Origin of the sequence: Nocardiopsis sp. RV163 (genome assembly GCF_001029525.1) — a bacterium.
GTDB lineage: Bacteria > Actinomycetota > Actinomycetes > Streptosporangiales > Streptosporangiaceae > Nocardiopsis > Nocardiopsis dassonvillei.
This window is the reverse complement of sequence record NZ_LEKI01000020.1, coordinates 1-54466: the sequence shown is the minus strand read 5'-3', so window position 1 is coordinate 54466 and position 54466 is coordinate 1. Positions and strand designations below refer to the sequence as shown.

The 54466-nt window shown below is 72.2% G+C and carries 47 protein-coding genes and 1 pseudogene; 21 read left to right on the top strand and 27 right to left on the bottom strand.

Features of this window, described 5'->3' with window-relative positions; translation table 11 throughout:
• Positions 1–771 (top strand): annotated as a pseudogene (locus ABD54_RS06270) (hypothetical protein); the annotation flags it as partial.
• 58 nt (positions 772–829) lie between these two features.
• Here the strand turns inward: ABD54_RS06270 and ABD54_RS06265 are convergent.
• Both ABD54_RS06265 and ABD54_RS06260 read right to left on the bottom strand, forming a co-directional pair.
• Entirely contained in the window at positions 830–2374 is a 1545-nt protein-coding gene (locus ABD54_RS06265; RefSeq protein ID WP_047868478.1) for a PQQ-binding-like beta-propeller repeat protein, read from the bottom strand.
• A gap of 109 nt (positions 2375–2483) precedes the next feature.
• Positions 2484–3104: a YigZ family protein gene (locus ABD54_RS06260; RefSeq protein ID WP_047868477.1), complete on the bottom strand. Its 621-nt coding sequence runs from the start codon at positions 3102–3104 to the stop codon at positions 2484–2486.
• A 79-nt stretch (positions 3105–3183) separates the two neighbouring features.
• Between ABD54_RS06260 and ABD54_RS06255 the strand changes: the two genes are divergently transcribed.
• From ABD54_RS06255 to ABD54_RS06245, 3 genes are all read left to right on the top strand, one after another.
• The gene (locus ABD54_RS06255) at positions 3184–3882 is read left to right on the top strand and encodes a metalloregulator ArsR/SmtB family transcription factor (protein ID WP_047868476.1); all 699 of its coding nucleotides are present in this window, start codon (positions 3184–3186) and stop codon (positions 3880–3882) included.
• A 20-nt stretch (positions 3883–3902) separates the two neighbouring features.
• A complete protein-coding gene (locus ABD54_RS06250) occupies positions 3903–4397 on the top strand; it encodes a DUF3291 domain-containing protein (protein WP_047868475.1) in 495 nt (164 codons plus the stop codon).
• A 63-nt stretch (positions 4398–4460) separates the two neighbouring features.
• Positions 4461–5078 (top strand): superoxide dismutase family protein, encoded by a 618-nt coding sequence (locus ABD54_RS06245; protein WP_047868474.1) that lies wholly within the window; start codon positions 4461–4463, stop codon positions 5076–5078.
• Positions 5079–5121: 43 nt separating this feature from the next.
• Here the strand turns inward: ABD54_RS06245 and ABD54_RS06240 are convergent, their stop codons facing one another.
• Both ABD54_RS06240 and ABD54_RS06235 read right to left on the bottom strand, forming a co-directional pair.
• On the bottom strand, positions 5122–5841 hold the full coding sequence (locus ABD54_RS06240; protein WP_047868473.1) for a membrane protein insertase YidC: 720 nt from the start codon (positions 5839–5841) through the stop codon (positions 5122–5124).
• 135 nt (positions 5842–5976) lie between these two features.
• On the bottom strand, positions 5977–6267 hold the full coding sequence (locus ABD54_RS06235; RefSeq protein WP_047868472.1) for a DUF6412 domain-containing protein: 291 nt from the start codon (positions 6265–6267) through the stop codon (positions 5977–5979).
• A gap of 232 nt (positions 6268–6499) precedes the next feature.
• On the opposite strand from ABD54_RS06235, the gene ABD54_RS06230 reads away from it, so the two are divergent.
• Positions 6500–6817 carry a hypothetical protein gene (locus ABD54_RS06230; protein ID WP_013156478.1) on the top strand — a complete coding sequence of 106 codons (318 nt, stop codon included), beginning with the start codon at positions 6500–6502 and terminating at the stop codon, positions 6815–6817.
• 16 nt (positions 6818–6833) lie between these two features.
• On the opposite strand, the gene ABD54_RS06225 is transcribed toward ABD54_RS06230, so the two are convergent.
• Together ABD54_RS06225 and ABD54_RS06220 are read right to left on the bottom strand one after the other, a co-directional pair.
• On the bottom strand, positions 6834–7796 hold the full coding sequence (locus tag ABD54_RS06225; protein ID WP_047868471.1) for a sugar kinase: 963 nt from the start codon (positions 7794–7796) through the stop codon (positions 6834–6836).
• Entirely contained in the window at positions 7793–9391 is a 1599-nt protein-coding gene (locus ABD54_RS06220; protein WP_047868470.1) for an amidohydrolase family protein, read from the bottom strand. Before ABD54_RS06220 ends, ABD54_RS06225 begins: the two co-directional genes overlap by 4 nt.
• Before the next feature lie 183 nt (positions 9392–9574).
• Here ABD54_RS06220 and ABD54_RS06215 point away from each other — a divergent pair, with 183 nt between their 5' ends.
• Positions 9575–9955 carry a RidA family protein gene (locus tag ABD54_RS06215; RefSeq protein WP_047868469.1) on the top strand — a complete coding sequence of 127 codons (381 nt, stop codon included), beginning with the start codon at positions 9575–9577 and terminating at the stop codon, positions 9953–9955.
• Between the two features lie 67 nt (positions 9956–10022).
• On the opposite strand, the gene ABD54_RS06210 is transcribed toward ABD54_RS06215, so the two are convergent.
• Both ABD54_RS06210 and ABD54_RS06205 read right to left on the bottom strand, forming a co-directional pair.
• The gene (locus ABD54_RS06210) at positions 10023–10679 is read right to left on the bottom strand and encodes a cyclopropane-fatty-acyl-phospholipid synthase family protein (protein WP_047868481.1); all 657 of its coding nucleotides are present in this window, start codon (positions 10677–10679) and stop codon (positions 10023–10025) included.
• Positions 10680–10786: 107 nt separating this feature from the next.
• The gene (locus ABD54_RS06205; RefSeq protein ID WP_047868468.1) at positions 10787–11404 is read right to left on the bottom strand and encodes a TetR family transcriptional regulator; all 618 of its coding nucleotides are present in this window, start codon (positions 11402–11404) and stop codon (positions 10787–10789) included.
• A gap of 206 nt (positions 11405–11610) precedes the next feature.
• Between ABD54_RS06205 and ABD54_RS06200 the strand changes: the two genes are divergently transcribed.
• On the top strand, positions 11611–13377 hold the full coding sequence (locus tag ABD54_RS06200; RefSeq protein ID WP_047868467.1) for an MDR family MFS transporter: 1767 nt from the start codon (positions 11611–11613) through the stop codon (positions 13375–13377).
• A 10-nt stretch (positions 13378–13387) separates the two neighbouring features.
• Here ABD54_RS06200 and ABD54_RS06195 read toward each other — a convergent pair whose 3' ends face one another.
• Positions 13388–13837 carry a GNAT family N-acetyltransferase gene (locus ABD54_RS06195; RefSeq protein ID WP_047868466.1) on the bottom strand — a complete coding sequence of 150 codons (450 nt, stop codon included), beginning with the start codon at positions 13835–13837 and terminating at the stop codon, positions 13388–13390.
• Between the two features lie 199 nt (positions 13838–14036).
• The gene (locus ABD54_RS06190; protein ID WP_047868465.1) at positions 14037–15293 is read right to left on the bottom strand and encodes an ATP synthase F0 subunit B; all 1257 of its coding nucleotides are present in this window, start codon (positions 15291–15293) and stop codon (positions 14037–14039) included.
• Between the two features lie 399 nt (positions 15294–15692).
• Between ABD54_RS06190 and ABD54_RS06185 the strand changes: the two genes are divergently transcribed.
• Positions 15693–16247: a gamma carbonic anhydrase family protein gene (locus ABD54_RS06185; RefSeq protein WP_047868464.1), complete on the top strand. Its 555-nt coding sequence runs from the start codon at positions 15693–15695 to the stop codon at positions 16245–16247.
• Between the two features lie 270 nt (positions 16248–16517).
• Positions 16518–16832 carry a hypothetical protein gene (locus tag ABD54_RS28870; protein WP_047868463.1) on the top strand — a complete coding sequence of 105 codons (315 nt, stop codon included), beginning with the start codon at positions 16518–16520 and terminating at the stop codon, positions 16830–16832.
• 9 nt (positions 16833–16841) lie between these two features.
• On the opposite strand, the gene ABD54_RS06175 is transcribed toward ABD54_RS28870, so the two are convergent.
• From ABD54_RS06175 to ABD54_RS06150, 6 genes are all read right to left on the bottom strand, one after another.
• Entirely contained in the window at positions 16842–18056 is a 1215-nt protein-coding gene (locus ABD54_RS06175; protein WP_047868462.1) for a sensor histidine kinase, read from the bottom strand.
• Complete coding sequence (locus ABD54_RS06170; protein WP_047868461.1) at positions 18053–19357, bottom strand: sensor histidine kinase; 1305 nt, start codon at positions 19355–19357, stop codon at positions 18053–18055. Before ABD54_RS06170 ends, ABD54_RS06175 begins: the two co-directional genes overlap by 4 nt.
• A 181-nt stretch (positions 19358–19538) precedes the next feature.
• A complete protein-coding gene (locus ABD54_RS06165; RefSeq protein WP_047868460.1) occupies positions 19539–20378 on the bottom strand; it encodes an ABC transporter permease in 840 nt (279 codons plus the stop codon).
• Between the two features lie 53 nt (positions 20379–20431).
• Positions 20432–21430, bottom strand: coding sequence for an ABC transporter ATP-binding protein (locus ABD54_RS06160; protein ID WP_047868459.1), 999 nt, complete (start codon positions 21428–21430; stop codon positions 20432–20434).
• Positions 21431–21604: 174 nt separating this feature from the next.
• The gene (locus ABD54_RS06155; RefSeq protein WP_047868458.1) at positions 21605–22369 is read right to left on the bottom strand and encodes a DUF2470 domain-containing protein; all 765 of its coding nucleotides are present in this window, start codon (positions 22367–22369) and stop codon (positions 21605–21607) included.
• Positions 22370–22575: 206 nt separating this feature from the next.
• On the bottom strand, positions 22576–23184 hold the full coding sequence (locus tag ABD54_RS06150) for a TetR/AcrR family transcriptional regulator (RefSeq protein ID WP_047868457.1): 609 nt from the start codon (positions 23182–23184) through the stop codon (positions 22576–22578).
• Positions 23185–23258: 74 nt separating this feature from the next.
• Here ABD54_RS06150 and ABD54_RS06145 point away from each other — a divergent pair, with 74 nt between their 5' ends.
• Positions 23259–24548 (top strand): alpha/beta hydrolase, encoded by a 1290-nt coding sequence (locus ABD54_RS06145; protein ID WP_047868456.1) that lies wholly within the window; start codon positions 23259–23261, stop codon positions 24546–24548.
• Positions 24549–24662: 114 nt separating this feature from the next.
• Here ABD54_RS06145 and ABD54_RS06140 read toward each other — a convergent pair whose 3' ends face one another.
• Together ABD54_RS06140 and ABD54_RS06135 are read right to left on the bottom strand one after the other, a co-directional pair.
• The gene (locus tag ABD54_RS06140; RefSeq protein ID WP_047868455.1) at positions 24663–26876 is read right to left on the bottom strand and encodes a (Fe-S)-binding protein; all 2214 of its coding nucleotides are present in this window, start codon (positions 26874–26876) and stop codon (positions 24663–24665) included.
• Positions 26877–27417: 541 nt separating this feature from the next.
• Positions 27418–28527 (bottom strand): polysaccharide lyase, encoded by a 1110-nt coding sequence (locus ABD54_RS06135; protein ID WP_047868454.1) that lies wholly within the window; start codon positions 28525–28527, stop codon positions 27418–27420.
• A gap of 464 nt (positions 28528–28991) precedes the next feature.
• Here ABD54_RS06135 and dnaK point away from each other — a divergent pair, with 464 nt between their 5' ends.
• From dnaK to clpB, 5 genes are all read left to right on the top strand, one after another.
• Positions 28992–30845, top strand: a complete 1854-nt coding sequence (gene dnaK, locus ABD54_RS06130) for a molecular chaperone DnaK (protein ID WP_047868453.1) — start codon at positions 28992–28994, stop codon at positions 30843–30845.
• Between the two features lie 35 nt (positions 30846–30880).
• Positions 30881–31633 carry a nucleotide exchange factor GrpE gene (grpE, locus tag ABD54_RS06125; protein ID WP_047868452.1) on the top strand — a complete coding sequence of 251 codons (753 nt, stop codon included), beginning with the start codon at positions 30881–30883 and terminating at the stop codon, positions 31631–31633.
• Between the two features lie 139 nt (positions 31634–31772).
• Positions 31773–32936, top strand: a complete 1164-nt coding sequence (gene dnaJ / locus ABD54_RS06120; protein WP_047868451.1) for a molecular chaperone DnaJ — start codon at positions 31773–31775, stop codon at positions 32934–32936.
• Entirely contained in the window at positions 32933–33418 is a 486-nt protein-coding gene (locus ABD54_RS06115) for a heat shock protein transcriptional repressor HspR (RefSeq protein WP_047868450.1), read from the top strand. The genes dnaJ and ABD54_RS06115 overlap by 4 nt, the downstream gene beginning before the upstream one ends.
• A gap of 86 nt (positions 33419–33504) precedes the next feature.
• Positions 33505–36120 carry an ATP-dependent chaperone ClpB gene (gene clpB / locus ABD54_RS06110; protein ID WP_047868449.1) on the top strand — a complete coding sequence of 872 codons (2616 nt, stop codon included), beginning with the start codon at positions 33505–33507 and terminating at the stop codon, positions 36118–36120.
• Positions 36121–36214: 94 nt separating this feature from the next.
• Here clpB and ABD54_RS06105 read toward each other — a convergent pair whose 3' ends face one another.
• From ABD54_RS06105 to ABD54_RS06085, 5 genes are all read right to left on the bottom strand, one after another.
• The gene (locus ABD54_RS06105) at positions 36215–36619 is read right to left on the bottom strand and encodes a type II toxin-antitoxin system VapC family toxin (protein WP_047868448.1); all 405 of its coding nucleotides are present in this window, start codon (positions 36617–36619) and stop codon (positions 36215–36217) included.
• A complete protein-coding gene (locus ABD54_RS06100) occupies positions 36612–36875 on the bottom strand; it encodes a type II toxin-antitoxin system Phd/YefM family antitoxin (protein WP_019609246.1) in 264 nt (87 codons plus the stop codon). The genes ABD54_RS06105 and ABD54_RS06100 overlap by 8 nt, the downstream gene beginning before the upstream one ends.
• Positions 36876–36993: 118 nt before the next feature.
• Positions 36994–37980 (bottom strand): NAD-dependent epimerase/dehydratase family protein, encoded by a 987-nt coding sequence (locus ABD54_RS06095; protein ID WP_047868447.1) that lies wholly within the window; start codon positions 37978–37980, stop codon positions 36994–36996.
• Between the two features lie 165 nt (positions 37981–38145).
• Positions 38146–39408 carry an RNA polymerase sigma factor gene (locus ABD54_RS06090; RefSeq protein ID WP_047868446.1) on the bottom strand — a complete coding sequence of 421 codons (1263 nt, stop codon included), beginning with the start codon at positions 39406–39408 and terminating at the stop codon, positions 38146–38148.
• Positions 39409–39544: 136 nt separating this feature from the next.
• Entirely contained in the window at positions 39545–39985 is a 441-nt protein-coding gene (locus ABD54_RS06085) for a YciI family protein (protein WP_047868480.1), read from the bottom strand.
• Between the two features lie 258 nt (positions 39986–40243).
• Between ABD54_RS06085 and ABD54_RS06080 the strand changes: the two genes are divergently transcribed.
• The 3 genes from ABD54_RS06080 (at position 40244) to ABD54_RS06070 (ending at position 48278) form a co-directional block, all read left to right on the top strand.
• Complete coding sequence (locus ABD54_RS06080) at positions 40244–40885, top strand: OB-fold-containig protein (RefSeq protein ID WP_047868445.1); 642 nt, start codon at positions 40244–40246, stop codon at positions 40883–40885.
• Between the two features lie 312 nt (positions 40886–41197).
• On the top strand, positions 41198–43237 hold the full coding sequence (locus ABD54_RS06075) for a flotillin family protein (RefSeq protein WP_047868444.1): 2040 nt from the start codon (positions 41198–41200) through the stop codon (positions 43235–43237).
• 10 nt (positions 43238–43247) lie between these two features.
• Complete coding sequence (locus tag ABD54_RS06070; RefSeq protein ID WP_047868443.1) at positions 43248–48278, top strand: DNA repair ATPase; 5031 nt, start codon at positions 43248–43250, stop codon at positions 48276–48278.
• A gap of 57 nt (positions 48279–48335) precedes the next feature.
• Here the strand turns inward: ABD54_RS06070 and ABD54_RS06065 are convergent, their stop codons facing one another.
• The gene (locus tag ABD54_RS06065; RefSeq protein ID WP_047868442.1) at positions 48336–48941 is read right to left on the bottom strand and encodes a suppressor of fused domain protein; all 606 of its coding nucleotides are present in this window, start codon (positions 48939–48941) and stop codon (positions 48336–48338) included.
• A 687-nt stretch (positions 48942–49628) separates the two neighbouring features.
• On the opposite strand from ABD54_RS06065, the gene ABD54_RS06060 reads away from it, so the two are divergent.
• Positions 49629–50036 carry a hypothetical protein gene (locus ABD54_RS06060; RefSeq protein WP_047868441.1) on the top strand — a complete coding sequence of 136 codons (408 nt, stop codon included), beginning with the start codon at positions 49629–49631 and terminating at the stop codon, positions 50034–50036.
• A gap of 137 nt (positions 50037–50173) precedes the next feature.
• On the opposite strand, the gene ABD54_RS06055 is transcribed toward ABD54_RS06060, so the two are convergent.
• From ABD54_RS06055 to ABD54_RS06045, 3 genes are all read right to left on the bottom strand, one after another.
• On the bottom strand, positions 50174–51319 hold the full coding sequence (locus tag ABD54_RS06055) for a methyltransferase domain-containing protein (RefSeq protein WP_047868440.1): 1146 nt from the start codon (positions 51317–51319) through the stop codon (positions 50174–50176).
• A gap of 428 nt (positions 51320–51747) precedes the next feature.
• The gene (locus ABD54_RS06050; RefSeq protein ID WP_047868439.1) at positions 51748–51963 is read right to left on the bottom strand and encodes a hypothetical protein; all 216 of its coding nucleotides are present in this window, start codon (positions 51961–51963) and stop codon (positions 51748–51750) included.
• A 52-nt stretch (positions 51964–52015) separates the two neighbouring features.
• A complete protein-coding gene (locus ABD54_RS06045) occupies positions 52016–52552 on the bottom strand; it encodes an ATP-binding protein (protein WP_235431994.1) in 537 nt (178 codons plus the stop codon).
• Positions 52553–52746: 194 nt separating this feature from the next.
• Between ABD54_RS06045 and ABD54_RS06040 the strand changes: the two genes are divergently transcribed.
• A complete protein-coding gene (locus ABD54_RS06040) occupies positions 52747–53559 on the top strand; it encodes a helix-turn-helix transcriptional regulator (protein ID WP_047868437.1) in 813 nt (270 codons plus the stop codon).
• Entirely contained in the window at positions 53556–53801 is a 246-nt protein-coding gene (locus tag ABD54_RS06035; RefSeq protein WP_047868436.1) for a DUF397 domain-containing protein, read from the top strand. Before ABD54_RS06040 ends, ABD54_RS06035 begins: the two co-directional genes overlap by 4 nt.
• The last annotated feature ends 665 nt before the right edge of the window (positions 53802–54466 follow it).

The following is a 54466-nucleotide window of genomic DNA, read 5'->3' as shown; positions in this document are numbered from 1 at the left end:
GGAGCGGCCGCGCGGCGGCGCCGGGCCGCGACGGACCTGATCGCCTCCGACCCCGACGCGGCGCGGCGGGCCGGGACCGCGCACGCCGAGCTGGTCGGCGCGCCCGCCGACGTGCCCGTGCGCCCCGTAGCCATGCTGACCACGCCTTCGGAGACGACCGCCGTGGTACCCGCCGGGGCGACCCCTCCGGCCTCCTCCTGGCGCGCCGTGGACACGACCACCTGGCGCTACGGCAGCGGCCGGTCGTCGGCACCGGTGCGCTTCGGAACGTCCGTGCACACCAAGACGGGGGCCGCGCTGCGGGGTGTGCTGGTGTGCCTGGGGCAGAAGGAGGGGACAGACGCCCTGGTGCACGTCGACTTCACCCGGGTGCGCGGGCTGCTGGCGGTGGACGGGGACCCGGAAGTGGCCGCCGACGCGGTGCGCGTGGTCGCCGACGGACTGCACGCGGCGGGCCTGCGGGTACGGGTACTCAGGCAGGGGCGCCCCCTGCGCTCGCTGGTCCCCGACACGGTCCCGGTCGTGGCGGCCCCGGACCCGATCCACGGGCTGGACCCGGGAACGGAGGCGCCGACGGTCGTGGCGGTCCCGCGCCCGCTGGGCCAGGCCGACGAACACGTGCTGACGAGCCTGCCGCCGGACGTGATCGTGGTCGCCGCGGGCTCCTCGCACGCCGCGCGCTGGCAGTGGGAGGCCTTCGACGACGGCACGGTGCACACGGGCGCACTGGGGATCGACGTGGTCCTGCGGATGGCCGAGCCCAGGGGCTGAGCCCGCCGCACCGGCGCCCGGAGGCCGCCGAGGGGGCGCCGCCCCTCGGCGTCGCCGGTCAGCTGGCCTCGTCGTCCGGAGCCCCGGAACCCTGCGCGTCGGAGGGCTCCCCGGACTCCCCGTGGGAGGGTTCGTCCGGAAGGGGCCCGTAGACGAAGCGCTGCCGGTCGTGCACGAGGATGGCGTGCCCGCTCTCGGTGACCGCCTCCACGTACGCCGGGAGTTCGTCCTCGACCACGTCCATCGTGACGGCGTCGAGCACCAACTGCCGGTCCTGTCCGCCGCTGGCGCGGGAGTCCCCGTAGACGAGGCCGTCGAAGGCGAAGGCCGGGGAGATCGACCCCGCATCCTCCTCCAGGCCCCACAGGACCTCCCCCCCGGACAGGTCGACCGCGACCACCGGCGCGGCACCGCTGGCCTGGGGCAGCAGGAGGGTTCCGGTGGCCCCGTCGTAGAGGCTGCCCGCGACGCCGTCGGGGGCGAAGGCCCCGGCGACCGGGTTCGTGCCCGGCTCCTCCAGGGTCCACAGGAGGTCGCCGGTGTCGGGGTCGTGCGCGGAGAGGGTCGAGGGCGCCTCGGACAGGGCCCAGCGCAGCACCAGGACATCCTCGCCTCCGGGCTCGTCCTCCCCCGGTTCCTCCCCGTCCTCTGCGCCCTCCCGGTCCCCGGTGCCCTCGGACGCGGACTCGCTCGCGGTCTCCGACCCGCTCTCGTACCCGGTGGCGGAGTCCGGCCCGGGAAGCGTGTAGAAGCCGATCACCTGCGGCGCGGGAACCGGGGATGACGTGGGCAGGCCCAGGTCCTCGTCCTCACCGTCCACCGTCCACAGCTCCTCGCCCGCGGTGTCGGCGCCGACGGAGCGGGCGTGCAGGACGGGGCCTCCGGTGGCGAGCAGGACCAGGTCCTCGCGTGCGGCCACGGGCACGCCCAGGGCCGGTTCCACGGGCTCCCCCTCGGCCCCGGACCCCTGCTCCTCCTCGTCGGACCCGGATTCGGCGGCCTCCTCCTCCGGCTGGGCCGGAGCCTCGAACTCGTAGTCCCACAGCTCGTCGCCCCCGCCGTCGAGCAGCGAGAACGATCCGTGGGGCTCCTCCGCGGCCCACCCCTCGGGACGGCGCACGGCGAGGCCGTCGAGGTAGGCGTCGCCCTCCCGCGCCGGTTCCCACAGCAGCTCGCCGCGGGCGTCGAGGACGAACGGCAGACCGTCGGCGTCCGCCATGAGCAGCACCCGCTCGCCGTCGCGGTCGGTGCCGAAGCCGTCGAGGCGGGCCGCTCCCTCCCAGAGGGTCTCGCCGGTGGCGGCGTCGTGCAGCAGGTGGCGGTCCTCACTGCCGGAACTGACCAGGAAGGCGTCGCCGACCGGGCTGATGCGCACGCCGAGGGGGTCGGCGAAGATCTCGTGGACGTCGGCGGAACCGCCGTGCAGGTAGCGCAGCACCTCGCCCTCGACACCGGGCGGCGCCTGCCCCGCGAACTCGGTGGGGACGGGGGCGGGCTCCTCGCCCGGAGGGGACGCGGAGGGTTCCGGATCACCGGTGCACGCGGCGGCCAGCAGCACCGCGAGTCCACAGGTGAGGGCCCTGGGCACCCGTGAGCGGCGCATGGACGGTTTCTCCCCACGAACGATGACGTTTACGGCAAATCCTAAGCCGCGCCGCGGCGGGCGGACACAGGGAGAGCGAGTCGTTACAGCCATGGGACGTGGCGCGGGCTCAGGGCTCCACCTCGACGACCGTGGCCCCCCGCACCTCGAACTCCGCCCTCCCGCCGGTCAGCTCGGCCAGGCGGACCTCGAACCCGGGCAGGTCGGCCTCGGGCAGGGCCACCTCGATCCGGACCCTGTCGGCGTAGGCGACGTCGCGCACGGTCAGGGAGGAGTCGCGCAGGTCGCTCTCCAGACGCCCGCCGAGCACGTAGTCGGCGAACACGTCCACGACGAGGAGTTCGCGGCGTTCCAGGACCCCGATCGCGTCCACGGCGGCGGACACCGCGTTGCCGTAGGCGCGGATCAGCCCGCCCGCGCCGAGCTTGACCCCGCCGAAGTAGCGGGTGACCACGGCGACGGTGTCGGTGATCTCCCGGCGCCGCAGCACCTCCAGCATGGGCAGCCCCGCGGTCCCGGAGGGCTCGCCGTCGTCGCTGGAGCGCTGGACCCCGCCCCGGTCGCCGAGCACGTAGGCGGTGCAGTTGTGGTTGGCGCCCCAGTGCTCCTTGCGGCGCTCGGCGATGAAGGCGCGAGCGGCGTCCTCGGTGCCCACCCTGGCCAGGGCGCAGACGAAGCGGGACCTGCGGATCTCCAGCTCGTGCTCGCCGCCGTGTCTGATCGTTCGCATGTCACCTGTTCGGCAGGGGTCGTGGTCGTCCACCAGTGTCCCACTGCGCGCCGCACCGGGCCGCGCCGACAATGGGGGCATGGACGACTCCTCGATCGACGCCGCGCAGGCCCTCGCCGACCCCGTGCGCCGCAGGCTGTACGAGTACGTGGCCGCGGCGCGCGGAGAGGTCGGCCGCGGCCAGGCCGCGGACGCCCTCGGCATCCAGCGCACCCTGGCCGCGCACCACTTGGACCGGCTGGCCGACGCGGGCCTGCTGGAGGTGGCCCGCCGCAAGGTGAGCGGCCGCGAGGGGCCGGGGTCGGGCCGTCCGGCCAAGCTGTACCGGCGGGCGGACCGGGAGCTGTCGCTGCACCTGCCGCCGAGGGACTACGAACTGGCCGCGCACGTGCTGGCGGAGGCGGTGGAGCGGCACGGGGCCGAGGAGGCCCTGCACGCGGCCGCCCGCGAGGAGGGCCGCCGGATCGGCGCGGGGCACCGGGAGGAGCCCCTGGTGGAGCTGCTGCGGGCCCGGGGCTACGAGCCCGAGGAGGGAGCGGCCCGCACCCCGGGGGACGGCTCCGGGCCGGACGGGGCACCGGAGGAGGACGGCGGCGTGCGGCTGCTCAACTGCCCCTTCCACACCCTGGCCCGCGCCTTCCCCCCGCTCGCCTGCGGACTCAACCTGGAACTGCTGCGCGGCCTGCTGGAGGGACGCGGCGAGGACGGCGCGGGGGCACGGATGGACGCCCGTCCGGGCCGGTGCTGCGTGGTGATTTCCAAAAACAACGATCATTGACATAGAAGACCGGCCGTGGTCTGCTGTCTCCCGTGAACGAGACCTCCCCCTCCGGGCACCACCTCGCCCAGATCAACGTCGGCGTACTCAAGGCCCCCCTCGACGACCCCTCCATGGCGGGCTTCACCGCCCGCATCGACCCGATCAACGCGCTGGCCGACAGCGCCCCGGGGTTCGTGTGGCGACTGGTGGAGGAGGGCAAGGAGGACGCGACCGGCCTGCGGCCCTTCGGCGGCGCCCTCCTGATCAACTACTCCGTCTGGCGGGACGTGGAGTCGCTGTGGAACTTCACCTACCGCAGTGAGCACCTGGAGCTGCTGCGCGGGCGCCGCGAGTGGTTCGAGCACCTGAGGGAGGCGTATCTGGTCCTGTGGTGGATTCCCAGCGGTACGATCCCCACTGTCGAGGAGGCCGGAAGGCGCCTGGACCTGTTGCGCGCCGAAGGCCCCACCCCCGGGGCCTTCACCCTCAGGTCGCCCTTCCCGCCCCCGGCAGAACGCGCTCCGCACGCCTAGTCATCCCTCGGGTACCTTGGGTAGTCTTGCGGGCGACCGCTGAGAGCAACCGGGAGTTCCGTCATGCGCATCACACCGCTCGCCGTCGGCCTGGCACTGACCGCGACCCTCGCCACCGGTTGCGCGCGGTCCGACACCGCGGAGGACGACGGCTCGGCCGCCCAGGAGTCCCCGCAGGCCTCGCCCAGCGCCTCGCCCAGCGTGACCGCGTCGATCTTCCTGCCGCCCGGCGAGGGAGCGGGCGCCATCACCTACGACGAGACCGCCGTGCCCGAGGGAGCCACCTCCGACGTGCAGGTGCGCACCCAGGACGGGCAGACCCACGTGCAGTTCACCGGCACCAGCCTGGAGGGGGACCGCGACTTCGGCGCCCACGTGCACACCCGGCCCTGCGGCGACGACCCGGCCGACGCGGGCCCCCACTACCAGAACGAGCCCGACCCGGCCGCCACCGAGGACGAGCCCTCCAGCGACCCCGCCTACGCCAACCCCGGGAACGAGGTCTGGCTGGACTTCACCACCGACGACGACGGCAACGCCCGCGCGAGCAGCACCGTGGACTGGGAATTCCGCGAGGGCGAGGCCCGGTCGCTGGTGCTGCACGAGCACCACACCCACACCGGTGAGGGCGAGGCGGGCACGGCGGGCGACCGCCTGGCCTGCGTCAGCGTGGACTTCTGACGGACCGGCGGTCCCCGGAGCGCTCCGGGGACCGCGCCACGGCTCAGTCCGGGACGACCCGGCGCAGCAGGAGCCGCTCCCCCAGCGCCCACGCGCTGGAGGTCAGCAGGTACAGGCCCGCCGCCAGCGGCACGAACGCGGCGACCGCCACGGTCGTGAACTGCATGTAGGTCAGGAGCCCGGGGAGCCGGGGCCGGCCCGGGTCGGCCTCGGCGCCCGCCCGCATCGCGGGCAGCATGAGGTACCGGCGGTTGGCCCAGGCCGCGAGGGCGATCAGGCCCAGGAGCACGGCGAACACGGGAGCCGCGGACGCCCCGCCCGCGCCGCCCAGCAGGGTCGCGCCCAGTTCGACGCCGCCGAAGGTGTGCGCGAGCATCGCCTCCTCACCGCCGCCCGCGCCGATGAACACGCCGTAGAGGGCGATCATGACGGGGACCTGGGCGAGGGAGGGCAGGCAGCCCGCCAGCGGGGAGGTGCCCGCCTCGGCGTAGACCCGGCGCTGTTCGGCGACGAGCCGTTCGGGGTTCCCGCGGTGCCGGGCGGTGATTTTCGCCAGTTGCGGGGCGAGGCGCGCGCGTGCCTTCTCAGCGCGGACCTGCACCACTCCGAGGGGGACGAGCAGGAGGCGCACGGCCACGGTCAGGGCCACGACGGCCAGCCCGGCGGCCAGGCCCCCGGCGAGGGGGGCGAGCAGTGAGGTGAGGGCGGACAGGACGGTCGAGAGCAGGGTCATGGCGGCCGAGATCGGCCCGAGGCTGTACAAGGCGGGAAGGCCCTTCGTCCGGTGGGAGGGGGACAGACGTCGGGCCGCTCGTGACCGCGCCCGCGCGAGGCGGAGCGCGCGTCCGGGGCGCGGCGCGCACGCGCGCACGCACACCGGAGTGTGTCGGAAAAGGGGTCAGCGAGCGGCCGGAAGGGCCGCGCCGGGGGCTCTGGGACGGGGCCGTCCCGCCGCGTCGGGGTCACACAGGGTGAGTACGGGCAGGCGCGCGGACCTGCGGCGCATCGCGCGCACCGCTCCCGAGGCGGCGTCGCGCGCCGGGCAGGCCCAGGTGCCGCGGAGGACGTACCAGGCGACGGCCGCGCCGACGGCGGCGACCAGCAGCGCCAGGGAGCCGGGGACCGGCAGGAGTTCGGCGGGGACCGCGCCCAGCATGAGGAACTCGAAGAACGCGAGAAGGAGGTTCACGACGCCCTCACCTCCCCGTTCCGGTCGAACCGCATTGTATGCGCGGCGGCGGCGCCCCACAACGCCCGGACGCGCCCCGGGGCTGACGGCGGCGGTCGCCGGACGCAGAAATCCGCCGACACTCCGCCGGGGCTCCTCTCGGTTCTCGTGAAGCTGTAGCTAAATGACACAGAGTAACCAACTCCGTGCTCGCCGGGAGCCCCGTGCGGGCCGGCAGAGAAGGGGAGTTACCGTGCCGATCCGCCCTGCGAACCTCGCCACCATGTCCGCCACCATCGCCGGAGCGATCGCCGGGCTGTCGAGCAGACAGGACCAGGCTCCCCCGGTCCGGGTCACCTTCGAGTCCGGCTACCAGCAGACCGTGGAGAACGGGGGCTGCCGCACCCTCAAGACCGGGCAGGGGGGCGTCACCGGGATCTCAACGGAGAGCAGGGTCAAGTTCGCGCTCTTCGCGGGCACGAGCTGCCAGGGCAGCCGCGCGCTGGCCTCGGGACACGGCTCGGTGAGCTTCGGCGACCCGGTCCTGGCGGGCGCCATCGTCATCGGTTGAGGACCGGTGCGGGCGCTCAGGCCCCCGCGGAGCCGCGGATGAGGGCCGCGTCCGCGGGCGGGGCCTCCAGGACGTCCCCGGGCGAGCGCAGCACCGCGCCCGCGACCGCGTGGCCCAGCCGCAGCCGCTGCTCCACGGACAGCCCGTCGAGCAGGCCGGACAGGAAACCGGCGGCGAACGCGTCGCCCGCGCCCACCGCCTCGACCACGTCCACCGGCGGTGACGGCACGAACACCGCGCCCTCGGAGTCGAAGCAGGTCGCGCCGTGCTCGGCGTCCTTGACCACCAGGACCGGCACCTCGGGCAGCACCGCCCGCACGTCCTCGGCCGCCGGGGTGCCCCACAGCCGCTCGGCCTCGTCCCGGCCCACGAAGACCACGTCGGCGCGGCGGGCCAGGTCGAGCAGTACCGGCGCGGCGGTCCTGGCCCCCCACAGGGCGGGCCGGTGGTTGACGTCGAAGGAGCGCAGCGCGCCGTTCCCTGTCCGCCGGTCCAGCAGGTGCTCCACGAGCGCGGCGGCCCGCGCGGACAGGGCCGGGGTGATGCCGGACAGGTGGACCACGCCGGGGTCGCGCGCCCACACCCGCTCGGCGTCGGCGGCCGACAGGGCGGAGGCCGCCGAACCGGCGCGGTAGTACAGCACGCCCGCGCCGCCGGGACCGGTGTCCTTGACGTACAGGCCGGTGGGGCGCTCGGGGTCCACCTCCACACCGGTCACGTCCGCGCCGCCCCCGGCGACGGCGCCGGTGACGATGCGGCCGAAGGGGTCGTCGCCGACCCGGCTGACCCAGGCGGCGGCGTGCCCCAGGGCCGCCAGGGCGACCGCCACGTTGGACTCCGCGCCGCCGGTGCCCACGACCAGCTTCGTTCCGGCCGCGAGCGCCTCGGGCGAGGCGAGCACCGCCATGGTCTCGCCGACGCAGACGGCGTCGGCACTGCTGGTCGGCCCGCTCCCCGAGGGGGTCGGGTGCTCGCTCATAGGCGGTTCCTCCGGACGGATCGGCCGGGCAGGCGGTCGGTGCGACAGCCGTCCCGGACGGTGAAGTCTCCCGACACGAGGACGTGGTGGATGCCCCGGGGGGCCAGGCGCGGTTCCTCGTAGGTGGCGCGGGCGTCCACGGTGGCGGGGTCCAGGACCACCAGATCGGCGACGGCGCCGACCTGGATGACGCCGCGGTCGGTGAGGCCGAGTCTACGCGCGGGCCGGGAGGTGAGGTGGCGGACGCACTCCTCCAGCGTGAGCACGCCGAGTTCGCGCACGTAGTGGCCAAGGTAGCGGGGGAAGGTGCCCCAGCCGCGCGGGTGCGGCACGGCGCCGACGAGGATGCCGTCGCTCCCCGCGGTGTGGGAGCTGTGTCGCATGATGGTGCGGATGTTCTCCTCGTTGCCCACCTGGAGCAGGCAGCCGCTGCGCAGCTCGTCGGACACGAGCAGCTCCATGTAGAGGTCGCCGGGGAGGCGCCCGCGCGTGCGCGCGAGGTCGGCGACGGAGGATCCGACGGCCCAGGAGAGCCCGGGGTCGGCGACGCCGGTGACGACGATGGCGGACCAGTCCATGGGGACCCCGTGGTTGCCGTCGGTGCCCTCCTCCTCGATCTCGCGCAGGACGCGAGCGCGGGTGGGGGCGTCGCGCAGGCGCTCCAGGGTGGCCGCGGTGCCGCCGACCTGCACCCAGCTGGGCAGCGGTGCGCCCAGGTGGGTGGCGCTGGCCCGGTAGGGGTAACTGTCGAGGGTGACGTCGAGGCCGTAGTGGACGGTGGCCTCGTCGATGGCGTCCAGGACCTCGGGGGCGCGGCCGCGGTTCTGCGGGAAGTTGACGTGGCAGTGCGCCAGGTGCAGGGCGACCTGGGCGCGGCGCGCGATCTCCAGGCACTCGCGGTAGGACTCCACGACCCGGGAGCCGTAGTTGCGGTGGTGGGGGCAGTAGTAGCCGCCCGCGGCGCGGACGGGTCCGAGGAGGGCGACGATCTCGTCGTCGGTGGCGTACATGCCGGGGGTGTAGGTCAGGCCGGCGGACAGTCCGTGCGCGCCGTCGGCCATGCCCCGGGCGACGATCCGGCGCATGCGGTCGAGTTCGTCGTCGGTGGGCGGGCGGTCCTCGCCGCCCAGGACGGCCATGCGCACGTTGCCCTGGGGGACCAGGACGGCGGCGTTGACGGGGGCGCCCGCGTCGATCCGGTCGAGGTACTCGCCGACGGTGCGCCAGGAGTGGTCGAGGTCGGGTCGCCCGTTCCACGCGGCGAGCTGGGCGCGCAGCTCCCCGGCGGTGTCGTCGGTGACGGGGGCGTAGCCGAGCCCGTCCTGGCCCAGGACCTCCAGGGTGACGCCCTGGAGGGTCTTGGCCTCGTGCGCGGGGTCGGCGAGGAGGGCCAGGTCCGAGTGGGAGTGCATGTCGACGAACCCCGGGGTGACCGCGAGCCCCTCCACGTCCACGACGGTGCCCGTGGTGCGCGCGCCGCCGGGTGGGACGATGCGGGCGATGCGGCCGTCGCGGAGGACGAGGTCGGCGCGGCGGGTGGGACCGCCGGTGCCGTCGACCACCAGTCCGCCGGTGAGTACGGTCTCGGAATGCACTGTTCCTCCGTTCGACGTACCGGCCACTCCGGTGCGGCGCGCGGCCGACCGGTGTCCGGTGTGGCCAAGATACGCTGCCCGGAAGAAAATTGGTAACTTTGTTGCCAGTAAAGCGCCCGTGAAACGGCACGGGCACCGGCGCGCGCACGCGCTGCCGGAGCAGACCAGCGAAGGAGTCCACGGATGTCCAAGAAGGCGGTCCGCACCGACAAGGCCCCCGCTCCGGCCGGGGCGTACAGCCAGGGAGTGGTCGCGGGCGGGTTCCTGTACACCGCGGGCTTCGGCCCGCAGGAGCCCGAGACCGGCCGCGTGGCCCCGACCGTGGGCGAGCAGACCGCCCAGGTGCTGGCCAACATCTCCGCCGTGCTGGCCGAGCACGGCCTGACGCTGGACGACGTCGTGAAGGCGACCGTCCACCTGGAGAACCTCAAGGCGGACTTCCCGGAGTTCAACGCCGTGTACGAGGAGCACTTCAGCGCCCCCTACCCCGTGCGCACCACAGTGGGCTCGGACCTGGCGAACATCCTGGTCGAGATCGACGTGGTGGCCAAACTGCGGGACTGAGCCCCGCCCGGGCGGCCGGGGCCCGTCCGGGCCCCGGCCGTGCCGCGCCGCCTCCGACCGGCCCCGGTCAGGCCCCGCGTCGGGCGCGGACCACCAGGTCGTGCACGGTGAAGGTCTCCTCGCCGACGGCCGCCTTCCCGGTGCGGACCTCGTCGGCCAGCACGGTCCACTCCCGCCGGGGCAGGGCCGCCACCACCTCGTCGCCCGTGTAGAACAGGTCCGGGTCCGGCGGGCGGGGCACGCCCTCCTCCAGGTCGCGGGGGTGGTGCGCGACGACCAGGAGTTCTCCCCCGGGCGCCACCGCCGAGGCCAGCTCGGCGAAGAACCGCGCGCGCCAGCGCTCGCGCAGGTGCATGAACTGCGAGGTCACCAGGTCGAACGCGCCCTCCTCCGGGGACCAGCGGGTCACGTCCGCCCGCTTCCAGGTGATGCGCCCGGGCACGTCCCCGCCCCGCTCGCGTGCGTGGGCGGCTCCCTTGTCCAACGCCACGGTCGAGATGTCGAGCGCGGTCACCCGCCAGCCCCGTTCGGCCAGCCAGATCGCGTCGGCGCCCTCGCCACTGCCCACGTCCAGCGCCCGTCCGGGTTCGAGGTCGGCCGCCTCGGCGACCAGATGGCGGTTGGGCCTGCCGCTCCAGATCCGTTCCCGTGAGCGGTAGCGCTCGTTCCAGAAGTCCTCGCCCATCTCCTCGGGCAGGGAGTCCGCCGCGTGTTCACCGGTCATGTCGACCACCTCCGCGCCCCACTCTCCACGCGCGGTCCGCGGGGCGCGACGTTCTTTGCCGTCCCGGCAAAACGTGTCGTCCGCCCGGACGGACGGGGCCGCCGTGGTCACCGGCCCCCCGACGCGTCCCCGTCCCCTTCGGCGAAGTCGTCCAGGCACAGGTCCAGCAGCGCCTGGACCCGGTCCGTGAGCCGGTCGCGGTCGAGCGCGCGCAGCGCCGTGGCCCCCTCGACCACGCGCACCCGGGTCAGCCCCAGCATCACGGCCGAGAGCAGCGAGGCGTGCGCCCGGCCGTCGCTCCCCCCGAGGTAGACCGTCAGCGGGTCGATCATCGCGCTGGTGATCCGTCCCTGGTAGACCGCCTGGAGGTCGGGGTCGCCCGCGGAGTCGTCCAGAGCGCGCTGGAGCGCGGTGGCCTCGCCGTGCAGACGGCTCACCGCCTGCTCCGCCAGGCGCCGGGTGAGGGTGGCGGGCTCGCCCTCGATCAGCCCGGGGAAGACGCCGTCCTCGCGCAGGAGCTCGGTCAGCAGCCCGCTCTTGGCGCCGAAGTAGCGGTTGATGAGCGCGACGTTGACCCCCGCGTGCGCGGCGATCATCCGCGACGACACCGACCCGTAGCCCTCGTTGGTGAACAGCTCCTTGGCGCTGGCCAGAATGCGGGCTCTGGTGGCCTCCCGGCCCCGCGTCGGCCCGGGGCCGCCTCCGGTTTCCTCCGGACGGTCCATCTGCGTACCCCTCGGCGGCTGCGAACTGGCGGTCAGGACTCCAGGTTGACACTTCCGGAGAACCGTCGCATACCGAAACGTGCGGAGAGATATCGATTTGACAGGTCAACAGTGTTTACATATACCTGGGAACAGGACGACGCCCCCGGCAGCACGCCGCGGGGCCTTTCGCGCGTCCACGATCGGGGGCTTGTGTGGAACAGTCGTTGCGTGGAGGAGCCGGAACCGGGGAGACTCCCCCGGGCGTCGAACCCCGAGCGGTCGCGCGAACACGGACCTCCGATGATCCTCCCACCGGGACACCGCTGACGGAGGCCCCGAACGGGAGCGCCCCGGCCGAGGACGCCCCCGAGGCCTCCTACGCGGCGGGCGCCCCGGTCGGCTCCGCCGACGGCCAGACCCCCGAACTGCCCTCGCGCCGCGCGGTGCGCCGCATCATGGTCGGCCTGGTCCTGGCCATGCTGACCTCGATGCTCACCAACTCCATCGTGGGCACCGCCCTGCCGACGATCATGGGGGAGCTGGGCGGACAGGACCGCCTGGCCTGGGTCGCCACGGCCGCACTGCTCACCATGACGGCCTCCACCCCCGTGTGGGGCAAGCTCTCCGACGTCTGGGGGCGCAAGCTCCTCTTCCAGCTCGCCCTGGGCATCTTCATCGCGGCCTCGGTCGCCGCGGGCCTGGCGCAGGACATCAACTGGCTGATCGCGGCCCGCGCCCTCCAGGGCCTGGGCGTCGGCGGTCTGGCCACACTGCCCAACATCATCCTGGGAGACGTGGTCCCGCCCCGCGAGCGCGGCCGCTACAGCGGACTCATCGGCATGGTGTTCGGTGTGTCCACCGTGCTGGGGCCGCTGGTGGGCGGGTTCCTCGTGGACAGTCCGCTCGGCTGGCGGTGGTGCTTCCTCATCACCGTGCCGCTGGCCCTGTTCGCCTTCGTCGTCATCCAGTTCATGTTCACCATGCCCTCCGTCCCCCGCCGCGACGCGCCGGTGGACTGGCTGGGCGCCGGGCTGATCTTCAGCGCCGCGAGCACCGTGATCGTGCTGCTCAGCCTGGGCGGCACCCAGTTCCCGTGGAACTCGCCGCTGTCCTACGCCCTGGGTGCCGGGGCCCTCCTGCTAACGGCCGCGGCCGTGGTGGTCGAGCGGCGGGCGAGGGAGCCGATCATCCCGGCACGCCTGTTCGGCGACCGGACGTTCGTGCTGTCCTCGCTCGGATCGGCCTGCGTCGGGATGATGATGTTCGGCCTGATCATCTACATGCCGCAGTACCTCCAGATGGTGCACGGCATGACGCCGACCGTGTCGGGCCTGATGACGCTGCCGCTGGTGGCGTCGTTCCTGCTCACCTCGATCGGCTCCGGCTACGCGGTGGGCGGCAGCGGCCGGTGGAAGGCCTACCCGGTCACGGGCACGGCCCTGTGCCTGTTCGGGTTCGCCGCCCTAAGCCTTGCCTATCTGGACGCCGGGCTGACCACGGTGGTCGCGGGCCAGGTGATGGTCGGCCTGGGACTGGGCCTGTGCATGCAGATCCTGCTGCTGGCGACGCAGAGCGCCCTGCCGCTGGCGGACATGGCCACGGGCACGGCCTCCGTCGTGTTCTTCCGCAACCTGGGCGGCGCCACCGGCGTGGCCGCGTTCGGCGCGGTGATGGTGGGACGGCTCAACGGCGAACTGGCCCAGGCGTCGGCCGACGCGCGGGCCCGGGTGGCGGCGGACGCCGCGGCCGGGACCGACTCGGGGGCGCGGGAGCTGTCGGTCGGGCTGTCGGAGGCCGCCGAGGCCGCGCAGGGCTCCCCCGAACTGGTGCACTCGCTGCCGGAGCCGGTCCGCGAGGTGGTCGTGGGCGCCTTCGACCACGCCATGCAGGGCGTGTTCCTGGCGGGGATCCCCATCGCCGTGATCGGGCTGGTCACCGTGGTGTTCATGCGGGGCGTGCCGCTGAGCGGGGGCTCGGCGGCCAAGCGCTGACGCGCGCGGGTCACAGGTAGCGGCGGAAGCCCTCGGCGGAGCTGTCGAAGCCCAGCGCGGTGTGGAACCGGTGGACGTCCTGGCCGTTCTCGTGCGCCAGCAGCTCCACCTTGTAGCACCCGGCCCGCGTGGCGCGGTCGAGCGCGTCCTCCATGAGCGCCCGGCCGACGCCCCGGCCCCGGGCCGGGGGATCGACCACGAGGTTGTCCACGACGGCCCAGGGCTGGGCGTCGTGGGTCAGGTTGGCCACGACCAGCAGGTCCAGGGTGCCGATGATCTGACCGCGCTGCTCGGCGACGAGGATCGTGCGGTCGGGGTCGTTCTCCATCCGCGTCCAGGCGCGTACGGCGGCGGAGGACATGCGAACGTGCGCGCTCTGCGCGTGGGTGGTGTCGCCGAGTTCCCTGAGAAGACGCAGAATCGCACCGAGGTCCGACCGGATGGCCGCGCGGATAATCATGGCTGTCGGCATCGTAGCCGACAGCCTGCGACAAGGCGGACGTCACCCTACATCAGGCCACAAAACGCCGGGGGCGGGGACATGGTCCCCGCCCCCGGATCGCGTTCCCGGCCGGTGCGCCGCCGGGGCGCTCCGCGGACCTCGGGGAGCGGGCCGGTGAGGGCTCCCCGGACGCTCCCGTCCGCGCGCGGCCGCGGAGTCAGGGCTTGCGGATGACCCGGACTCCGTCCTCGCCCTTGGGCGGCTGGTCGTTGCCGGACTCCGGGTGGCGGTAGACACCGGTGATTCCCGGGTCGCCGCCCTGCTCCTGGCCCTTCTGGCCCTTCTGGGCCTGCTGTTGGCCGGACTGCGGCTGCTGCGGACCCGCCTGGCCCTGCTGCTGGCCGGACTGCGGCTGCTGCGGACCCGCCTGGCCCCGCTGCTGGCCGGACTGCGGCTTCTCCTCGTCGCCCTCGGGGGCGGGACCGGTGAAGCGGGCCCCCTGCGGGGGACGGGGAGCGGACTGGCCCCGGTCCTTCGGGGAGGACGCCGGGTCCTGGCCGGTCTGCTCCGGCTTGGCCACCGGCCTGATGCGCACGGTCGCCTCGTCCGGCTGCTGCTGGAGGGGAGGCAGCTCGGTGGTGGCCTCGTCCTTGTCCTTGTCCTCGGGCACGGCCGGGACCGGCTTGGTCGGGGCGGGAGCTGCCGCCTCGGGACGGGGCTGGGGCCGTGAGGGCTCCGCGGCGCGCTCGGGGGCCGGGGCCTTGGCCGCCGCGGCGGGCTTGGCCGGGACCGGCTTGGCCGGGGCGGGAGCGGCCGCCGTCTCCTCGCGGGAAAGCCCGCTGTCCAGCGCGCCCGCCTTGTCCTCGGCCGCGACCAGGTCGGCCAGGGTCGAGTGCATGTCCTTGAGGCGGCGCAGCGCCTCGGCGTGCGTGGCGGTGAGGGTGGCGAGCCTGCGGTCCGCGGTGTCGTGGATCTTCTTCGCGCGCGCCTCGGCCTCGTTCAGGCGGCGCTCGCCCTCCTGCTTGGCCTGGTCCCGGAGCTGGTCGGACTCCTTCTTGGCGCTGTCGACCATCGAGTGGGCCTCCGAGCGCGCGGAGGACAGGATCCGCTCGGCGTGCTCCTCGGCGTCCTTGCGGTACTTGGCGATCTCCTCCTGGGCCTTCTTCTCGGCCTCCTTCACCTCGGACTCGACCCTGGAGCGGCGCTCCTCGGCCTCCTCCTCGGCGATGCGCAGGATCTCGGCCATGCGCTCGCTGATCTGCTCGTGCTCCGGCTTGACCTGCGCCTTCTCTCGGGCGATGGCGAGGTCGCGCTTGTACTGCTCCAGCTCGTCGTCCAGCCGCTGGAGGCGCTCGCGGAGGCTCTTGACCTGGTTGTCCATCCGCACGAAGTAGTCGTCGACGTGCGCTTTGTCATAGCCGCCCTTGCGCACCGTCGGAAACCTGTCCTGCTGGAGTCCGCCGCCCGGCAACATATCGCTCATGTGCCCTTCATGTCCTTACACCGTTGTGACTGTACGACGCAGAAGGTGCGAGTTGACCCGTACCCATTGTCACCAAGACACCAGACTGGTCTCGTTAGCGACATACGCCCGATAGTGCTCTTTTCTGCATACCGGCCCGGCCGCCTGGGGGCACCGGTCGGGAGCGGAGCGTGGAGCCGTGGACACCGTCCAGGCGACCAAGGTAGACACGCGCGGCGCGGCCGCGTCAAGATCCCCGACCGGCACATCGCCGTGCGGACCCCGGTCACGTTCTTACTAAGGTATGCGCGATCATCCCCGTACGGGGGCAGAGCGGTCAACTTCCCGCTGATCCGCCCCCTGACGGGGGATGACGGACACGGCGGTACGAGACGCAGGGAGGGCCAGGAGATGGACAGCGGCCGCACGGAAGGCGGGTCCGCGGGGCCCCGCGTGGGCGGAGCGGGCTTCGGACGGCCGGAGGTCCACCCGAGCGCGTGGATCGCGCCCGGTGCGGTGGTGGTCGGCCGCGTGCGCCTGGGCGCCCGGAGCAGTGTGTGGTACGGGTCGGTGCTGCGCGCCGACACCGAGGACGTCGTGGTCGGCGAGCGGGTCAACATCCAGGACCAGTGCGGCCTGCACTCCGACCCCGGCGAGCCCGTCGTCCTGCACGACGACGTGAGCCTGGGCCACAAGGCGATGGTGCACGGCGCGGTCGTGGAGGAGGGGGCGCTCATCGGCATCGGCGCCATCGTGCTGGGCGGCGCCCGCGTCGGCCGGGGCGCGCTGGTCGCGGCGGGCGCCCTCGTGCCGCCGGGCAAGACCGTCCCGCCGGACACGCTGTGGGCGGGCGTGCCCGGCAAGGCGGTGCGTGAGCTCAACGACGACGACCGGCTGGTGCTCCAGCACACTCCGGCCCACTACGCGTCGCTCGCCGCCCAGCACCAGGAGGTCACCTGGGCCTGACGTCACGCCGGGCGGCGACGAAAGTCGTACCCTGGACACGACCCCGGTGGCCCGAAAGCACCGCGTCCGCCCAGGCTGGGTCCCCTCCTGGCTAACCCGGGTGACTCCGCCGGCTGGTCCTCACGGGTCATGCGCACCGGTCCGCCCTGCGCGTAGCCTGGTACTCCTCACGCTCGCGTGGGTCCGGATCCGTCGCACCCGCACCCACGGCACTCCGGCGCGGGGTGTCCCGTCCTGCCGCGACACCGTTGTCCCAGGGGGTGAGCTCACGTGAACCACAGCCTCGACCTGCACGACCACCTCCACGACCACGTCGCGCTGGACGAGATCGAACTGTACGCCGAGGTGCTCATAGCGGTGGCCGACGCCGACCGCCCTCTCAGCCCCGAGGAGATCGACCGGGTGGTCGGGCTGCCCGCCTTCGGGGCGACCATGGGCGGCGACCCGGGGGACGCCTACGGCCGCTTCGTGGTCGTGGAGCTGGACGACGGCCGGGGCGCGTTCATGCTCGGGGTCAACACCGAGGGCGGGGACGGCGCCAGCGAGGACATCGACGCGGCCTTCGACTCGTTGGGCACGCGCTGAACCGGGACGTCAGAGCGGCAGGACAGCGCGGAGCAGGAAGCCCCCCTCCGGGGTGCGGGCCGCGGACAGGGTGCCGCCGCCCATGGCGACCCGCTCGGACAGGCCGGCGAGCCCGTTGCCCGACTCCTTCCCGTCCCTGCCGCCGCCCCGGGCCCGGTCGTTGAACACCTCGACCAGGAGCGTCCGGGGGCCCACGGCGCCGTCACGGGCGAGGGTGAAGCTGATCTGGCACTCGTTGGCGTCGCTGTGCCGCAGGACGTTCGTGCCGCCCTCGCGCACCACCCAGGCGGCGAGCGCGGCGGTCCGCGGCGGCAGGGCCAGCCCCTCCAGCCCGGTGGTCACCGTTCTGGTCCCCCCCGCGTCGAGCACAGCGCGGACGGCCTCCGCCTCGCCCGCCAGGTCGACCTCCCGGTAGCCGCTGACCGCCGACCTCACCTGCTGGAGCGCCTGTCTGGCGAGCACCTGCACCTCCGCCATCTCCGCGCCCGCCCTACCGGGGTCCCGCTCCACGAGCCGTCCGGCCAACTGGGCCTTGACCGCGAGCGCGGAGAGGCTGTGCCCGAGCAGGTCGTGCATGTCGCGGGCGAAGCGGAGGCGCTCCTCGCTCACCGCGAGCTGGGCGCGGGCACGCTGCCCGGCGACGGCCTCGCGGCTGATGTCCCACAGCCAGATCATGGAGAGCGAGCCCCCGGCGAACATCAGCCCGCTCAAGACCATCAACATCCACACCAGCAGGTAGAGGAACGGCTGGAACTGCGCCTCGAACCCGTAGAACGGGACCACGAGCCAGGGCAGCGCCAGCAGGGCGGCGGTGACGTAGGCGCTGCGCCTGCGCGGGGCGAGGAAGACCCCGGTGCCCCACCACGCGGCCAGGAAGAGCACGGTGTTGATCGGCTCCTGGAGGCACAGGACGGCCACGACGATCAGGCCGAGCGAGGTCCAGTAGGCGCGCGGGTCCGGGTTCCGCCTGCCGTCCAGCCTGGCCCGGAGCATAACGATCAGCAGCACGGCGATCGGCACGGAGACTGCCACCCCGGTCAGGGAGCGCCACAGGGGCCAGTCCGAGGCCGCGGCCGTGATGACGTCCACCAGGGGCATGCCCACGACGAGCAGCGAGGTGAAGCCCACCGAGACGATGACGATGCGCCGGGCGAAGCGGACCCTGCGGTCGCCCTCCCGGTCGGAGGCCGTGTACTCGGCGGAGGTCGTGCCGTGGTCGCTCAACGTGACTCCTCGGTGTTTCGGGTCCCGTCGGACAGCGGAAGAACGGCTCTGAGCAGGAAACCGCCGTCGTCGGTACGGTCCGCCGACAGTGTGCCACCCTCCCGAGCGACACGTTGGGAGAGCCCGACCAGACCGCTGGCCGAGGCCGCGCCTTCGTCCGGGCCGCCGCGCGCACGGTCGTTGGACACCTCCACCACGAGGGACCCGACCCCGCTCCCGGCCTCCCCGTCCACGGAGAAGGAGATCCGGCAGCGGCGGGCGTCGCTGTGCCGCAGGACGTTGGTGGCGCCCTCGCGCACCACCCAGGCGGCGAGTCCGGCCACGGCCGGGAACCGTTCCGGGACCGCCGTTCCCTCGACCACGGTCTCGGTGCCGTTGGCGCGCAGGACCGCGCCGACCGGCTCCACCTCCGCGGCCAGGTCGACCCCCCGGTAGCCGCTGACCGCCGACCGCACCTGCTGGAGCACCCGGCGGGCCAGTTCGTGGACCTCGTTGATCTCGGCCGCGGAGCGCACCGGATCGCTCTCCAGCAGCAGTTCGGCCCGCCTGGCCCTGACATCGAGCGCGGTCAGGCCCTGTCCGATCACGCCCTGCACGTCGTGGGCGAAGCGGAGCCGCTCCTGGCTCACCGCCAGCCGGGTACGGGCGTGCTCCCCCTCCAGAGCCTCGTTCGTGGCCTCCCACAGGCGGAACATGGTCAGGGCGACGAACCAGATCATGAGGGTCCAGCCCACTGAGAACAGGTTGGAGAACACCAACACGAAGAGGGGTACGTCCACCAGTGTGACGGCCGGGTGCAGCCAGGGCAGCACCAGCAGGGCGAGGCCGACGAGGAGGGAACGCCTCCGAGGGGCGGAGAAGGCCGTCACCCCCCACCAGCACGTGCAGGCGAGGAAGACGTACGGAGTGACCTGCATGAGGAGGCACACCGGGAGGAGCAGAGCGAGCGATCCCCAGTAGAGCCGGGGGTCGGCGACCCTCCTCCCGTCCACCCGGCTCCGGATCATGCACAGGCACAACAGCGCGCACAACAGGGCGACCGCGGTGGAGACCGCGGAAGGCCAGATCCTGGCCCCGTCCTCCGAGCCGACGGAGGAGACCCCGCTCAGGACCAGTTCCATGAACGGCGCGAAGGGCACCATCAGCGCCAGTGAGCCCAGCGTCCACAGGATGCACCACCGCGCGAACCGGAGCCTGCGCAGGAGACGGGGGTTCATGCCCGTGTCGGCCCCCGGAGCGGGGGAGGGGACCGCCGGGTCCGCTGGCCCGTGCCCGGCGGTGAACGTGTCCTGGGGACCCACCGCTCCTCCTCTCCTCCGCCGTGGCCGACGGCTCCTCGGGCGGCCGCCGTCGACCGCACCACAACAACCGTAGGAGCCGCGGACCCCTCCGAACGGTTGTCCACAGGCCTTTCCGGGACCGCGCGGGAAAAGGCCGGGGCAGGTCGTCCGCCCCCGGCCTCCCAGGCGCCCCGCGCCCGCCCTACGGCTGGCGGGGGTCCCACCTGAAGTAGCGGCGCACCAGCAGAGCGAGCACCGCGATCCAGGCCAGCATGATCCCGATGGAGGGCAGGGCCGCGATCCACAGTTCCAGGTAGCCCTTCTCCCGGCCGTCCCCGAACCCCCGGAAGGCGTCGTGTCCGGAGTAGGCGGTCTGCGCCATCTCCCCCGCCGGTACGGAGGGGAGGAAGCCGAGGACCAGGCGAACGCCCTCCGACATCGACTCCAGCGGGATGATGCCCCCGCCCAGGAACAGCAAGGCCATCATGGGCAGCATAGAGACCATCTGTGCGGCCTCGGCGTTGCGGACGAGCGGGGTGAGCAGCAGCCCCAGCAGGGAGAACATGACGGCGCTGAGGACGACCGCGACGACGAGCATCAGCGGGTCCCGGGGAAGGGTACCGAAGACGGCGAAGACCATGGCGGCCACCACCACCGCCATGGCCAGGGAGAGGGCCACCACGACCGCGATGACGCCGCCGAAGACCGCCTGCTGGGGCACCCCGCTGACCCGCAACCGCTTGAGGACCAGCGCCTCCCGCCGTGCGGTGAACACGTTGGAGGGATGGCCGACTCCCAGGATGAGCCCGATGGAGCCGATGGTGGCGACCATCGCCATCTGCCCCGTACCGAACCCGGGGACGATCTCGTGGTTGGGGAGGTTCATGGCCATGAAGGCGAAGAACGGCGGTAGGGCCAGGTACATCCAGGCGGTCTTGTACCGCACGAACAGGGTGAACTCGGTCCGGGTCAGGCGCAGGCCCTGCCTCAGCGGATTGACGGCGGGTCGGGGGCGCCGCGTGGCGGCGGTGGTCGTGCTCATGGGTGCTCCTGGCATCTGTGGAGGAGGGCGGGGTGGTGCGGGCGGGGGTCCGGTCAGCCCGTCGCGAGGTCCGACGCGCTCTCCGCGACCCGGAGGAAGACGTCCTCCAGGGAGGCGCCGCGCACCTGCAGGTGCTTGAGGGTGGTCCCGCTTTCCTCGGCCCAGGCGACCAGCGCCGCGACCGTGCGGTGCGCCCGGTCGGCCACGTCCTCACCACCGGCGGTGTACGTGGCCCACAGGGCCTGGTCGCGCGTCTCCACGGTCAGCTCGGTGCCGGGCGGGTCGGGGAGGTCGGCGGTGCGCACGTTCGGGGGCAGCACGAAGCTCACCCGGTCGCCCCAGCCCGCGAGGACCTCCTGGATCGTCCCCTCCACGCGGATCTCGCCGCGGTGCATGATCGCCAGCCGGTCGGCGAGCCGCTCGGCCTCCTCCAGGTAGTGGGTGGTGAGCAGGACCGCCACGCCCTCCCGCTTGAGGTCGTTGACTATGCGCCAGGTCTCGATGCGGCCCTCGGCGTCCATGCCGGTGGTGGGCTCGTCCAGGTACAGGACCTCGGGCCTGGTCAGCAGTGCCAGCGCCAGGTCCAGGCGGCGCTTCTGCCCCCCGGACAGCTGGCGGACCGCGACCCCGCGCTTGTCGGCGAGGCCGACCAGCTCCAGCGTCTCGTCCGTGTCCCTGGGCGCGGCCGCGAGGTCGCGGGCCAGGTGCAGGGTCTCGGCGACGCTCAGGTCCTCCAGCAGGCCGCTGCCCTGGAGGACGGCGTTGGTGCGCTCCCGGACTCCGGCGGGCTGGCCGTAGGGGTCGAGGCCGAAGACCCGGACGCTGCCGGAACTCGGGCGGCGGAAGCCCTCCATCGTCTCGATGGTGGTGGTCTTGCCCGCACCGTTGGTCCCGAGGAGGGCGAAGAGCTCGCCGGGGCGGATCTCGAAGGAGACCCCCTTGACCGCCTCGAAGTCGCCGTAGTGCTGGTGCAGGTCACGGACGACCACCGCCGGGCCGGTGGCGTCCTGTCGGCCGGGGCCCGTGGCCGCGGTGCTCGCTGTCATCGTCATGTCCCCAGGTTCCCGCGGAACGGCTCACGCGGAACAGACGCCGTTGTCACCGGCCGCAGGGCGGAACATACCGGCGCGCGCGCTGACAAATGTCATCGGGCCGGTGCGGCGACCACTCGTCCGCGGTCGCCGCGGCCCCCCGGACTCCCCGTCCGCGCGCCTTCCGGCGACAGCTCATCCTCGGTCGTAGCCCCGGGGTACGGGGTGTCCGGCCAACCGGTGCACCTGGGCGGCGACGTCGTCGGGGGTGCGCGCCGGGCGGCTGAAGGGCAGGTGCACGTCGTGGTGGCCCCGCACGGTCTCCACCCGCAGCCGCAGCCCGAGGCGGTCCACTCCCAGGGGCCGGGGCCGGCCCCCGCGCACGGCGCCCGGAGCGGCGGCGAGCAGGTCTTCCACCAGGTCGGGGTGATCCTCGTCGAGATGGCGCAGCCAGTGCGCCTCCCAGAGGCAGAACGGGTCGGGGCGCGCGGCGGCCAGTTCGGCCGGGCCGAGCACGTGGGCGCCTTCGCTGTCGGACTGGACCACCAGGGCGGTGCGCAGGAGCACCATCGTCAGCCCGTGGCCGATCCCCAGCGGCCCGTCGTCGGTGGCGGCTTCGGGCAGCCGGGCCGCGCGTGCGCGCGCGTCGGCGTGCTCCAGCGCCTCCACGGCGCCGCTCACCCACAGCACCGCCCGCGCCCTGTCGCGCATCAGCACGGGTGACAGGTCGGTGAACTCCGCCATCACCACGGGGCCCCGGGAGCGGGGGGCCGTGAGCGGGTGGCCGTCGGGCAGGAGAAGGCTCACGGCGCCGTCGGCGTGCACGTGGCGGGGCGCGTCCTCCAGGCGCACGGTTCCCGCCTCGCCGAAGCGGTCCGAGGCCGCCGCCACGGTCACCGGACCGCAGCGGGCCAGAGTGGAGCGGGCGCGATCGGCGGGATGGGGGACGGGGGCGTTCACGGGCGACCACCTCGAATAGAAGACAGTCAGGTAAGGCTAACCTAATATCTCCTTCTCCGGAAGCCCCCGCCACGCGCCGCACCCGCGGGGGCGGTGCTGCCGCACGGAGGGAAGCGGACGGGAGGGCGGAGAGGAAGGGCCGCCGCCACGGGTGAGCCGCGACCCGGCCGGTTCGCACCGACGGCGCGGACGGCCCCCGCGAGGGTCTACCCGCGCGTGACCGCCGCGACCGCCGCCTCCACCGCGGTGCGCTGGGCGTCCAGCGGGGCCCCCGGGGGCTGGCGTACGGCGCTGAGCCAGATCCCGTCCACCAGGACCAGCAGGAGTTCCACCAGGGCTTCCGGGTCCTGGCCGGGGGCCAGTTCCCCCTGCTCGCCCGCCCAGCCGACGGCGGCGCGCAGAGCCGCGCGGGCCCGGACGTCGAACCCGGCCAGCACCTCCGCGAACTCGGCGTCCACGGCCGCGCGGGCGTAGAACGCCGACCAGACGCGGGCCTCGGCCAGGCGCTCGTCGTCGGTCGGCAGCAGGTCGGTGAGCACCTGCCGCAGCCCCTCGGCGAAGGAGAGCAGGCCCGGGCCGATCCGCACCCGGGTGAGCCGCGCGGAGACCGAGTCGACGACCTCGTGCATGGCGAAGAGGAGAAGCGCCTCCTTGGTCCCGAAGTCGCGCTGGACGGCTCCGACGGAGAGCCCGGCCTCGGCCGCCACGGTGCGGATGCTGACGCTCTCCAGACCCTCGCGGGCGGCGATCCGGTGCAGGGCGGCGGCCACCTGCCGGCGGCGTCCGTCCTTGTCCACGTACCTGGGCACGGCCATATTCTGACACACCCCCCATTCTGATACGTTCGTATCGATACAGTCGTATCGAAAAAGCTGTCGAAGGGGAGACCATGGACCGACGGAACCGCGCCGCGACGGCGGCCCGCTGGCTGGCGACCGCCCTCGCGGGCACGGCCGCGCTTGGCGGCGTGGGCGCCGCCGCGCTCGTCCTGCTGCCGCCGCCCTCCTGGGACGCGTGGCAGTACGGACTGCTGGTACTGGAGTTCAGCCTGGTGTTCGTCGCCCTGGCCGCCGTCGGCCTGTTCTTGGCCCTGCTCGCGGCGGGGCGTCCGAACTCCTGGAAAGAGGCCGGGCGGCGTCCGGACGCGGGGGGCACGGGAACGGTGTGGCGTCGGCGCCTCGCCGCGACGGCGGCAGCGGCCAACGGAGCGGTGTTGGTCGCCGCGCTCGTCCCGCCCGCGTCGGTCTGGTCCACCGCCCGCGCGGAGGGCGTCCGGCTCGACCTCGGCGAGTACACCGCCGGACTCGCCACGAGCGCCGACCGCGCACCCGAGACCCGCGTCTACCTGCGCACCGGCGAGTCGGCGGTCGGGGACGCCTCAGACCCGCAGGACCTGGAGCTGGACGTGTGGGAGCCCGCGGAGCGGGAGGGGGACGCACCGCTGCCGATCGTGGTGAACGTCCACGGGGGCGCGGACGACCTGCCGCAGAGCCTCCTGCCCCGCTGGGACACGTGGCTGGCCGACAGAGGGCGCGTGGTGTTCGATGTCGACTACCGCTACTTCCCGGACGGCGACTGGTCGGTGCCGGTCTCCGACGTCAAGTGCGCGATCGGCTGGGCCCGCGAACACGCCGCGGAGTACGGGGCCGACCCCGGCCGGGTCGCCGTCACCGGCCAGTCGGCGGGCGGCCTGCTCGCGCTCCTGGCCGCGTACAGCTCGGACGAGGAGATCCCGCCGAGCTGCGACGTGCCCGACACCGGCGTCGACGCGGTCGTGGCCTGGTACGCGGTGGCCGACGGGACCGCCGATGCGCCCCGGGTGCCCTGGCGGCAGCGCAGCTCCCCGATGGGCGGGGAACTACTGGAGGAGAGCGAGCGCCTGATGGGCGGCTCCGTGGAGGAAATCCCGGAGGAGTACGCGATGAGCTCGCCCATCACGTACGTCTCGCCGGAGGTTCCGCCCACCATGCTGATCACGCCCGGCCACGACCTGTTCGTGGACCCGGAGGACAACCGCCGCCTCGCCGCCCGGCTCGACGCGGCCGGGGTCCCGCACCGGCACCTGGAGATCCCCTGGGCGGAGCACATGTTCGACCTCAACTGGGGAGGGTTCGCCAGCCAGGTCACCCGGCACGGCTTGGACGGGTTCCTCGGCCAGCACCTCGCCGCCTCGCCCTGAGCGGTTCCGCCCCCGGCCGGACCGCCGGTGAACGGCGCGGGGGCCGGCGCGCCGACCGCGTGGTCGGCGCCCCGGCCCCCGCACGGGTCCGGCGCCCTGGTCCGGGCCCCCGCGTCAGCCCTGGGCGTCGGCGGTCTCGGCCTCCTCCTTGGGGGCCTCGCCGCGGACCGAGCGCAGCAGGAGCTGGGAGACGTCCACGACCTCCAGCGTCTCCTTCGCCTCGCCCTGCGACTTCTTCTCGTTGATCGCGTCGCCGAGCATCACCTGGCAGAAGGGGCAAGCGGTGGAGACGGTGTCGGGGTTGGTGGTCAGGGCCTCGTCCACCCGCTCGGTGTTGATGCGCTTGCCGATCCGCTCCTCCATCCACATGCGGGCGCCGCCGGCGCCGCAGCAGAAGCCCCGCTCCTTGTGGCGGTGCATCTCCTGCGTCTTGACCCCCGGCACCTGCGCCATGATGTCGCGCGGCGGCGTGTACACCTTGTTGTGGCGGCCCAGGAAGCAGGGGTCGTGGTAGGTGATGTTCTCCTCCACGGAGTTGACCGGCGTGAGCCTGCCCTCCTCCACGAGCTTGGCCAGCAACTGGCTGTGGTGCACGACCTCGTAGGCGCCGCCGAGCTGCGGGTACTCGTTGGCGAGCGTGTTGAAGCAGTGCGGGCAACTGGCCACGATCTTGGTGACACCGGCCTCGTTCAGCGTCTCCACGTTCTGCTGGGCGAGCATCTGGAAGACGTACTCCATGCCCAGGCGGCGCGCGGGGTCACCGGTGCAGGCCTCCATGCCGCCCAGCACGGCGAACTCGACGCCCGCCATGTCGAGCAGCTCGGCGATGGCCTTGGTGGTCTTCTTGGCGCGGTCCTCCAGGGCGCCGGCGCAGCCGACCCAGAACAGGTACTCGGTCCCCTCGGGGAGCTTGTCCTCGACGACCCGGACCTCGACAGGGTTCTCCTCCCGGGAGGCCAGCTCCTCGATCCAGTCCATGCGCCGGTCCTCGGCCATGCCCCACGGGTTGGCCTTGTTCTCGAGGTTCTTGAGGAGCGTGTTGGCCTCGGACGGGAAGTTGGACTCGACCATCACCTGGTAGCGGCGCATGTCGAGGATGTGGTCGATGTGCTCGATGTCCACCGGGCACTGCTCGACGCAGGCGCCGCAGTTGGTGCAGGCCCACAGCTCGTCGGGGTGGATGACGCCGTTCTCCTCCTCGGTGCCGACCAGCGGCCGGTTGAGGAGGGCGAGGACGTCCACGCCCGCGTGGCTCTCGTCGGGCTTCTCGGCGAGGGTCTCCTCGGTGATGCCCTGGAGCAGGTACGGGGCCTTCTCGTAGGTGTGCTTCTGGAGGTCGAGGATGACCTTCTTGGGCGAGAGGGGCTTGCCGGTGTTCCAGGCGGGGCACTGGGACTGGCAGCGCCCGCACTCGGTGCAGGAGGTGAAGTCCAGGAGGCCCTTCCAGGTGAAGTCCTCCAGCTTGCCCGCGCCGAACGGGTCCTCGTCGGGGTCGGCCTCCTCGAAGTCGAGGGGCTTGGTGCCGGACTTGTCCATCATCTGCTTGGCCGCGCCCAGGGACGGGGCCCCGTCGGCGTTGCGCTTGAAGTAGATGTTGACCGGCGCGAGGAAGCGGTGCCAGCCGATGCCCATGGTGAGCACGCGGGCGATGACCACGAAGAACAGGTAGCTGATGATCAGCTTGAACGCGGCGACCAGCGCGATGGCGGGCTCGGCGATCGCGGGGTCGCCGGGCAGGATCGCGCCGAGGCCGGTGGAGATGGGCGTCGCCCAGGCCGGGAACGGGAAGTCGCCCATGGCCGACTTGAGACCGCGGATCACGAAGATCGAGATCAGCAGGCCCCACAGGTAGGCCTCGACGTAGTACGCGGTCCAGTGCCTGGAGTTGGCGAACCGGGACTGGCGGCCCAGGCGCTTGGGCCCGTTCAGCAGGCGGTAGACGGTCAGGCCGACGATGCCCGCGAGGCTGGCGGCGGCGATGAACTCGATCAGCAGGCCGTAGAGGGCCCAGTCGTAGATGATCGGCAGCTTGAAGTGCGGGTCGAAGACCTCGCCCTGGGCCTCCACGACGGTGAAGACCAGCAGCGGGAACGAGACCATGACGAACCAGTGGGCGACGCCGATCCAGGGCCGCTTGAGCATCCGCCCGTGCCCGAGGATCTCGATGAGCGCCATGGTGAGCCGCTGTCCGAACGGCCCTTTGCGCTCCGGCTCCACCGAGCGGCCGACACCCACGGTTCGCACGATCTGGCGGATACCCAGAGCGAACACGGTGAACGCGACCACGGCGAAGACCGAGGTGATGATGCCCAGTGTCAGGTACAGCATCGTCCGTGGCCTCCCATCCTGCTTCGTCGTCCGGTGCGCCACACACCGGGGGTCGAACTATATGTTACTAGCGAGTAATGCCGCGGTCGCCACCGGACGCCCGACCGCTCACGGGACGGACGCCCCACCGCCGTCGCCGCGGGCCGCCGGGTCGCGCAACCCGGTCGGCGCGCCCGCGCCGGTACCGGTGCGGCAGGACCGCGCGGGTGTGCCCGAACAGGGCTCGGGCGCACCGCACGTCCTATATGTAGCGGACGGCGGGCGCGGGACGACTCGACGGGGGTATCGGTGACTTCACCGTCTCTCCCCTATTACCAGGTTGCGGCATCGCCGGGAGTGGAACAACCACGGATCCGCGGCTGTGGACAACCTCCGGGGGCCGGGCGCGGGGTCCGCCCTCGTGAGCGGTGCGGCGCGCGGGCACGGCGAAGCCCGGGACGCCCTGGGACCCCCCGTATTCCAGTCTCGCGAAGGGCCCCGGCCTCCGGCAACGCCCGCCCTGCGCCTGTGGACGGCTCCTCGGGGCGGGGCCGGCCGGGGGTCAGACGCAGCCGCCGAGCTCGCAGATGTCGGCGCGCGAGGTGGAGACCTTCAGGTCGTCGTACCAGGCGTAGCTGTCGTGGGCCGGGGCGAAGCCCTCGGTGGAGCCGCCGAAGAAGGACGAGAGGTAGGCCTTGTCCACCAGGTCGTCGTCGGTCACCAGGCGCAGGCCGGTGACCAGCGCGGCGGGCTCGCCGTTGTAGAAGACCTCGATCTCCCCGTCGGGCTCGGCCCGGCCGTCGGTGACGGTGTTGACGCGGACCCGCTGGGCGATGTGCACCCACTCGCCCCGGGGGAGGTGGACGGCGGTCCCGTCCGCGACGAGGGGCTCGGAGTCGCCGAACTCGCCCGCCTTGTCCATGTGGTAGTAGTACAGCTCCGCCTTGCCGTCGCGGCGCCAGACCACGCGCGAGCTGTAGCCGTTCTCCCCGGTGCACACGTCCCCACCCGAGCAGCCCGCGCCCCCGGCCAGCCCGAAGCCCAGCTTCCCGCCGAACGAGGTGGTCCCCCAGCTGAAGTCCTCGCCCAGGCGCGCCCAGAAGGACAGGTAGTACTCGCGCGCCGGGGAGAGCCGGAACGGCGCCAGCCCGCCGGACTCCTGCGCGCCGATCTTCCCCTCGGGGTAGAGCACGCGCAGCGACTGCCCGCCCCCGTGGGCGGGCACGGAGTCGTCGATGACGGCGCGCTCCTCCAGGCCCCTGGCACTGGAGGCGAGCCAGCCGTCCTCCTCCCACTCGTCGAGGGTGTAGGCGGTGCCCGCCTCCGGGCGCTCGAAGGTGTTGTGCCGGTACGCGGACGAGAAGGCGTCCCCGACGTCTCCCCCGGACGCGGGGCCGTCCCCGTCGGTCCCGGCGGCGCCCTCCCCGGAACCGGAACCCTCTGCGGCGGTCGCGTCAGCGTCCTCGGCGGTCCCGGCGGCCTCCCCCGGCGGCGCCGCGACGCCGACGCTGGACGGCGGGGCCTCCGCGGCGGGAGCCCGGACCCCGGCGGCGGGCGCGGTGGTGCCCCCGATCAGCCTCGGTTCGTCCTGGGCGGACGCGGGGGCGGCGCCCAGCACGGGCAGCAGCACCGCGGCGGCGAGCGCGGAGGCGAGCAGGGCCTTGGGCGTCACGGGCGTCTCCGTTTCAGGGGTACGGCGGACGCGGCGGGAAGCCGCCGCGGCGGTCGCCGTCCGGCGGCACCGGCGCTTCGGCGCCGGCGCTTCGGCGGCAGGGCCATCGTGGGCCGCAGGACGCCGGCGCCCGGCGGCGCGACACGGGCGTTTCCCTCCGCTTGACCGGAAGGCGCCCCTCCGGTGACCGCGCCTTCCGGGGCCGCCCGCGACCGCACCCCCGAAGCCACCCCGGGGGAACCCCGGCCCTCCCTGATCTTGCGGGTCAAGGTTCTCCCCGACTTGTCCCGGGGTTCGCCCATATCCCCGGTCGGAGGGCCCAGGTCGGGAACATCCCGGTCCGGCCGCCCGTTGTCAGGACGTAGGAACCAACTTGAGTCGGGTCAACTCAACTGACTTGACAGCCCTGAGCCGACGAAGCAAAATTACGTCTGAACGACTCAACTTTGACGGAGGAAGCAACCATGGCACGTGCGGTCGGAATCGACCTCGGTACTACGAACTCGTGTGTCGCGGTCCTGGAGGGCGGCGAGCCCACGGTCATCGCCAACGCCGAGGGCGCCCGTACCACCCCGTCCGTCGTCGCCTTCGCCAAGAACGGTGAGGTGCTCGTCGGCGAGGTCGCCAAGCGCCAGGCGGTCACCAACGTCGACCGCACCATCCGCTCGGTCAAGCGCCACATCGGCACCGACTGGACGGTGAAGATCGACGACAAGACCTTCAACCCCCAGCAGATCAGCGCCTTCGTGCTCCAGAAGCTCAAGCGCGACGCCGAGGCCTACCTGGGCGAGGACGTGACCGACGCGGTCATCACCGTCCCGGCCTACTTCAGCGACTCCCAGCGCCAGGCCACCAAGGAGGCCGGCACCATCGCGGGCCTCAACGTCCTGCGCATCATCAACGAGCCGACCTCGGCCGCGCTGGCCTACCACCTGGAGAAGGAGGACGAGGCCACCATCCTGGTCTACGACCTCGGCGGCGGCACCTTCGACGTCTCCCTCCTGGAGGTCGGCGACGGCGTCGTGGAGGTCAAGGCGACCAACGGCGACAACCACCTGGGCGGCGACGACTGGGACCAGGCCATCGTCGACTGGCTGGTCGAGCGCTTCAAGAACTCCAACGGCGTGGACCTGTCCAAGGACAAGATGGCCCTCCAGCGCCTGCGCGAGGCCGCGGAGAAGACCAAGATCGAGCTGTCCAGCTCCAGCGAGTCGGCGATCAACCTGCCCTACATCACGGCCTCGGCCGAGGGCCCGCTGCACCTGGACGAGAAGCTCTCCCGCGCCGAGTTCCAGCGCCTGACCGCCGACCTGGTCGAGCGGACCAAGACCCCGTTCCAGCAGGTCCTCAAGGACGCCGGGATCAGCCTGGACCAGATCCACCACGTGGTCATGGTCGGCGGCTCCACCCGCATGCCCGCCATCGTGGAACTGGTCAAGGAGATGACCGGCAAGGACCCCAACAAGGGCGTCAACCCGGACGAGGTCGTGGCCATCGGCGCCTCGCTCCAGGCCGGTGTGCTCAAGGGCGAGGTCAAGGACGTCCTGCTCCTGGACGTCACCCCGCTGTCGCTGGGCATCGAGACCAAGGGCGGCGTGTTCACCAAGCTCATCGAGCGCAACACGACCATCCCGACCAAGCGCTCCGAGATCTTCACGACGGCCGACGACAACCAGCCCTCCGTGCAGATCCAGGTGTACCAGGGTGAGCGCGACATCGCCCAGTACAACAAGAAGCTGGGTGTCTTCGACCTGACCGGTCTGCCCCCGGCGCCGCGCGGCGTCCCGCAGATCGAGGTCGCCTTCGACATCGACGCCAACGGCATCGTCAGCGTCACCGCGAAGGACCTGGGCACCGGCAAGGAGCAGTCCGTCACCATCTCCGGCGGCTCCGCGATGTCCAAGGACGACATCGACAAGATGGTCCGCGAGGCCGAGCAGTACGCGGAGGAGGACCGCAAGCGCCGCGAGGAGGCCGAGGTCCGCAACAACGCCGAGTCCCTCGTCTACCAGACCGAGAAGGTCATCAAGGACAACGAGGACAAGGTCCCGGCGGACGTGCGCTCCGAGACCGAGGCCGCCGTCGCCGAGCTGAAGACCGCGCTGGAGGGCTCCGACGTGGAGGCCATCCGCACCGCGAGCGAGAAGGTCGCGCTGGCCAGCCAGAAGATCGGCTCCGCCATCTACAGCCAGGGCCAGCAGGGCGCCGAGGGCGACGCCGCCCAGGGCGCCCAGACCTCCTCCGACGACGCCGACGTCGTGGACGCCGAGATCGTCGATGAGGACAACAAGGGCACCCAGGGCAACCAGCAGTCCTGATCCCGGGTCGAGTCGAGGAAGGAGGCGTGTCTCAGATGGCACCGTCGGAGAACACCAACGGCACCGGCGACGGTGAGGAGCGCCAGGGGCCGGTGATCCGGGACAACCGCCGGATCGACCCGGAGACCGGGCAGGTCCGCGACCCCGAGGCCGAGGGCGACACGACCGAGGAGATCCCCGAGGTCGCCGAGGAGGAGGTCGTCGAGGCCGACCTGGAGGACGTCGAGGTCCCCGACACCCCCGAGTCGGTGGTGTCGGAGGCGATCAACGCGGACGAGCGGGTCGTCGAGCTCACCAACGACGTCAAGCGGGTACAGGCGGAGTACGCCAACTACCGCAAGCGCGTGGACCGCGACCGCGTGGCCGTCCGCGAGATGGCCACCGCCCAGGTCCTCGGCGAACTGCTGCCGATCCTGGACGACGTAGGCCGGGCCCGTGAGCACGACGAGCTCAACGGCGGGTTCAAGGCGGTGGGCGAGGCGCTGGAGGCCGTGGTCACCAAGCTGGGCCTGGAGCGGTACGCGGAGAAGGACGACGAGTTCGACCCCAACATCCACGAGGCGCTCACTCTGGTCCCCGTCCCGGGGATCTCGGTCCAGACCGTGATCGAGGTGTTCCAGCCCGGGTACCGCATCGGTGAACGGGTCCTGCGCCCGGCCCGCGTGGTCGTCGGCGATCCCGCCGACGGCGGCGAGGAGGCCGCGTCCGGCTCGGCCGCCGGGGGCGAGGGTCCCGGCGGGGAGTCCCCGTCCGCGGACGGCGCCGACGGCGGGGAAGACGACAGGTAACGGGTCCGCCCGTTGATCCTCCGGCCGCGGCCCCGCTTGAGCGGCGGCCGCGGCCGGAGCCGGACCCCGGCCCGACACGGTGCGGGGTCACATGGAAGCATCGGACGCAACCGGCACCAGCGGGGGAAGGCACCAGTCGATGGGCACCAAGGACTACCTGGAGAAGGACTACTACAAGGTCCTGGGAGTCTCAAAGACGGCCTCGAAGGACGAGATCAAGCAGTCCTACCGCAAGCTGGCCAGGGAGAACCACCCGGACGCTAACGCCGACGACCCCGGCGCGGCCGACCGCTTCAAGGAGATCTCCGAGGCCTACAACGTCCTGTCGGACGAGAAGCGCCGCAAGGAGTACGACAACGCGCGGTCTCTGTTCGGCGGCTCCTACCGCCCCGGCGGCGGCACCGGCCCCGGCGGGTTCGACGTGGGCGACCTGTTCGGCCAGGGCACCGGCGGGACGGGGACCGCGGGCGGCGGCGAGCGGCTGAGCGACCTCTTCGGCGGGCTGTTCGGCGGCCGAGGGCGCGGCGGAACCACCCGCAGCAGACGCGGTGCCGACGTCGAGACCGAGACGACACTGACCTTCCGCGAGGCGGCCGAGGGGGCCACGCGCTCCTTCAAACTGGCCAGCGAGGCGGCCTGTCCCACCTGCAAGGGCACCGGCGCCAAGTCGGGCACCGCGCCGCGGATGTGCCCCAAGTGCTCCGGCACCGGGCACGAGAACACCAACCTGGGCGGCTTCTCGCTGTCCGAGCCGTGCAGCGAGTGCAGGGGCCGCGGCCTGGTCGTGGACGACCCCTGCCCCACGTGCAGCGGCAGCGGGCGCGGCAGGAGCACCCGCACCGTCCAGACACGCATCCCCGGCGGCGTGTCCGACGGGCAGCGGATCAGGATCAAGGGCAAGGGCGCGCCGGGCGAGAACGGCGGCCCGACGGGTGACCTCTACGTCGTCGTCCACGTGAAGGAGCACCCGGTGTTCGGCAGGAGCGGCGACAACGTGACGATCACCGTCCCGGTGACCTTCCCCGAGGCGGCGCTGGGCGCGGACGTGCGCATCCCCACCCTCAACGGCTTCCCGGTGACCGTGAAGGTCCCGCCGGGCACGCAGAACGGGCACAAGCTGCGGGTGCGCGGCAAGGGCGCGAACCGCAAGGACGGCACCACCGGCGACATGCTCGTCACGATCGAGGTGGCGGTACCGAGGACTCTCAACGGGGACGCGCGCGAGGCTCTGGAGAAGTTCCGCGCCGTGACCTCCGACTACGACCCGCGCGACGGCCTCGAAACGCGGGCGAAGGGTGCGTGAACGACGTGAACGACTCCTTCGGCGCTGACGCTCCGGTCTACGTGATCTCGGTCGCCGCGGAGCTCGCGGGGATGCACCCGCAGACCCTGCGCCAGTACGACCGACTGGGGATCGTCTCGCCGGGCCGCGCGTCCGGCCGCGGGCGCCGCTACTCCATGCGCGACGTGCAGACGCTGCGCCAGGTACAGCGGCTGTCCCAGGAGGAGGGCATCAACCTCGCCGGGATCAAGCGGATCCTGGAACTGGAACACGAGGTCGAGCAGCTACGGGAGCAGGTTTTCCACCTGGCCAACGAGCTGGAGGCGGCCCGCCGGGCGGTGGCCCGCCGGGGCCGCCCGGCCGACGGCGGCACGGGGGTGCGCGGCGAACTGGTGCGCCGCACCCGCGTGACGATCTTCAACACCGCCGAGCCCGGGAACGACGACGAGGAGCGGGGCAGGGGCCGCGGCGCCCCGGGCCGCACCGACGACGAGCAGGGCTGACGGAACTCCGCCACGGCGACACGGGGGCGCGGTCGGCCGTCGGACATCACCCCCCGTGACACTACTCGTGAAAGGAGTCACCGCGCATGAACTACAAGCTCACCAAGAAGAGCCAGGAGGCCCTGTCGGTGGCGATCCGCCGGGCCACCACTGACGGCAGTCCGCAGACGGAGCCCGTGCACCTGCTGGCGGCCCTGCTGGACCAGGCGGAGGGCATCACCCGCCCGCTGCTCAAGGAGGTCGGGGCCAACCCGGACGCGCTCCGGGACAAGGTCGAGGCGGCCGTCGGCGCGCTGCCCAAGGCGGCCGGTTCCACCGTCGGCTCACCCAGCTCCTCGCGCCAGCTGATCGTCTCCATCAACACCGCGGCCCAGCGCGCGCAGCAGATGGAGGACGAGTACGTCTCCACCGAGCACCTGCTGGTGGGGCTGGCCGCGGACGGCGGCGAGGCGTCGAAGCTGCTCACAGAGGCCGGCGCCACCCCCGACGCGCTCCTGGAGGGGTTCGAGCGGGTGCGCGGCTCGGGGAAGGTGACCTCGGAGAACCCGGAGGACACCTACCAGGCCCTGGAGAAGTACGGGGTGGACCTGACCGAGCGGGCCCGCGAGGGCAAGGTGGACCCGGTGATCGGCCGCGACGGCGAGATCCGGCGGGTCATCCAGGTGCTCAGCCGCCGCACCAAGAACAACCCCGTGCTCATCGGCGAGCCGGGCGTGGGCAAGACCGCGGTCGTGGAGGGCCTGGCCCAGCGGATCGTGGCCGGTGACGTGCCGCAGTCCCTGGTGGGCAAGCGGCTGGTGAGCCTGGACCTGTCCGCGATGGTGGCGGGCGCCAAGTACCGGGGCGAGTTCGAGGAGCGGCTCAAGGCGGTGCTCTCGGAGATCAAGGAGTCCGAGGGCCAGGTCATCACGTTCATCGACGAGCTGCACACCATGGTGGGCGCCGGCGCCGCCGAGGGCGCCATGGACGCGGGCAACATGCTCAAGCCCATGCTGGCGCGCGGCGAGCTGCGCATGGTGGGCGCGACCACCCTGGACGAGTACCGGGAGAAGATCGAGAAGGACCCCGCCCTGGAGCGGCGCTTCCAGCAGGTCATGGTGGGCGAGCCCTCGGCCGCGGACACGATCGCGATCCTGCGCGGTCTCAAGGGCCGTTACGAGGCGCACCACAAGGTGCAGATCGCCGACTCGGCCCTGGTGGCCGCCGCGACCCTGTCCGACCGCTACATCACCGCGCGGTTCCTGCCGGACAAGGCGATCGACCTCATCGACGAGGCGGCGTCCAGGCTGCGCATGGAGATCGACTCCAGCCCGGTGGAGATCGACGAGCTCCAGCGCACCGTCGACCGCCTGAAGATGGAGGAGATGGCGCTCGACAAGGAGTCGGACCCGGCCAGCCGCCAGCGGCTGGAGCGGCTGCGCGCGGACCTGGCCGACCGTCAGGAGCAGCTCAACGGTCTCGTGGCCCGCTGGGAGCAGGAGAAGGCCGGTCTCAACCGGGTCGGTGAGCTCAAGGGGCAGCTCGACGACCTGCGCACGCGGGCCGAGCTGGCCCAGCGCGAGGGCGACTTCGGCGAGGCCTCCCGACTGATGTACGGGGACATCCCGCAGTTGGAGAAGCAGGTCGAGGAGGCCAGCCGGGACGAGGAGAGGGCGGCCAGCCGGGGCGGCGCCACCATGGTCAAGGAGGAGGTGGGCGCCGACGAGGTCGCCGACGTGGTGTCGGCGTGGACCGGCATCCCCGTGGGGCGCCTGATGGAGGGCGAGACCTCCAAGCTGCTGCGCATGGAGGACGAGCTGGGCAGGCGCCTCATCGGGCAGAGGGACGCCGTGGCCGCGGTGTCGGACGCGGTGCGGCGGGCGCGGGCGGGCATCTCCGACCCGGACCGGCCGACGGGGTCGTTCCTGTTCCTGGGCCCCACTGGCGTGGGCAAGACCGAGTTGGCCAAGGCGCTGGCGGAGTTCCTCTTCGACGACGAGCGCGCGATCGTGCGGATCGACATGAGCGAGTACTCCGAGAAGCACTCGGTGTCGCGGCTGGTGGGCGCTCCCCCCGGTTACGTGGGTTACGAGGAGGGCGGCCAGCTCACCGAGGCCGTGCGCCGCCGCCCGTACACGGTGGTGCTGCTGGACGAGGTGGAGAAGGCGCACCTGGAGGTGTTCGACACCCTGCTCCAGGTGCTGGACGACGGCCGCCTGACCGACGGCCAGGGCCGTCAGGTGGACTTCCGCAACACCATCCTGATCCTCACCTCCAACCTGGGGTCGCAGTTCCTGGTGGACCAGTCGCTGGAGGAGTCGGTGCGCCGCGACCGCGTGCTCGACGTGGTGCGCGCGACGTTCAAGCCGGAGTTCCTCAACCGGCTGGACGACGTGATCATGTTCGACGCGCTTTCCACCGAGGACCTGACGCGGATCGTGGACCTGCAGGTCGACAAGCTGGCCCGGAGGCTGGCGGACCGGCGGCTGGGGCTGGAGGTGACGGCGGACGCCCGCGAGTGGCTGGCGCTGACCGGCTACGACCCCAACTACGGCGCGCGTCCGCTGCGCCGACTGGTGCAGTCCTCGATCGGCGACCCGCTGGCGCGCGAGCTGCTGTCGGGCCACCTGGCCGAGGGCGCCACCGTGGTGGTGGACGTGGACGAGGGCGCGGACAGGCTCCGGGTCACCTCGCGCGGCGCCGAGGAGGCGCCGGTGGCCTGACCCGGGCGCCGGGTCGTACACGAAGAAGCAGCGCGAAGGGCCGCCTCCAGGGGCGGCCCTTCGCCGTGCCCGCGGCCGGGATGCTCCGACTCCCTCAGACGGAGACGACCCGCACGGCGTTGTCGAGTCCGGTGAAGTCGTCGGTGTTACGCGTGTACAGGGGCAGCCCGTGTACCGAGGCCACGGCCGCGATCATCAGGTCCATGCGGCGCGGTTTGGGATTGCGGCCCGCGGCGAGGGTGAGGGCGACGAGTGTTCCGTACCGGGCCGCCGCCTCGCCGTCGAAGGGCAGGGGTGCGAAGTCCACCACCGCGCTCTGGAGCTTCTCCGTGCGCTGGGCCCTGCTCACCGGGTCCTTCGCCATCGCCACACCCTGGTGGAGTTCGGCCATGGTGACGGAGGTGATCTCGGGATACCGGGGGAGCCGCTCCGGATCGATGACGCCGAGGTCGACGAAGACGCAGGTGTCGAGAACACCCTCATCGAACCGATCAGCCACGGTCGTCCTCCCCGACCCGGTCCTCATCACCGAAGAACGCGTCAGCCTCCTCGCGCATCAGTGCGAAGTCCACCCGGGGAAGCCTGCGGTGCCGTTCAGCCAGTTGCTCCGCGGTGAGGCGCCGGCGGCGCGGAACAGGGCTCACCCGGGCCACCTCGACACCGTTACGGGTCACGTGGAAGGTCTCACCCGCCTCGACCTCGTCCATGACGGAAGCCGCGTTGTTACGGAACTCGCGCTGGGTGATGGTCTTCATGCTTTCAGTGTAGCCCCCCGTGTCTCACCGTGCTACAGCCCAACCCGAGAACGATCGGGGCACGAGAGCGCGGGGCCGCCTCCAGGGGAGGCGACCCTTCGCCGTGCCCGCGGCCGGGTCAGGCCCCGGCGAGCAGGCGGGCCTCCACCTGCGGGTCCAGGCCGACCCGGGGGCGGTCCGGGCGCTGGGGCGCGCCGCCCTCCAGACCCCTCAGCCAGGTCCAGGTGTCGGCCACGGTCTCGGCCACCGGGCGGCAGCGCAGCCCGGTCGCGAGCGCCCTGGACACGTCCCCCCGGTGCAGGGTGTCGTACAGCTCGCCGGGCGGCACCCACACGGGCAGCTCGGTCCACGGCTGGACGCCCGCGTCGAGGATGACCCGGGGGTCGGTCCAGCGCAGTTCGGCGTCCGACCCCGTGACCTCCGCGCACGCTTCCAGGAGCTGCGCGGTGGTGGTGTGCCCCGGCGGGCTCACCAGGTTGTGGGGGCCGCCCAGCCCGGCCTCGGCGGCGTCGAGGGTCCAGGCGGCCAGGTCGCGCGCGTCCACGTACTGCAACGGCAGGTCGCGTGGGCCGGGCGCCAGGACGGGGCCGCCCCGGGCGATCCGCTCCAGCCACCAGGGCAGGCGGCCGATGTTCTCGTACGGGCCGAGGATCAGCCCCGCGCGCACCGACAGGGCCCGCTCGGCGAAGACCGCCTCCGCCGCCAGCTCGCCGCCCCGCTTGTCCCGCGCGTAGTCGGTGCTCCCGGCCTCGGGCGAGGCGTCCACGACCGGCCCGTCCTCGTCCAGCCCGGGCGCGGCGGGGGACGCGTAGACGGAGCGGCTGGAGACGTAGGAGTAGTGCCCGACCCGGTCGGCGAGCAGCTTCGCGGCGGCGGCCACCGCGGACGGGGCCCCCGACCAGGTGTCGACGACGGAGTCCCAGCGCCCTTCGGCCAGCGCGCCGAGCCCGCCCGCCTCGGTGCGGTCCCCGTGCAGGGCGGTGGCACCGGAGGGCGCGGGGTGCCTGCCGCGGTGGAAGACGGTGACGTCCCAGTCCCTGGCGAGCGCGTCCTCCACGACCGCCCGCCCGACGAACTCGGTACCGCCCAGAACCAGAAGTCTCATGTCCGGGAGTCTGCCGGTCCGCGGCCAAACCCGCCAGGGCCGCCTGCCCGGGGCAGAACCGCGCGCGGGTCCGGCAAGCGGGAGTTCCGATATCGCCGACGTCACCGGCCGACCGACGACGTGGGTCGTTCCGGCGGGAACCTCTGAGCACCCGGACCGGCCCGGTCAGTCCTCGCAGACGCGGACGCGGTCCAGGAGCAGCGAGCGCTCGCGCTCGTTGCGGGTCAGGGAGGCCGCGCGCTCGAACTCGGCGCGGGCCTCGGCCCGGCGGCCCAGCCGCACGAGCAGGTCGCCGCGCACGGTGGGCAGCAGGTGGTAGTCGCCCATCCCCGGCTGGTCCCGCAGCGCGTCCACGATCTCCAGCGCGGCCTGCGGGCCCGAGACCATCGACACCGCCACCGCCCGGTTCAGCTCCACGACCGGCGATCCGGTGGCCCGGACCAGGGCCAGGTACAGCCCGGCGATGACCTTCCAGTCGGTGTCCGCGGCGGTGACCGCCCTGGCGTGCTCGGCCGCGATGGCCGCCTGGAGCACGTAGGGCCCGCCGGGCCGGCTCCGGTCCGGCGGCAGCGCCCTGAGCAGGGCCTCCATCCCGCGTGTGATGAGCAGGCGGTCCCAGAGCGCGCGGTTCTGCTCGGCCAGGGGGACGGGTTCCCCGCCGGGTCCGACGCGGGCGCGCAGCCGCGAGGCGTGCAGCTCCATCAGCGCCACCAGCCCGTGCGCCTCGCGCTCCCCGGGCATCAGTTGGGCGAGCACGCGGCCCAGGCGCATGGCCTCCCCGCACAGCGTGGGGCGCGTCCACTCCGTGCCCGAGGTGGCGGTGTAGCCCTCGTTGAACACCAGGTAGACGACCTCCAGCACGGAGGCCACCCGGGCCTGGCGGTCCTCGCCGACGGGCACCTCGAAGGGCACCCTCCTCTTCGCCAGGGTGCGCTTGGCTCGCACGATGCGCTGGGCGACGGTGGCCTCGGGCACCAGGAAGGCCCGGGCGATCTCCTCGGTGGTGAGCCCGCCGAGCAGGCGCAGGGTGAGCGCGACGCGTGCATCGGTGGACAGCACCGGGTGGCAGCACACGAACATCAGCCGCAGGAGGTCGTCGCCGAAGTCCTCCTCCAGGACGGCGTCGAACTCGGCCCGCCCGTCGTGCTCGGCGATCTCGCGGCCGAGGTCGGCCATGCGCCGCTGGAAGCGCTCGTCGCGGCGCCAGCGGTCGAGCACGCGGCGCTTGGCGACGGTGGTCAGCCAGGCGCCGGGCTTGTCGGGAACCCCGTCGCCGGGCCACTTCTCCAGTGCGCTGACCAGAGCGTCCTGGGCGAACTCCTCGGCGAGGCCGACGTCGCCGACCATGCGGGTGAGCGCTGCGACGAGGCGGGCCGACTCGATACGCCAGACCGCCTCGACCGCGCGCGTGGCGTCGGTGTGGCTCACGGGGCAATCTCAGCACCACGGGCACCCCGCCGCAAGCACGCGCGGCGGCCGACGTCGGCCGCCGCGCGTGCCGTGCGGAACGGGCCGCGGCCCGCGGGTGCGCCGGAGCACCGCGGGCCGCGCCGGCACGGGCGGGTCAGCCGCCGTGCGAGTACCCCTCGGCGCGCAGCTCGCGCTCGCGCTCCTTGAGGTGCTCGGGCATCTCGTCGCCGAAGTCGTCGGTGTCGAAGATACGCCGCAGCACCAGGCTCATCTCGGTGTCGTCGCCCTCCGGCGGGTGCGGGCAGCGCTTGGCCCACTCCACGGCCTCCTCGTGCGAGGACACCTGGATTACCCAGTACCCGGCGACGAACTCCTTGGCCTCCGCGAAGGGCCCGTCGGTGACGGTCGCGCCGCCGTTGCTGAAGGTGACCCGGGTGGCCTCGGAGGCGGGGGCCAGGCCGTCCCCGGCGAGCAGGACGCCGGCCTTGATCATCTGCTCGTTGTAGGCCGCCATCGCCTCGAAGACCTCCGGGCTGGGCTCGTAGTCGACGGCCTCGGCCTCGGGCGTGGACATGATCGTCATCATGTAGCGCATGGTGTTCACCTCTCGTGCGGTGTGGGGGTCCGTTCCCCCGCTCTCGTCCACACGTCGAACGTCACCGCGCCGGATCGACACCTCCCCGGATTTTTCCCGAAAGATCTTCTGCGCACCCGCGCCGCACCGCTCGCCGGGTCCGCGACGCGCCCCGGTGGCCGCAAACGGCCAAGGGGACGCCCGCCCGCGCCGCGAATGGGGCGGTTCGGTAGAGTTCCGGCACGGTGCGGCACGGTGCGGCACGGAGGAGGGCGACGGGTGGGGATGTTCCTGGACACCGCCTTCGGTTTCCCGACCGTGCTGTTCACCCCGCTGCTGGTCGTCGTCGCGGTCTACTGGCTGCTCGTCTCGGTCGGCGCCACCGGTTCCGACGCGCTCGACAGCGTGGACGACTCGGGTGAGGCCGCGGGGCTGAGCTCCCTGATGAGCCGCGTCGGCCTGGGGAGGGTCCCGGTCACCGTGGCGCTGAGCTCCCTGGTCTGCGTCGCCTGGTTCGTGAGCATGATGGGAAGCATCATGACCAGCCTCCTCCACACCACCTCCACCCCCCTGCTCATCGCCTTGGGCCTGGTCGTCCTGCTGATCGCGCTCGTGGCCGCCTGGGCGGTCACCAGCGGCCTGGTCATGTCGGTGCAGCGCTTCCTGCCCAGCCGTAGCAGCGGTTCCAAGAACGAGCTGGTCGGACGCACCTGCGTGATCCGCATCGGCGAGGCCAACGAGGGCTTCGGCCAGGCCGAGATCACCACCGCGGGCGGCGCGGCGATCTCCATCCCGGTGCGCACCACCGGCGGGGAGGTCCTGCCGGTGGGCAGCACCGCCCTGATCTTCGACCACAGCGCCGAGCAGGACGTCTTCCTGGTCACCTACTTCGACGCCGCGCTGGACCCCGGACAGGGCTGAGACGCGTCTCCTCGGGGCTCTGCTCCGCTTCACCCCGTGTGTCCAGGCGTCCAAAGAGGACGACACCTCCTCGGGGCTCCGCCCCGTATCCAGGCGCCCCCTCCGCCCCCTGCGCTCCATCCGCGCCTCCGCCTCCGCCTCCGCCTCCGCCTCCGCCAACTAAAAGGTGGTACGCGGAACCGTTCGCGACCGCGCCGCGTCACATCTGTCGAGCGCCACCCACCGGGGGTCGGATCCCCGCCGCCGCAACCCCCGCTCCCGGAGCGCTCTCCCCCCTCTTACGCACGTCCCCTTGCAGAAAGAGACCCCCACGTGTTGCTGAGTGCCACCGCGAACGGCCAGGAGGCCGCGAACGCGGCCTTCCTGACCGTCGGCGTCGCCCTTGCCGTCGGCGTCGTCGTCCTCATAGCCCTGCTCCTGATGGTCACCCGCCTCTTCCGCAAGGTCGAGCAGGGCAAGGCGCTGATCATCTCCAAGGTCCGCGACGTCCACGTCACCTTCACGGGCGCGATCGTCCTGCCGGTCCTGCACAAGGCCGAGATCATGGACATCTCGCTCAAGACGCTGACGGTGGACCGGCGCGGCCGCGAGGGTCTGACCTGCAAGGACAACATCCGCGCGGACATCAAGGTGTACTTCTACGTCCGGGTCAACGAGACCGCGGAGGACGTCAAGAAGGTCGCCAAGTCCATCGGCACCGAGCGCGCCAGCCACCAGGACACGCTCCAGGAGCTGTTCAACTCCAAGTTCTCCGAGGGCCTCAAGACCGTCGGCAAGCAGTTCGACTTCGAGGAGCTGTTCACGCACCGCGAGCAGTTCCGCCAGGCGATCATCTCCCTGATCGGCACCGACCTCAACGGCTACAGCCTGGAGGACGTGGCCATCGACGAGCTGGAGCAGACCCCGCTGCACCAGCACGACGCCAACAACATCCTCGACGCGCAGGGCATCTCCAAGATCACCGAGCGCACCGCGATCGAGCACAAGCGCACCAACGAGTTCGAGAACGACCGCCGCAAGGAGCTCGACCGGCAGAACACCGAGACGGCCGAGACCCTCGCCGAGCTGGAGAAGCGCCGCGAGGAGGCCGCCGCCAAGGCCAAGCGCGAGATCGAGATCATCCGCGCCCGCGAGGAGGCCGAGACCGCCCGCGTGCAGGCCGAGGAGCGTCTCAAGGCCGAGACCGCCAACATCCGCACCTCCGAGGCGCTGGGCGTACAGCACCAGAACCAGCAGCGCGAGATCGCGGTGGCCGAGAAGAACCGCGAGCGCGTCATCGCCATCGAGAGCGAGCGCATCGAGAAGGACCGCCTGCTGGAGGTCATCGGGCGCGAGCGCGAGACCGAGCTGAGCAGCATCGCCAAGGACAAGGAGGTCGAGGCCGAGAAGCGCGAGGTCGCCGACGTCGTCCGCGAGCGGATCGCCGTGGACCGCACCGTGGCCGAGCAGGAGGAGGCCATCAAGCGCCTGCGCGCCGTCGAGGAGGCGGAGCGCACCCGCCAGGCCGTCATCATCCAGGCGGAGGCCGAGGCCCAGGAGAACCTGGTCAAGGACATCAAGGCCGCCGAGGCCGCGGAGGCCGCCGCCAAGCACCGGGCCGCCGAGGAGCTCACCCTGGCAGAGGCCCGCCAGCAGGCCGCCGAACTGGACACCCGCGCCAAGATCCGCCTCGCCGAGGGGATCCAGGCCGAGGCCGCCGCGGCCGGTCTGGCCGAGGTGCAGGTCCGCCACCAGGACGCCGAGGCCATCGAGAAGGTCGGCCGCGCCGAGGCCGCCGTGGCCAGTGAGAAGGCCCGGGTCGAGGCCGAGGCCGTGGAGCAGAAGCTGCGCGCCGAGGCCGCCGGCCTCACCGACAAGGCCGAGGCCATGTCCGCCCTGGACCAGGTCACCCGCGAGCACGAGGAGTACCGCCTGCGCCTGGAGGCCGAGAAGGAGATCCGCCTGGCCGGGATCAACGTGCAGCGCGAGGTCGCCGAGGCCCAGGCCACCGTGCTGGCCACCGGCCTGGAGAACGCCGACATCAACATCGTCGGCGGCGACGGCGCCTTCTTCGACCGCATGGTGGGCTCCATCGGCCTGGGCAAGGCCGTGGACGGCTTCGTGGGCAACTCCAAGACCGTGCAGGCGCTGGGCGGCGACTGGCTCAACGGCGAGGGCGACTTCGCCGCGGACATGCGCGGGGTGCTGGCCTCGGTGGACACCGAGGACGTCAAGAACCTCACGGTCTCCGCGCTGCTGCTCAAGCTGATCGGGGCGGGCGGCCCGCAGGCCGACAAGCTCGACGGCCTGCTCGGCACCGCCCGCTCCCTGGGCGTGGACCAGCTTCCCGCCTCCGCCCTCGCCAAGCAGTAGGGGAACCTTCGTGACAGAGGCCCTGCCCCAGGAGACCGAGGGGCCTGACGCCGGGGACGCGCGTTCGCTGGACGCGGGCACCTACGAGGTGCTCCGCGCCCGGCTGCGCGAGCAGACCGGCGAGCTGGCCCGGCGGACCGAACAACTCAACGCGCGACGGCTGGAGGTGTTCGGCGGCACCGAGCTGACCCTGCTCGGCACCGAGCGCGTGCGCACCGAGCACAACTGCGTGCCCCGGGACGTCGTGAGCGTGGGGCGTCCGGCCGCGGACGGCGCCGAGGGCGCCGTGATCCTGTTCGGCTACAACGTGTTCATCGGCATGCAGCGGGAGACCCACGTCCCCGACGTGTTCTCGCTGCACCGCTACGAGCGCGCCGACGGCGGCTTCGCCTTCTCCGGCGCCGACGCGGGCGCGGTCCCCGGGCTGCTCGACGACGAGCGGTTCCAGCAGGACTTCGGCCAGCTCTACCGGTACTACCGCGACGCGCGCCTGCTCCAGTTGCGCCGGGTCGAGGAGCGGCTGCTGGCCGTGTTCCAGACCGGCCCGCGCACGGAGGACGTGCGCGTGCTGCGCTGGTCGGTGTCGCCGACGGGCGAGATCGCCTACCTCGACGCGCGCGGCGAGCGCGACCACGTGTTCCCGCCCGCTCACGACTTCGCGTGGGTGGAAACCACCCGCGAGGACCACGTGGCGGGCCGCCACCCGCACATCTCGATCCTCGACGAGCTGTTCGTGGAGACCGTCGGCGGCGACCTCACCATCAAGGTGGAGAACAACACCGAGGTCGGCGAGGGCGTCTACAGCGAGCCCGTGGACGAGCCGTTGCAGAGCCTGGCCGACGCGTCGGTGCACCACGCGCGGGTGGGCCCGCTCATCCTGCTGCGCGTGCTGCCCTACAACGAGACCGAGTGGCGCCACCTGGTCTTCAACACGCGCACCAAGGAGGTGGAGCGCCTCGACGGCATCGGCCAGTCCTGCCAGCGCCTGCCCGACGACCAGGGGCTGATCTTCCCCGGCGGCTACTACCTGGCCACCGGGGTGGCGCGGACCTTCGACACCGACGTCACCGACCTGGAGTTCGAGCGCGTCGTGCGCTCGCCCAACGGCGAGGACGTGCTCTACGTCTTCCACTCCCGCGCGGACGGCCGCAGCCTGCTGCTGCCCTACAACACCATCCGCAAGGAGGTCGCCACCCCGATCGTCTGCCACGGGTACTCGCTGTTCGACGACGGCACCATGACGGTGTTCCGCGACAACTCGGGCGAGCCGACCCGGGTGCACCCGATGCAGGTGTGGCAGACGCCGTACGTGTCGGACGTGTACGCGGCGGCGCAGCCGGTGGGGACCGGCCCGCTGGAGCGGATCGGCAACGCCGAGCTTGTGCGGGGCGTGTCCGAGTGCCTGTCGGTGGCGCGCATGGCCGAGGACATGCGGCCCTCCACCGAGGTGTTCGAGGCGCTCATGGCCGCCTGCCGCCGGGTGTCGGACCGGTTCCACTGGCTGGGAGAGGAGGAGCTGGGCAACCTGGCGGCACCCCTGTCGCAGGTGCGCGACACCGCCGCGCGGGTGCTGGAGGAGTTCGAGACCGTCCAGACCCTGACCCGGCAGGCCGCCGAGACCCTGGCCGGGGCGGAGGAGAAGGCGGCCTCGCTCATCCGCACCGCCCGCGGGGAGGCCCCGCGCACGGCGGAGGGCTGGGTGGCGCGGCTGACCGGGCTGCGCCGCGCCCAGGGGCAGACGGCCGCGCTGCGCGAGACGCGCTACGTGGACACCGACCGCCTGGAGGAGCTGGACGGCAGGCTCGCCGAGGAGATCGACGCCACCGGCCGCCGCACGGTGGCCTTCCTGGAGCGCGACGACGCCTTCGCCGGTTACCACGACGAGGTGGAGCGGCTGGTCGAAGACGCCGAGGGGATCGGGGCGGTCAGCGCGGCGACGGCGGTCGGCGAGCGCATCGCCGAGCAGACCGAGGGCCTCCAGGTGGTCACCGAGGTCGTCGGCTCGCTGGACATCGGCGACGCCCAGGTGCGCACGCGCATCCTGGAGCGGGTCAGCGAGGTGATGGCCGGGATCAACCGGGCGCGCGCCGCGCTGGAGGCGCGGCGCGGCGAACTGCTCGCCCTGGAGGGGCGGGCGGAGTTCGCGGCCGAGTTCGCCCTGCTCGGGCAGGCGATCACGGGGGCGCTGGCCGCCGCCGACACCCCGGACCGGTGCGACGAGCAGTTGGGGCGGATCATGCTCCAATTGGAGAACCTGGAGACGCGGTTCGCCGAGTTCGACGACTTCCTCGGGGAGCTGGCGGACAAGCGCGAGGACGTGTACGAGGCGTTCTCCACCCGCAAGCAGGGGTTGGTGGACGAGCGGGCGCGGCGGGCCGACCGCCTGGCGTCGTCGGCCGCGCGCGTGCTGGAGAGCGTTCAGCGCCGGGTGGCGACTCTGGACACGCTGGAGGACGTCAACACCTACTTCGCGTCGGACGCGATGGTGGCGCGGCTGCGCCGAACCTCCGAGGAGTTGCGCGCGCTCGGCGAGACCGTGCGCGCGGAGGAGCTGGACGGGCAGGTGCTGGCCGCCCGGCAGGAGGCGGGCCGGGCCCTGCGGGACCGCGCCGACCTGTTCGAGGGCGGCGCGGGCGGCGAGACGATCCGGCTGGGCAGGCACCGCTTCGCCGTGAACACCCAGCCGATCGACCTCACCCTCACCCCGCGCGGAGGGGAGATGTCGGTGGCGATCACCGGCACCGACTTCCGTGCGCCGGTCACCGACGAGGGGTTCGGTCGGACCCGGCACCTGTGGGACCGCGTGCTGGTTTCGGAGAGCCCGCAGGTGTACCGGGCCGAGTACCTGGCCGCGTCGGTCCTGGCCTCGGCCGAGGAGGGCGCGCGGGGGCTGACGCCGGAGCTGCTGGCCGAGGCGGAGGCGGGGGGCCGGGACGGGTCGTCGCTGCTGGACCTGGTGCGCGGCTTCGCCGAGGCCCGCTACGACGAGGGGTACGAGCGGGGCGTGCACGACCACGACGCCGCGCGGATCCTGTCGGTGCTGCTGCGGCTGCGCGCGGGAGCCGGGCTGCTGCGGTACCCGGGCGGGACACGGGCCGCGGCGCAGGTGTTCTGGGCCTTCGGCGCGGACGAGGAGCGGCGGTCGGCGTGGCGGACCCGGGCCGGTTCGCTGGCGCGGGCCCGCGAGGTGTTCGGGGTGCGCGGGTCGGCCGCGGTGGACGCTCTGCGCGCGGAGCTGGCGGCGGCCGTGGACGGGTTCCTCACCGACACCGGGCTCCACCAGGAGGCCGACCTGGACCTGGTGGGCGAGTACCTGTTCGAGGAGATCGCGGCGGAGGGGCCCGGGGAGCGGGGGTTCGTGACCGGCGCGGGCGCCCGTCTGCTGCTGGACCGGTTCCACCGGTCGGTGGGCAGTGCCCGGGAGAGCACCCGCAGGGCCTTCGAGGAGGACCTGCGCGCGCTCGACGGCGACCTGAACGCGCGCCACCAGCTCGTGGCCGCCTGGTTGGAGGCGTTCGCGACCACCCTGGAGGAGGTGGACCCGGGCGACCTGCCCGAGGCCGCCGCGATCGAGCTGACCGGCGACGCCGTGGAGCGGTACGAGTCGTCGGCGGCCGTCGCGGAGGACGTGGACGGGCTGCTGGGGTCGCACCCGCGCGTGCGCGAGCGCTCCCTGGAGCTGCGGCTGGACGAGTTCCTGCCGCGCACCCGCCGGTTCCGGCTGGAGGAGGTGCCCGCCTACCGGGACTTCCAGCGGCGCCGCAACGAGCTGGTGGCGGCCGAGCGGGAGAGGCTGCGGCTGGAGGAGTACCGGCCCAAGGTGATGAGCGGGTTCGTCCGCAACAGGCTCCTGGACGAGGCGTACCTGCCGCTGATCGGCGACAACCTGGCCAAGCAGTTGGGCGCGGCCGGGGACGGCAAGCGCACCGACCAGAGCGGCCTGCTGCTGCTCATCTCCCCGCCCGGCTACGGCAAGACCACGCTCATGGAGTACGTGGCGAGCCGTCTGGGGCTGGTGTTCGTCAAGGTCAACGGGCCAGCGCTGGGGCACGCGGTGACCTCGCTGGACCCGGACGAGGCGCCGGACGCCACCTCCCGTCAGGAGGTCGAGAAGATCTCCTTCGCGCTGGAGATGGGCGCCAACACGATGCTGTACCTGGACGACATCCAGCACACCAACCCCGAGCTGCTCCAGAAGTTCATCTCGCTGTGCGACGGCCAGCGGCGCATGGAGGGGGTGTGGAACGGGCGGACCCGGACCTACGACCTGCGGGGCAAGCGCTTCGCGGTGTGCATGGCGGGCAACCCGTACACGGAGCAGGGCAAGCGGTTCCGGATTCCGGACATGCTGGCCAACCGCGCCGACGTGTACAACCTGGGCGACGTGCTGGCGGGCAGGGAGGAGCTGTTCGCGCTGAGCTACGTCGAGAACGCGCTCACCTCGAACCCGACCCTGGCCCCGCTGTCCACGCGGAGCAGGGAGGACGTGTACCGGTTCGTGCGGATGGCGCGGGGCGACGACTCGGTGGGCGCGGACCAGCTCGACCACCCCTACTCGGCGGTCGAGGCGGACCGGATCGTGTCGGTGCTGCGCAAGCTGCTGCGGGTGCAGGAGGTGGTGATGACCAACAACGCGGCCTACATCGCCTCCGCGGCGCAGTCGGAGGAGGCCCGCACCGAGCCGCCGTTCCGGCTCCAGGGCTCGTACCGCAACATGAACCGGCTGGCGGAGCGGATCGTGCCGGTCATGAACGACGCCGAGGTGGAGGCCGTGATCGACGACCACTACCTGGGCGAGGCGCAGACGCTGACCTCGGGCGCGGAGGCCAACCTGCTCAAGCTCGCGGAGCTGCGCGGTGTCATGACCCCCGAGCAGGAGTCCCGGTGGGCGCAGGTCAAGGAGGCCTTCCGGCGCGGCCGAGCGCTGGGCGGCGCCGAGGACGACCCGATGACCAGGGCCATCGGCGCGATGGGCCTGCTGGCCGATCGGGTGGGCGAGATCGGCGCCGCGATCGGGCGGGAACGGGGCTCCGGGCGCTGACCGGCTGACATGTGCGGGCCGCCACACCCTACGGGTGGCGGCCCGCTGGCATCGGGCTCAGAGGCGGACGGGTTCGCGCGAGGGGTCGGTGACCATCCTCGGGTCGCGGTCGCGCAGGAGGGCGACGAGCGGCGCGGCGGTCCCCGCCTGCTGGATCGCCTCGCCCTCCTCGGCCAGCAGACCGACGAGCTGGAAGAAGAGGACGATCCCGTTCGGGGTGTCCATGGCGCGGACCTCGGTGTCGGGGACGATGACCAGCGAGGTCATGTCGCCGTTGGCGGGCTCGCCGCCGAGCGGGGACGGGGTGACGATCCAGTGGCCCACGTCCAGGTCGCTGCCCGCGACGAAGCGGTCGGCCAGGGCGTGCATGACGCGCAGGATCCAGGCGGGCACGGCCTCGTCGCCGTCCTCGCGCGGGACGCGGCAGGTGAACTCGAAGCCCGACCCGGAGACGCGTGGCTCCTCGCTGGTCTTCTCACCCAGCTCGGTCAGGCCGAAGGACACCAGCAGCCAGTGGCCGTCCAGGGGGTAGGCGAGCACCCCGTCGAGGCCGCCGGCGGGCTCGCCGTCCGGCGCGAACTGGATGGTCAGCGGCTGCACGTCGGGGTGCCGCTCCGCCCACTCCTCGTAGATCCGGACGAGTCCGGGCAGCATCTCCAGCATCGCGTCGTCGCTCTCCACCTCGGGTGACGGGTCCGGGTCCGAGGATACGAGCGCCCCGGGAGCGCACGGGCCGGGGACGGATGCGCCGGGGCGCCCAACGGGCGCGGCGCGGGCTGTCGACGGCGGGCGGCGGGAAGGCCGGGGGTCCCCGAGAAACGTTCGGGCGGCACGGACCCGCCGGGCCCGCCCGGGAGAATCCGCGCATTCTCCCGGAAAGGAGAACCTCGGAGCCCGGACAAGCATCCAAGGCGGACCGGTCGATTTACACGACTCATGCGTCCGCCGATAGGGGACGGCCGCCTCGCCGTGGGCGAATCGGGGAAAGCAGCGACGGCTAACGGGATATTTAGCTACCGCCATTGATCATGGGTACCGGCTGCGGGGCCTCCCGGCCACGGAACACCTGGGGTCGAGCCAGCCTGCACAGACAGCGATACCGAACAGGCGAAGGGCCATCCTTCCCTCACCCGGACAGCACAAACCAACCCTGCACGATCAACCCTTGAAATTCCATGGAGGACTCTCTGACCTCCCTGGAACGACGCAACTACAGCACCCCAGGATTTTGCCGGTATCCCCGACACGTGTTTGAGCAGCCCGACTAGGGGAAAGCCGACACATAACGCACTCATCCCCCAATCCCTGGTGAGTCAATTAACACACCGCTCCCCATAGGAAAGGAACACGATGAATCGCGACATCCGCACGAGCGCGCTGGCCGTTCTCTCCGCAGGCCTGCTCACCCTCGGTGCGACCGGCTTCAGCCCGGCGGCGGCCGCCGAGCAGCAGGGAGCCGAGGCCCAGAGCGTGGAGGCCAGCGCCGACGGGTTCACCGGAACCCTCTCCGGCGAGGTCGTGCACCTGGCTCCGTACGAGTACCTCGTCGGCGACCAGGCGTTCTACGTCACCGAGGACACCGAGATCCTCGGCGGCCTCTACACCTGCGCACCCGAGGTCCCCAACGACGACATGACCGGGACCGTGGAGTGCGACATGGAGGAGTTCGAGGCCGAACTGAAGGACGGGACCGTCGTCCTGGCCGGGGTCGAGGTCGAGGACGGCATCGCCCAGACGATCACCGAGTTCCAGCCCTGATCCCCGGGGGTCAGTTCAGAGGGTGACCGGTTCGAAGGGGCGCTGCTCCCTCACGGGGGCACCGCCCCTTCGCCCTGCCCGCAGCCGTTCGGCGCGGCGGCCGTGCACACACGGGCCCCGACGGGAGGGGCCGCTGCCTACGGAAGCGGCAGCGGCCAGCGCTGGTCGCCCTCCGCCGAACCGAACCACGCTTGCTGGTACCCAGGCGTGACGGTGACGCCGAACCGGGAGTGCTCCGGGCGGCCCGCCTCCCGCCACCAGGCGTAGGCCCCGGCCAGCTCGTCGAAGAGGCGGCGCGGGCCGTGCTGGCGGACCCGGAACTCATGAGAGCCGGACCGGACCCGCCACGAGGCCCACGAGCCCGAACCGGGGTCCATCAGGTACACCGTGTAGTCCGGATTGCCCGGCACGTCGCCGTCGAAGACCAGCAGGTCCTTCATGCCGGGAACACGCAGACCGATCGCGAAGCTCGCGTCGAAGTCACCGACCGGCTCGTACGGGTGCAGGTCCGTGGTGGTCTCGGTGTACTCGTGGTCGGGACGGACGCGCTCTTCGAGGGTGCCGTGCGGCGTCCGCTGGCCGCGCGTCCACATGAAGCCCGCGTTCCCGCCGAACCTCCCGGACGCCGTTCCGTCCGCGCCGACCCGGAGGCGGAGCAGCGTGCCGTTGTGGAAGCTCGTGCCCCACGGGGTCACGATCCGCCCGCCGGACACCGTCTGCTCCACCCACGGGTAGGGAACCCGCTGGACGGCGGCGGTCGCCAGCACCCGGTCGTAGGGGGCGTCGGGCGGATGCCCCTCCTCACCGTCACCGACGACCGCACGGACACCGCGGCCCTCCAGGTTCTCCTCGGCCCGCGCGGCCACTGCCGGGTCGATCTCCACCGACGTCACGTTCCCGGCACCGACCCTGTCGACGAGCAGCGCGGCGTTCCAGCCGGTTCCGGTGCCGATCTCCAACACCCGCTGTCCGGCGGCGAGGTCGGTGGCCTCCAGCATCAGCGCCACGATGCTCGGCATGGACGCCGACGAGGAACTGTAGCCGCGCCCGCTGGGGTCTCCGTCGTCGATCTGGGTGATGACGGGCCGGTCGGCGTAGCAGGCGCGCAACCACCCGTCCGGGTCATCGGCCCTGTCGAGGGTTGTCAGGTCATCCCCCTCCTCGATCCAGATCCGGTCGGGGATGAAGCGGTGGCGGGGAACCCGCTCGAAGGTGTCCCGCCAGGCCGGGGAGGGAGCGATCTCCTCGACGAGGCGGGACAGGAGGTGTTCTGTACCGGTCATTTGTCGTCGCGCTCGTGCTTTCCTCCGCCGCTGCCACCGTCGTCGGGGGTGGGCGGCGGGATGGGGCGGTCGGGCTTGTGGCCGTCGCTGGTCGACTTGTCCTCACGCTTGCCCATGGCGGTCTCCTCGGTGTGAAAGGGCGGTTGATGTGAAGGCAGTCCCGCCAGCACGCTGCGTCAGGACATCGGCTGGGATCGGTCTGTCCGTGTGACCGGGCGCGGGCGGGGGAAGGGCGATCCTCTGGTCGGTTCAGGCCGTGATGCCGAGGGTGTCGATGAGGCGGGCGACCTGCGCGCGGGACTCGCCGTCGGGCAACTCCAGCAGTGTCGAGGGGTTCGCGGAGGACATAGGGAGTTCCTTCCTTTCTTCGGATACCTCGCGCCGGGGCGGTAGGCCGTCGCGGATGCGCGGACCGGCTCGTGGCGGCGCTACGGGGTGGGGGCGGGTTCATCCGGCTGCACCAGGAGGGCGGCGATGTGTTCCTTGGGGTAGCGGCGTGCTCCGCCCGGGGTTCGGAAGGGCCGGAGGACGCGGTCCCAGTCGCCTCGGTGGAGGCTGCGGGGGCGGATGTTGAACAGGGCGGCGACTTCGCCGGGGGTGAAAACGTCGGGGCGGCCGTCGAGGAGGTAGCTGTAGTCGGGCACGAGGCGCTTTCCGTGTTCGGCGGGTGGGCGTGGCGCGAGGCGATGCCGTTCCTCAGGCCTCGGTGGTGGGAGCCCCGGTCCACCGGTGCCCGGCGCGGTCGATGAGTGCGCGCACCGTCAGGGGTTCGCCCGCGTTGCCCGTCCAGTCCCAGGACACCGAAAGCTCGTCCAGCATCAGCAGCCCGTTGCCGGTGGCCTCCAGCGGTTCCGTCGGCTTTCGCGGACGCGGAAAGCGGATGGGCTGGTCCGACCGGGGTCCGTCGTCGGTGACCGTCAGGGTGTAGGTGTGGGGCTTGCGGTGCAGCGTGACCCGGACGGTGCCGCCGGGGTCGCCGGACCGGCTGTGCTGCTGCGCGTTGGTGACCAGCAGGCTCACGGCGAGCACCAGCGGAAAGGCCGCACGGCGCGGGGAGCGGGCGTTGCGGTAGGCCCAGTTCCGGGCGATCCCGACGTGGCGGGGGTCGCTGCCCAGGACGATGCCGCAGCGGTCGGAGTCCTCGAACCGCATCCGCCAGGGCGGTTGGAGCGTCGGCGTTCGGCGGCCGGGAACGCCTTCCGGGGTGGACTGACGAGGGATAGCCTGGTTCATGTTCGTACCTGTTGTCGTGAGAAGCACGGGTTCCGGACCAGGTCCCGGGGTTGTCAGTACAGCCGCCGGGACTTTTCTTCGGCCGTCGTCACAGTCTCATCAGAGGGCTCGCCTGATCTAGCGATCGCCGGGAAATGCGAAATTCTCAGGTAAACCCTGTTGGTGCCTGATGGCGGACTGGTAAGAAGCTGTGCATGGCGAACGAGGTCGATCCGAAGGCTCGGAAGTTCGGCGCTGAGGTGCGCCGGTTCCGCGAACAGGCGGGGCTTTCGCAGAGCAGGCTGGCAGGCCTGCTACCAGCCTCCCAGGCGACGGTCAGTGATATCGAGCTGGGAAAGACGCCTGCCAAAAAGGACACAGCACAACGAATTGACCAGGTGCTCAACAGTGATGGTCGACTGGTCGCCGTATGGGAGGAGCAGCACGAGGTCTACCAGCCGCCGGCCTGGTACAGAAAACTGCCGATCGTGGAACAGCGGGCTACCCAGATCCAGCAGTACCAGCCACTTCTCGTCCCCGGACTTCTGCAAACGCAGGGGTACGCAGGCGCCTCGATCAGGGCGAGCAACCGACCTGTCCCACAAACAGCAGTGGACGCCAAGGTGACGGAACGTACCGAACGTCAGACCATCCTGCGCCGCGAAGACCCGCCCTTCCTTTCAGTGGTCTTGGACGAGACCGCGCTGCACCGCCGCCTTGGCAGCCCTGACATCATGAGGGAACAGTTCGAGCACCTGTTGGAGGTCTCCGTCTGGAACCGGGTGGAAGTTCTGGTCATCCCCGCAGACACCTGGGACCACCCAGGCTTGGACAGTGGATTCACTCTGTTGAGAGTCCCGAACGCGGGCATGCTCCTGTACTTAGAGACCAAGTCAAGCGGAGGAGTGATCACCGACGCTGACACGGTCGATGAGTACATCTCCCGCCTGGGGGACCTGCGGGGGTTGGCCCTCCCTCCCGATCAGTCACGGTCGCTGATCAAGAAAGTACTAGGAGAGATCGAGTGATCACCGAAGGAATGTGGCGCAAGTCCACGTACAGCAGGGGCGACACCAACTGCGTGGAGGCCCGCCTGAACACCCCCTCATGGCACAAGTCCACCTACAGTGCAGGCGAAACCAACTGTGTCGAGGTTGCCGAGGGCGTCACCACGGCGGTGCGAGACACGCAGAACCGCGAGCTGGGACACCTGTCGTTCGCGGCCACTGAGTGGACCGCACTCGTGGACTCGCTCAAGACCCTCGGCTAGCCACCGGGAGCTAAGGAGCGGCACTCCTCACGTGGTGCCGCTCCTTCTTTATGCCTCCACATAATTCCGGACATTCACAACAAAAGCCATCAGTTGCGGCATTATGCATCAATCAAAGGGAACCCGGCGGAGCCAGCCAATAACTCCCCTACAGGACCCTGAGCTGCGGCGATGGCGTCAACCCGAAATTACCCTGGAGTAGTTCGCAGAAAAGTTCGCTTCCACTCCGCCCCTGCCCTTAATCTGGCACCGAACACACAACTCCATCCACACAATGACCCCGCGACGGTTGAACACCGTCCGGGGCCGTGGCCAGCAACATCAGCCCTTTAACAACAAGGATTGCCAGCATGCGCCAGTTTAGCGCTGCGGCCCTGATCCGTGCCCTCGGCACGGTCAAGGCCCTCTTCGCGCCCCCGTGCGGACGCCACTCCGCCACCGGCGGCCGTCGCCGCCGCTCCACCCGGGTCCGCCGCTACGTCCCGGTTCCCGCCCGGGTAAGCGTTCCGGTCGAGGCCACCGCACCTCCCGCACGAACCGACCGGGCTCCCGAACGCCCCAAGCGACCCAGCCACCCTCGATGGCCAGCTCGGCGAACCGCTTCTGCTCCTCGTTGCCCTCCGAGTAGAGGATGCTCGCGAAGCCGGGTCCGGCCGAGTACATGT

What these genes read in the sequence shown, in the direction of transcription:
- ABD54_RS06265 (WP_047868478.1), bottom strand. Translation starts at nt 2,374, where the DNA reads ATGCGCCGCTCACGGGTGCCCAGGGCCCTCACCTGTGGACTCGCGGTG.
- ABD54_RS06260 (WP_047868477.1), bottom strand. Translation starts at nt 3,104, where the DNA reads ATGCGAACGATCAGACACGGCGGCGAGCACGAGCTGGAGATCCGCAGG.
- ABD54_RS06255 (WP_047868476.1), top strand. Translation starts at nt 3,184, where the DNA reads ATGGACGACTCCTCGATCGACGCCGCGCAGGCCCTCGCCGACCCCGTG.
- ABD54_RS06245 (WP_047868474.1), top strand. Translation starts at nt 4,461, where the DNA reads ATGCGCATCACACCGCTCGCCGTCGGCCTGGCACTGACCGCGACCCTC.
- ABD54_RS06225 (WP_047868471.1), bottom strand. Translation starts at nt 7,796, where the DNA reads ATGAGCGAGCACCCGACCCCCTCGGGGAGCGGGCCGACCAGCAGTGCC.
- ABD54_RS06215 (WP_047868469.1), top strand. Translation starts at nt 9,575, where the DNA reads ATGTCCAAGAAGGCGGTCCGCACCGACAAGGCCCCCGCTCCGGCCGGG.
- ABD54_RS06210 (WP_047868481.1), bottom strand. Translation starts at nt 10,679, where the DNA reads ATGACCGGTGAACACGCGGCGGACTCCCTGCCCGAGGAGATGGGCGAG.
- ABD54_RS06205 (WP_047868468.1), bottom strand. Translation starts at nt 11,404, where the DNA reads ATGGACCGTCCGGAGGAAACCGGAGGCGGCCCCGGGCCGACGCGGGGC.
- ABD54_RS06195 (WP_047868466.1), bottom strand. Translation starts at nt 13,837, where the DNA reads ATGATTATCCGCGCGGCCATCCGGTCGGACCTCGGTGCGATTCTGCGT.
- ABD54_RS06190 (WP_047868465.1), bottom strand. Translation starts at nt 15,293, where the DNA reads ATGTTGCCGGGCGGCGGACTCCAGCAGGACAGGTTTCCGACGGTGCGC.
- ABD54_RS06185 (WP_047868464.1), top strand. Translation starts at nt 15,693, where the DNA reads ATGGACAGCGGCCGCACGGAAGGCGGGTCCGCGGGGCCCCGCGTGGGC.
- ABD54_RS06165 (WP_047868460.1), bottom strand. Translation starts at nt 20,378, where the DNA reads ATGAGCACGACCACCGCCGCCACGCGGCGCCCCCGACCCGCCGTCAAT.
- ABD54_RS06160 (WP_047868459.1), bottom strand. Translation starts at nt 21,430, where the DNA reads ATGACGATGACAGCGAGCACCGCGGCCACGGGCCCCGGCCGACAGGAC.
- ABD54_RS06150 (WP_047868457.1), bottom strand. Translation starts at nt 23,184, where the DNA reads ATGGCCGTGCCCAGGTACGTGGACAAGGACGGACGCCGCCGGCAGGTG.
- ABD54_RS06145 (WP_047868456.1), top strand. Translation starts at nt 23,259, where the DNA reads ATGGACCGACGGAACCGCGCCGCGACGGCGGCCCGCTGGCTGGCGACC.
- ABD54_RS06140 (WP_047868455.1), bottom strand. Translation starts at nt 26,876, where the DNA reads ATGCTGTACCTGACACTGGGCATCATCACCTCGGTCTTCGCCGTGGTC.
- dnaK (WP_047868453.1), top strand. Translation starts at nt 28,992, where the DNA reads ATGGCACGTGCGGTCGGAATCGACCTCGGTACTACGAACTCGTGTGTC.
- grpE (WP_047868452.1), top strand. Translation starts at nt 30,881, where the DNA reads ATGGCACCGTCGGAGAACACCAACGGCACCGGCGACGGTGAGGAGCGC.
- dnaJ (WP_047868451.1), top strand. Translation starts at nt 31,773, where the DNA reads ATGGGCACCAAGGACTACCTGGAGAAGGACTACTACAAGGTCCTGGGA.
- clpB (WP_047868449.1), top strand. Translation starts at nt 33,505, where the DNA reads ATGAACTACAAGCTCACCAAGAAGAGCCAGGAGGCCCTGTCGGTGGCG.
- ABD54_RS06100 (WP_019609246.1), bottom strand. Translation starts at nt 36,875, where the DNA reads ATGAAGACCATCACCCAGCGCGAGTTCCGTAACAACGCGGCTTCCGTC.
- ABD54_RS06095 (WP_047868447.1), bottom strand. Translation starts at nt 37,980, where the DNA reads ATGAGACTTCTGGTTCTGGGCGGTACCGAGTTCGTCGGGCGGGCGGTC.
- ABD54_RS06085 (WP_047868480.1), bottom strand. Translation starts at nt 39,985, where the DNA reads ATGCGCTACATGATGACGATCATGTCCACGCCCGAGGCCGAGGCCGTC.
- ABD54_RS06065 (WP_047868442.1), bottom strand. Translation starts at nt 48,941, where the DNA reads ATGCTGGAGATGCTGCCCGGACTCGTCCGGATCTACGAGGAGTGGGCG.
- ABD54_RS06060 (WP_047868441.1), top strand. Translation starts at nt 49,629, where the DNA reads ATGAATCGCGACATCCGCACGAGCGCGCTGGCCGTTCTCTCCGCAGGC.
- ABD54_RS06055 (WP_047868440.1), bottom strand. Translation starts at nt 51,319, where the DNA reads ATGACCGGTACAGAACACCTCCTGTCCCGCCTCGTCGAGGAGATCGCT.
- ABD54_RS06045 (WP_235431994.1), bottom strand. Translation starts at nt 52,552, where the DNA reads ATGAACCAGGCTATCCCTCGTCAGTCCACCCCGGAAGGCGTTCCCGGC.
- ABD54_RS06040 (WP_047868437.1), top strand. Translation starts at nt 52,747, where the DNA reads ATGGCGAACGAGGTCGATCCGAAGGCTCGGAAGTTCGGCGCTGAGGTG.